This window comes from Pelagovum pacificum, assembly GCF_016134045.1.
Classification (GTDB): Bacteria; Pseudomonadota; Alphaproteobacteria; order Rhodobacterales; family Rhodobacteraceae; genus Oceanicola; species Oceanicola pacificus_A.
Genome location: NZ_CP065915.1, coordinates 2,681,525 through 2,727,500 on the forward strand (window position 1 = coordinate 2,681,525; position 45,976 = coordinate 2,727,500).

Below are 45,976 nucleotides of genomic sequence, written 5' to 3' on the forward strand. Positions count from 1 at the left end.
ACGGCCAGCGAGGGCCAGATCAGCAGCCACGGCGCGGTGGCGACCGTGCGGATGTTCTGCGCGTCCTGCAGCAGCACGCCCCAGCTCACGACGGGCGGCTTCAGCCCGATGCCGAGGAAGCTGAGCGCGGTCTCGGCGACGATCATCGTCGGGATCGCCAGCGTGACGACGGCGAGGATGTGGGAGGTCAGCGAGGGCAGGATGTGCCGGAAGATCACCCGACGGCGGCGCGAGCCGTCGAGGATGGCGGCGGTCACGAAATCCTCGTTCTTCAGGGCGAAGAAGCGGCCACGGACCTCTCGCGCCAGCGACGTCCAGGCGAGCAGCGACACGATCAGCGTGATGACGAAATAGACCTTGAGCGGCGACCAGGTGATCGGGATCGCGGCGGCGAGGCCCAGCCAGAGCGGGATCGTCGGCATGGCGCTCACGATCTCGATCAGGCGCTGCACGGCGAGGTCCACCCAGCCACCGTAGTAGCCAGACAGCGCGCCGAGCACGGTGCCGATGACGAGCGAGGAGACCACGCCGATCAGGCCGATCGACATCGAGATCCGCGCGCCGTAGATCAGCCGGCTGAGCAGGTCCCGACCGAGCGAGTCCGTCCCGAGCAGGTTCATTGGCTTGGTGGGATCGAGCGGGCCGATCAGGTGCGTGTTCATCGGGAACAGGCCCCAGAGCTCGTAGGGCGTCCCCTCGACGAAGAAGCCGATCGGGATCACCGACTCCTCGTCCACCGTGAAGGTGCGGCGCAGCGATTCCGGGTCGACCTCCATCGCGTAGCCCTTCACGTGGGGCAGCCACTCGCGCCCGTCCTCGCCTTCGACGAAGAAGGCCAGCGACTGCGGCGGTGCGTAGGTGAAGCGCGGCTGCGCGGCGGCCGGATTCGTCGGCGCGAGGAATTCGACGAACAGCGCGACGAAGTAGAAGAAGAGCACTACGATACCGGCGGCGACCGCGACCTTGTTGCGGAAGAACTTGTGCCGGATCAGCGTCCACTGGCTGGCGACCGCGATCTCGGACGGGTCGTCGCCGGGACGCAGGGGGCTGATGGCGGGTCCGGTCTCCTCGCCGTCGGGCGGCAGGATCGGCGGGTCGAGCGTGGGGTGGCTTACGTCGGTCATGGCGTCCTCACGTGAAGCGGATGCGCGGATCGAGCGCGGCGAGAAGAAGGTCGGAGATCAGCATCCCGATGAGCGTCAGCAGGCCCATCAGCAGGATGAAGCTGCCGGCGAGGTACATGTCCTGGCTGACCAGCGCGCGGATCAGCATCGGCCCGGCGGTCGGCAGGTTCAGCACGATGGCGGTGATCGTCACGCCCGAGATCAGCTGCGGCAGCACCCAGCCGATGGCCGAGACGAACGGGTTCAGCGCGATGCGCACCGGATACTTCATCACCACGTTGAATTCCGACAGACCCTTGGCGCGGGCCGTGACGACGTAGGGCTTGGAGAGCTCGTCGGTCAGGTTCGCCCGCAGGATGCGGATCAGCGACGCGGTGCCGGCGGTGCCGATCACGATCACCGGGATCCAGAGGTGCTTCAGCAGGTCCCAGAACTTGGCGAGGCTCATCGGCTCGCCCTGGAACTCGGGCGAGTAGAGGCCGCCGACGCTTTGACCGAAGTATTTGTAAGAAACGTACATCAGCGTCAGCGCGAGGATGAAGTTCGGGATGGCGAGGCCGAGGAAGCCGAAGAAGGTGAAGATGTGGTCGCCGATCGAGTGGCGGCGCACGGCGGAGTAGATGCCGATCGGCAGGGACACGGCCCAGACGAACAGCAGCGCCGCGATGGACACGCCGAGCGTGGCCGCCATCCGCTCCCAGATCAGCTCGCTCACGGGCCGGCCCCATTCGAACGAGTAGCCGAAGTCGCCGCGCAGCACGATGCCGGTGATCCACTTCCAGTACTGCACGATGATCGGGTCATCGAGCCCGTAGATCCGGCGCAGGCGGGCCACTTCGGACGGGTCGACCGCCTGTCCGGAATCGGACATCCGTGCGATGACGGATGTCAGGTAGTCACCGGGCGGCAACTGGATGATGAGAAAGGCGATGATGGAGATGCCGATCATCGTCGGCACCATCAGCAACACCCGTTTCACGATATAGCCGAGCATAGTTCCTCCTCCCCGGCGGGCGGTCCCTCAGGACCAGTCGATGCGGACCACTTCTGCAAGGTCGATGCTGGGCACGGTGATGTGGGCCGTCTCTCCCTCCACCGTCACGGGGGCCTCTCCGCCCGAGACTAGGAGCCGGGCGGTCGCACCCGACTTGCCTGCGGGCAACCTGGCACGGATCACCTGGTTCTCGACCGGGTAGGATTGCCGGATCGGGCCCTTCATCATCATCGGGTTGGTGAGGTTGGTGAGCATGACCGCGGTCACCCCCTCCCCCTCCCGCGCCGCGACGTCGATCACGGCCGGGCCTGTGACCTCGACCGCCGGCTCGGACTTCAGCGCCCAGCGCACGGCGTTCTCGATCAGGCGCTGGTGGTCGCCGGCAAGCACGTGCCAGAAGGTGCCGCCGACGTTCCACGGAATATGGACCGTGCGGCCCCCGGCGGCTGTCTCGCGCGCGACGACGGCAGCGCCTTTCGGGTCCTCGCGGGGGTAGACCTCTTCCATCGGCAGGTCCGGGAAGTCGGGCACGTAAAGGAACGGCTGCTCCGCGTCGCCCGTCGGCTCCACCGCCATCAGGCGCGTGCCGCCGATGATCCGGGTCGTGCCCTCGAAACCCTTGCTGATCGGATGGTCGCCGTTCAGGGCGACGTAGGTGTTCTTCACCGGACCGCGCGGCTTGCCGGTCATCTTCACGCCGAGCGCCTTGCCGAGGCCGAGCTGGTCGCGCGGGTTGGCGTCACCGTCCTCGGTCGAGGAAGCACCGGCGACAAGGAGGCTGCCGCCCCGGCCGACCCACTCCTCGATCATGGAGCATTGCGCGTCGGTCAGGCAGACCGCGTTCGGCAGGATCAGGAGCTTGAAGCGGTCGAGCATCTCGGGCGTCATGGCTTGGTCGGAGACGAACTCGAACGGCAGGCCGGCCTCGACGAGCGCGTGGTAGAAGCCGAGTTCGTCGGCCTCCGCCTCGCGCCGGCCGGAGAAATCCCAGTGGCGCAGGGTCGTCGCGGCATCAAGGATGGCGATCTCGGTCGCGGGCGTCGTGTCGGCGAGCGTGCTCTCGATCGTCTCGTGCAGTTTGAAGCCGTCGGCGACGGGCGCGATCCAGCGGGTGTCGGGCACCACGCCGTTGAACTTGGTGAACCACGGCAGCATCCCGTGCATCGCGCCGTTGACGATCCAGGCCTCCGTCTCGGCGGGCGTGTTCACGCTGTCCTTCCAGCGGTGCACCGGCTCTTCCGGACCGACGGAGGTGATGAGGATCGCGGGGCGGTCGCGGAACGTGGCGCGCATCCGCTTGCCGTTGCGGCCGGCCATCCACACCGGCTCCGCGCCGTGGCGGCCCTGGTGGTCGACGACGAGGAACGGGCAGTGCTTCTTGATGAGGTCGAGGTCGAACTCCATCAGGCTGGCGCCGCCCATGTTGGGAATGAAGCTGGCGTGCGGGCGGATCTCCTTCACCGCGACGTCCCAGTCGATGACCATGCGGGTCAGAACGTCCCGCCGCCAGGCCGACCATGCGCGCCAGGTCTTGTCCTCGACGGAGGTCGTGCGCGGCAGGTCGAGGCCGGTCGCGGTGTGGAATTTTGACTTACAGCTATCGCAGTAGCAGATTCCGTGTCCTTGCCAGCGGTTGGCGAAGACGGCGTCGATGTCGTAGTCGCGCACCAGCTCTTTCACCACCTCGGGCATGAACTTCGAGTTGTAGTCGCCGTAGGCGCAGGTCACCCAGACATCGGGGAAGGCCCAGTGGCGGCGGGGATTGCCCTCGGCATCGACGGCGACCCATTCCGGATGGGCGTCGGCCGCGTCCTGGTGGATGGCGTGCGGATCGACGCGGGCCATGACGTGCATGCCGAGGTCCCGGGCGCCGTCGACCAGCTCTCCGAACGGGTCGTTGCCGTCCATGAACTTGCTGACGTAGTGCAGCGGCACCTTCGACGGATAATAGGCGATGTAGCCGCCGGCGGAGAGGCAGGTCGCGTTCGACCGGGTCTCGCGGAAGATGTCGATCCACTGCTGCGGGTCGAACTTGACGGGATCGTCCTCGGCCAGGGTCAGCTGGGTCCAGCGGGTGGCGGTGCGATACCAATCGGCGGTTCGCAGGGTAGAGCTCGTCTCGTCGCGGACATCATCGCGCATCGTCATCGTCCTCAAGGCAGGCAAGGGAAACGTGGGGGAACCGGGGGCCCGCGCTATTGCGGGCCCCCGCTCGGGAGGTCGTGGGCCGGATCACTCCTTGAAGAGCTGCTCCGTTCCCACAGGCATCGGGGTCGGCCAGACGAAGCTGTTGGGCATCTCGTCGATCATGTTGACCACGTTGTTCTTCACGACGCCGTAGCCGTCGGGCGGCAGGCTGACACCGAACACGAGGAACTGGTCGGCCGCGTTCTCGAGGATCTCGCCCATGATCTCGTTCTGCCGCTCCGGATCGCCGGTGCCGAGCAGATCGCGGAGCCGCTGTTGCTGTGCCTTGACCTCTTCCGGCGGCTCGATGGCGGCCGGGTTCTCGGGATCGGTGAAGTAGAGCGCCCAACCCGGTGCGTAGATCGAGTTGTTGTTGAACGGCACGAAGTAGCGCGGATCGAGCATCGCCGCGATGCCGCCGTTGGCCCCGAACTGGTGCGCGGTGGCGTCGAACTCGCGGCCGTTGCGCACCCGTTCCTCCCAGAGGGAGCGGTCCATGGTGCGGATCTGCGCGTCGATCCCGACTTCGCGGAACATCGGCAGCGCCAGCTCGAACATGTCGAGGAACGTGGTCCGGACCTGGTCGATCTCGAAGATGATCGTAAGGCGGTTGCCGTCGCTCATCAGGCGGTAGCCTTCGCTGTCCTTCTCGGGGACGATGCCGTCGAGGATCTCGTTGGCGCGGGCCGGGTCGTACTCCGTGTGCTGCGTCGCCAGCCGTTCGTTGTAGAGCGGATCGCCCTCGCGGATTGACGGCTGCGCCGGGGCGCCCTGCCCGACGAACACGGCGTCGATGAGCGCCTGCCGGTCGACGGCGATCGACATCGCCTCGCGGAAGTCGCGCATGTTGAACAGCTCGTTCTTCACCTCGTTCGTGTGGTTGAGGTTGAGCTGGAACACCATCACGTTCGCCGCCGTCTCCTTCAGCGTGTAGAAGTGATAGTCGCCGCTTTCCTGACCGTCGAAGAGCACCGGCTTGTTGACCGGCGTGTTGATGTAGATGTTCTCGACGTCGATCTCGCCCTGCAGCGTCTTGAGCAGCAGCACCTCGGGGTCGGAGACCATCTGATAGTTGATCCGGTCGAAGTACGGCAGCTGCGTGCCCTCGGTGTCGACCTTGAAGTAGTAGGGGTTGCGCACGGCGATGGCACGCTCGGTGTCCTCGCCGGGGGCGGAGGTGAACATCCACGGGTTCAGCGTCGGACGTTTGCTGTTCTGGAAGTGGACGTTGTCCTCGTTCAGGCCATGCTCGCGCTGGAACAGGGCGATCCAGCTGTCGAAGCCTCGTTCGGCCGCCAGTTCGTTGGCGTTCTCGTTATACTTGAGGTGGAACTGCTTGAGGTAGTGCGCAGGCGTGCGAACCAGCTGATCGACGTTGGAGTCGGCCATCTTGGTGGCGAAGAAGCCATTCGGCGAGGGGAACACCACGCGGAAGGTCACCTCGTCGTCGATCTCGAGCGTGGCGAGTTCGCCGTCGGCGTACCAGTGCGACTGCCCGGGCAGGCCGGCGTCCGGATCCTGGAACACGTCCTCGAACCAGAAGCGGACGTCCTCGGTGGTGAATGGTTCACCATCGGACCACTTGTGGCCGCGGCGCAGCTTGAACGTGTAGACCGTGCTGTCGTCGCTGACTTCGTAGCTTTCGGCGACGTTCGGCTCGGCCGCGCTCCACTCCGCGTTCCAGCGCAGCAGCGGGTCGTAGGCCTGGTAGCGGAACAGCATCGACAGCGACCCGCCGCCGACAAGCGCGAGATCCCACGTCCCGCCCTGCTGGCCGGGCCGCTCGTTCGGGGTCACTACGAGCGGGTTCTCCGGCAGGCGCTCCTCGACCGGCGGCAGATCGTCCTGGGCGAAAGAAAGCGTCGGAAGTCCGCCGACAGCCATCGCGGTACCGGAGGCCAGAAAGCCCCGTCTGCTGATCTTGAAATCCATTGATTTTCCTCCCTGTCGCTCCGGCGTCTCTCCTATCGCCGGTCGCAACTTTACCTTTCAATGGTCCATATCGTTAGGTAAACCGTTATGACAAAGATCTTTATCAGCGCCGCAGAAAATAGGTTATATCATTGTTCAAAATAAGAATTCTCGATCTCATTCCGCACCGCAGCGTTAGGGAATGGCAGTCATGAGCAAAGTCACGCTGAGAATCATCGCCGAAAAAAGTGGCATGTCGAAATACGCGGTGTCCCGCGCGCTGTCCGGCAAGGACGGCGTCAGCGAGGCCACCCGGCAGCGCATCATGGAGGTCGCGGACGAGCTCGGCTACGAGCGCCCCACCCCGCCAAGCCAGAGCGAGGTTGTCGCCATTTTCGACGACCGCGACCACGTGAACGCGGAGCTCCACAGCCAGATCCTCGCCGGGCTTCAGCGCGAGGCGGGCCGGCTGAATTACGATCTGCGCAGCCACTGGCTGCACCATGGCGGTTCGATCGAGGACGTGTTGCGCAATGCCGGCGCGGTCTTCGCGATCAATGTGTCCGACGAGACGGCGAAGCGGGCGATCGAAGCCTCCGGCGTCCCGGTCGTGCATTCGGGGTGGACCGGTCCGCTCGCACAGGTCGACGTGGTGGGCGGCACCGACCACGGGTCGGGCGAGGCCGTGGTGAACCATCTGCACACGCTCGGCCACAGGGAAATCGTCTATGTCCATGGCACGGGCGACCTGCGGGGCCGGCGGGTCCGGCTGTCCGGCGCGCGCGTCGCGGCCGAAGTGACGGGCACCACGATCCATGACCTGTCCTGGGAGGAGGACTCGTCCTTCTCGGAAGCGTTCACCCGGCTTCTGCGCAAGAACGTGCGGCCGACCGCGCTATTCTGCGCGCATGACACGCTCGCCATGGCGGTGGTCACCGACCTGCTGTCACGGGGCTGGCGAATCCCGCAGGACGTGACGATCATCGGCTTCGGCGACTTCACCCCCGCGCGGCTGGTGAGCCCGCCGCTAACCACCGTACGGGTGAAGGGCCAGGAGATGGGTCGCACGCTCGCCCGCATCATGCATCTGCGCACCACAGACGCCGACTGGCCCGGCGTGCCGCTCCAGATCCGCGTGGTGAACGAACTGATCGTGCGGAGCACCTGCGGACCGCCGCCCACGGTGCATCCGCTCGACCGGGAACCGCGCGCCTAGCCTGCGAGCACACCGCGTTCAGCGATCGGTCCCGCGAGGCGGCGGGACGGCTTATGCTGAAGCGGCGTTCCGATTGACATCATGCTGTGAGCCGCACCGCATGTGCCCAAATATTCAAACATGCGTCTGGCGATTGCCGGAACGACCAGAGATTCCAGCCGAGGTTGCTTGCCCCAAATAGGTATATAGGACTATACCTATTTTAACAGTAGGAGGCGACCTGATGACGATACTCGTGGCCGGCTCGGCCGCACATCTCGACCTCGTCTGCCGGGGCGACCGGGTTCCCGGCCCGTCCGAGTTCGCATCGCTCTTCCCCGGTCCCGGAGCGGATGGCCGATGGCAACAGGGCGGCGCAGCGATGACAATCGCGCTCGCCGTCTGCAGAACGGGCGGATCAGCGAAGCTGTGGCACCCGGTTCCGAGGAATGGCCGAGGCGAGACCGACCTGGACGCCCTCTTGCAGGAGGGTGTCGACCTCGCTCCCTGCCCGGCCTACGGCGGCGGCCCGGTCCGAAGCGTGGTGGTCTACACGCCCGATACCCGGCTCGGCTGGAGCGCCCCGCCGGCGGATGTCCCGCACGTCACACAGGCGGACATGCTGGTGGGAATTGACCTCGTGATCATCGCGCCGGTCTGGGGGCACTGGTCGGACGCGATCCTCGAGATGGCTCGCGGGGCTGGCGTCCCTGCCGCGCTCGTCGGCTTCGCGCCGCCAGAAGCACTTGCGCACGACTGGGCCTTCGCCGTGCTGGATAAGGACCAAGCCACCAATGTGCCACGGCTGAATGCACGGGAGCTTGTCGTGACCGACGGCGCGCGTGGCGCCACGGTGACCGTTGACGGCACGACCACCCAGCTGCCGCCCTGCCCTGCCGAGGCGGTCGATGCCACCGGCGCGGGTGACAATTTCGCAGCCGTTTACCTCGCCCGCCGGCTGGCCGGGGACACCCCTTCCGCTGCCGGTGAGAAAGCCGCCCGATGGGCGAGCCGCACCATCGAGGCGTGGGGCTCGCGCCCGCCTCGCGAACATTACGCCGACCTGTTGGGAGATCTGACTGACCATGCCTGATATCGACCTTGCCGCCCGCACGCGTGGCGCACTCTGGGGCACCGCCTGCGGCGATGCGTTCGGGATGCCGAACTCTTTCCTGAAGGAGCTGCCGTGGCTGACTGAAATGAAGCCGGGACCGGAGAACAGCCCGTACCACGCCGGCTACGCGGCGGGACGGATCACCGACGACACGGAACAGGCGATGGCTTTGACCGAGGCGCTGCTGGAGGGATTCAGTGCGGAGAGCGTCGCGCGGCACCTGTTCGACTGGTTCGTGTCCGTAGGAGGCAAGGACTCACTCGCCGTGGGACCGAGCACGATGCGGGCGATGCTGGCCTTTGAGGCGGGTACGCCGCTGTCGGAGCTGGGCAAGACCGGAGTCACCAATGGGTCGGCCATGCGGATCTCGCCGATCGGCGTTTTTGCGGCGTTGAGTGGCGCCGGGACCGCAGGCTTCCTCGATCTCGTGGAGACGGCCTGCCGTCCGACACACCACACCTCCCCCGCCATTTCGGGCTCTGCCGCCGTGGCAGCCGCGGTGAAGGCAGCGATGGAGGGTGCCGCGTGGGACGACGTGGTTGCGGCCTCGGTAGAGGCGGCTGAACTCGGCACGGAGCGCGGCAACTGGATTTACTGTCCCGATATCGGGGCGAAGATCGAGTGGGCCTGCGGACTGGTCGCCGACCTCGATAGCGAAGAGGCGGTCGCCGACACCGTCTCGCGCCTCGTCGGGACGGGGGAGCCCTGCACCGAGTCGGTTCCGGCGGCACTGGCCTTTTCCCATTGGGCCAAGGGCAACCCGGAGATCGCGATCCGGATCGCGGCGAACTCGCGTGGGGACACCGACACCACCGCCGCGATGGCCGGAGCGATCTGCGGTGCCTACTCGGGCGAAGACGCTATCCCGGCCGAGTGGCGAGAGATTGTCGGCAGGACCAACGACCTCGACGTTGAAGCCTGGGCTAAAAAGCTGGAGACGGCAGCGGGCTGAAGGCCTGCAAGACGAAGACCGGAACGGGAGGGTGCGCCTGACGGCGCGCCCTCCCTTTTCTTTTTAGGCCGACATGGCCTTCAGCTCCTGGAGCGGGGGGATCGTGTCGTACATCTGTGGATCCAGCACGTCCCAGATGATCCCCATCGTCGGCTTGTGCGGGTCATCGACCTCGATCGTGCGGGTCGGGGTGAAGATCGCGTCGACGACGGTGTCGAAGGATTCCGGGCGGAGCGTTTCCGTCAGCAGCTGGCAGTCATGGACCACCGCTGCTGCTGGGGTCGCCGCCGTGATGCGACCAAGTTCGTGCAGCATCGCCCATTCGACGTCGAAGAAGCCGTGGCCCTTGCCGAAGCGCACGCCCTCGAGATTGATCGCTCCTGTCCCGGTGACGAGGTAATCCACCGTCCCGAGTTTGGCGATGTCGGCCAGCGTGACCGGCTGCGCCAGACGCTCCATCGCGTCGAGCGTCGCGGCGAGCGGCCAGTCGACCGGGTCGATCTTCGCCGGGTCCAGCAGCCAGAATCCCCGCTTGATAGAGTAGGTCGTCATCAGGACCGTCTTGCCGTCCTGAAGCGCCTTCAGACGGAGCCGCTCGAGACAGTTGTCCGGCGCGATGAAGATTAGGTCCGCCTCCTGGTAGAAGCGGTGATCGACGAGCCGGTCCACGGCTGCGTCGCCCCCGTCGAAATCGCAGATGAATTCGCCGAAATCGAAGTGGAAACGACTGTCCGGGACGGCGACTTTGCGCAGTTCGCTCCAGACGCGGGCGCGCACGTCGCCCTTGTGATCGGTCGCGTGGGTGTCTGTCATGGTGTCTCCTCTCACGGGCAGAAGGCCCCGACGAGCATGTCGAGGTAGCGCGGCGCGTCGACGGTCGACGCGGCCTTGATTTCGGGAAGGTCGGTCCAGCGGAAGTTCTCGCGCCGATCGACGATGGTCTGCCCGAGCGCGAGCTTGCTCTCGGTTTCGACGGCGACTGCGACCTGCTCGAAAGTCAGGACGTCGGGGTCGATCAGGCTGGCGATGGCGAGGCCGTCGATCAGGCCGCAGTAGGATTTGAACCCGCGTTTCTCGACGAAGTCGACGATGCCGAGCAGGAAAGCCGCTTCCTTCGTGTCCGATGCTTCCAGCCGCTCACGGTCGGACGGGCGGAGTTCGACCTCCGGATGGGTCGCGACGTCGAGGCCGACCGCGTAGAGGTTGAAACCGGCGTCGAAGACGATCTTCGCGGCTTCGGGATCGACGTAGATGTTCCATTCGCTCGCCGGATTGTCGCCCGTGGCGCGGGTGCTGCCGGCGGCGTGGAAGCCGAAGGCACCGCCGATGATCGTGACGTCCTTGATCTTCTTCGGCAGGTCCGGGTCCTTGATGACCGCGAGCGCGAGGTCGGTGAGCGGGCCGAGGCAGAAGAGCGACAGCTCGCCCCCTGCCGCCTCTGCCTGCTCGAGGATCACGTCGGGCGCGAAGCGCCGATCGGCCTGCCGGGTCGGGTCGGGCAGCACGAGGTTTCCGAGGCCATTGTCGCCATGAGAGAACGGATCACGCGGATAAGGCCGGGTCAGCGGTTTGTTTGGCCCCTTCGCAACCGGCACGTCCGGCGCGCCGATATGGTCCAGCACGCGCAGCGCGTTGGCCAGGCAGAGATCGGCGGTCAGGTTGCCAGAGACGGTCGTGACCGCCTTGAGGTCGAATGCGCCACTGCGCAGCGCGAGCATGATGGCGACGGAATCGTCGATTCCGGGATCGCAGTCTATGACGATGGGTCTCATCTCTTGGTCCTTGGATCAGTCGTTCGGGAGACGGCACCGAGGCGCAGACGGGCGACCCGCCGCACCGATGCCGTTGGTTCAAAAGCAGGGTTTTCAAAAGGTATACGTTCCAATACCTTTTGCATCAGCGTGGGTATCGTGTGGAGGACCAGTCGGGCATGCAGAACGGACAGACTTTCGAGCTCGATCCTTCTTCCGTGGATACGAAGTCCCCGGTTCCCGTCTATCTCCAGGTCGAACAGGACATCCGCCGGCAGATTCTCACTGCGACTTTGGCGCCCGACATGCGCCTGCCCCGCGAAACGGAGTTGGCGCGGCTCTACGGCATCAGCCGGATGACGGTGCGCAACGCGCTCGAGCGGCTCGAGGACGCGAGCCTTATCCGCCGCGACCACGGCGTCGGCACGGTCATCACCGTCCCGCAGGCCGAGGTGGACTGCGACCTCAGCCTGATGATGCCGTTGCAGACGCAGCTCACCGAGCAGGGCTTCACGCCGAGCGTCCAGTTCTTCCAGAACGAGGTGATCGAGCCCGCCCCGCGCATCGCCGCCGCGCTCGAGGTCGCACCGGGCACAGAGGTCCTGTTTCTCAACCGGCTTGTGAAGATCGACGGCCGTCCGATGGCCCTGATCCGGTCGTGGGTGCCGCTGGCGATGTTTCCCGGACTCGAGAGCCGCACGCTGATCGACGGATCGCTGTGGAAGACGCTCGAGGCGCACTACGATTGCACGATGCTGCATTCCAGCAAGCATCTCGAACTCATCAGCGTGTCGACGGCGGACGCGCTGATCCTCCACCTCGCGGACGGAGAGCGGACGCTGGCGGTTACCGGGCTTGGCCGAGACGGTAAGGGCGCAGCGGTGGAATATTCCTACGCGATCTGGATGCCCACGGCGCGACTGAACTTCGACAGTCATTTCCAGGCTCTCGCCGAAAGCAACTGACGCACCGGCGCGGCCTTTTCCAATCCCGGTGCGATTGCCTCGGCCGCCAGAACGGAGGGGCCGGTCGCGGCGCCGGTGATGACGAGGTCGCCGGGCATCGCGATCAGGGTGGCGCGGACCTCGTGGTCCGGCGCGTCGAGGTGGGCGTGATGAACCTGCTCGGGATGGACCAGCACGACGACCGAGGCGTCGGCGGCGGTGATCCCGGCCTCCACCATCAGCGCGAACTCGGTATCGAAATAGCGGTGCCCCATGCCGAAGCGCACTCCGTTGAGCGCAACGGCGGCGGCACCTACGTAGTGCGCCATGACCTTCGGTCCGGCCTGCAACTCCTCCAGGCTCACCAGGTCACCGTAGTGCTCCGCCCCTTCAAGCCAGCTTCGGTGCAGCGCGCCATGCCCCTCAGCCGGATCAATGCGCAGGAAGCCCCGCATCAGGCCATAGGTTGGCATCAGGAGTGGGTGACCGGAGGCGAGCAGGCGCGCCCGGAGCGGTTGCAGGCTGTTGTCGGGCGTGACGTGGACGAGCGCATCCGCCGGGGGCGGTGCGTGTTCCAGCAGATAGGCGGCGGCTTCGTCCGCCTCCGCGAAGCCGGGGATAAAAGCGTCGAAATCCAGCCCGAACCGGGGATCGGGAAGGGGGTGGGGCGCCATTCGGCCGGCGATGCGGGCCGCGAGTTCGGCTGTCGTCGTCATGTCAGGATCCTGTTGGCGGGCCCCGCCGCGTCTGCGCCGCGGGGCCAGACCGATCAGAGCGAAGGCTCGGTGACCGTGGGCACGAGGCCTCGCTCGTACTCCCGGCTGAAGGCGCGGGTCGCGGCGGCGAGCATATCGTCGATGCTCATTCGGTCGAGCCAGACGGCCTCGAGGTCGGAAATGAAGACATCCTTCGTCTCGGGCGGGAAGAAGGAGACGACCTTGAACCCGAAGACGCCCTCACCGACGGCGTCGGTGATCGACTCCATCGTATCGTAGTAGGCGGCGGTGATGCCGGTCGCTTCGGGGTCTTCCGGGAATTCGACCAGCGGGATCGACCAGTATCCGGGCCACGTGCGGGCGATCTCGGTCGCGAACTCCGGCGAGAACATCATGTCCAGCACCATCGCCGCGCCGTCCTTGACCTCCGAGTTGGCATTGATCGAGTAGGTGAAGGCCGAGCCGATCGAGTAGATCGGATAGGGCATGTCCTCGTTCATGTTCGGGAACGCGGTAAAGCCGAGGTTGTCCGCTGTTTCATCGCTGAAGTAGTTCACCGCCCACTGGTAGCTGAAGGACGGTGCGAAGAAGAACGGCGCCTCACCTTGGCTGAGCAGTTGCAGCGAGCTGTCGAAGTTCAGCGAGAAGTAGTCGTCGCCGCCGAGGTAGCCGGCCTTGAACCAGCGGTCGAGCTCTTCCATCGCGGCCGTCATCTCGGCCGACTGCCAGTCGCCGCCGCCAGTCAGGAGCTCATACATCGCTTCGGGGCCGACCATCTGGTTCATGAAGATGGAGGAGTAGTTCTCATTGATCGGCTGCCAGCCGGAGTTGCCGGTGACGGAGCCGTACATCCCCGCATCCATCGCAGCGACCATGATCTCTTCCAGTTCGGCGACGGTCGTCGGAACCTCGTAGCCGAGGTCGGCGAGCACCGCCTTGTTGTAGAACATCCCGTCGGCCATCACCGACGGCGGCAGGCAGTACAGGTGATCGAGCTGCTGGCAGGTGTTGAGCACCGGCTCCAGCAGGCGGTCGGTCCAGCCATATTGTTCTGCGTAGCCTTCCATCGGCTCCAGCATCCCGGCACGTGCCAGCGGCGTCACGTCGGACGGACCGGAGGTGTAGACAAGATCGGGCCCCTGCCCCGCCATGACGGACACGCGCACGTCGTTGTCGACGGTGTTGCGGTATTCGATCACGAGCTCGTACTCGTCCTGGCTTTCGTTGAACGGCTGCGTCAGTGCCGCATCGAGCGCTTCGCGGTATTCGGGCGAGGCGCCCCAGAACCACATGGTGATGGTCTGCCGGTCCTGTGCGGAGGCCGCGCCGGCCACGAGTGCAAGTGCCGTGGTGCCTGTCAGAAAAAGGGTCGATCTCGTCATGTCGTCAGCTCCTGTTGGGTCTAGTTCATTCGCGGTCAGAGCCGCGTTCCTCCCTCGGCGAAGGCGAACATCTCGCCCTCGTCGAATTCGAGCATCTGCTCCGTCGCGGCCCGATCGGTACCGAGGCCGCGTTCCTCCATGGTGATCTGGGTGCCGTCAGGCAGCGTCATGTAGGCGTAGGCGACGTTGCCCAGCCGCTCGACGAACTGCCGTTTCGCCGGGATGCCAGTCGCCGTTGCCGGCCGCACATGTTCTGGCCGGATGCCAAGCGTGACGCGTGTTCCGGGCACCAACTGCTTCGCCGACGGTACGGTTATGCGTCGGTCCCCCAGCGCCGGCGCACTGACCGTCAGGCCGTCCGGCGCCACTTCAGCGATCATGCCGTCGATGAAGTTCATCTTGGGCGAGCCGATGAAGCCGGCGACGAAGGCGTTGGCGGGGTTGGTATAGAGGTCGATCGGCGTGCCGACCTGCTCGATCACGCCCTTGCGCAGCACGACGATCTTGTCGGCCAGCGTCATCGCCTCGACCTGATCGTGAGTCACGTAGATCATCGTCGCACCAAGCCGTTGGTGCAGGGCCGCGATCTCGAGCCGCATCTGCACGCGCAACTCGGCATCAAGGTTCGACAGCGGCTCGTCGAACAGGAAGAGCCCCGGCTCCTTCACGATGGCGCGGCCGATGGCGACCCGCTGCCGCTGCCCCCCCGAGAGGGCTTTGGGCTTGCGAGCGAGGTAGTCGGTCAGCTGCAGCGTGTCTGCCGCCGCGCGTGCCTTGGCGCGCCGCTCGGACTTCGACATGCCGGAGATGCGCAGCCCGAAGGCGATATTTTCCCCAACCGTCATGTGCGGGTAGAGTGCGTAGCTCTGGAAGACCATCGCCACGTCCCGCTCCACCGGCGGCAATTGCGTCACGTCGCGCCCACCGAGCGTGATGGTCCCGCCCGACACCCCTTCGAGGCCCGCGATCATGCGCAGCATCGTGGACTTGCCGCAGCCCGACGGCCCGACGAAGACGACGAACTCGCCATCCTCTATGCCGAGGTCGGTGGGCGAGATCACCTCGGTCCCGTCGAAGGACTTGGTGACCCCGGAAAGCGTGAGGTCGGACATGGATCAGGCTCCTTTCCCGAAGGCGCGAACCTCGAAGCCACGGGTCGGAATGGTGCCGCCCTCGATCAGGAAGCCAGCGCCGCCGGAGGCAAGGTGGCCGCATTCGGCACTCGTCAGTTCCGTATCGTCGGCCAGAAGCGTCAGCTTGCGGCCCTCGGCCCTCACCGTGACTTTCACCGTCTGGTTCTCGGCGTAGTCGAAGGGCGCCTCTGCGAGCACGGTCCGGTCGGCATCCCACTGGCGGATGATCTGCACCTTCCCGTGGGCGAGGATTCCCGCGTAGAAGCGGCGATGCCCGCGAGAGCGCACCACGACGCCGGCGGTCTCGTGCAGATCCATCGTCATCCACGCCGTCGCGGAATAGTCGTCCCAGTCCCGCGTACCGGTGGTGGCGAGGCCGAGCTTTCCGGGGTGGGACAGCGCGAAGGTGGTGTCGACGTCGGGCCGGAAATGCAGCGCGGAGCTGACGAAGCTCTTGAGCCAGTAGGTCGAGGTGTCGAATGGCGACATGTTCGGCGACAGGTCGAACGCGCCGCCCATGACGAAGGCCTCGGGCGCACCGGACCAGTCCATCGAGCGGACGGCGATCCGTCCTTCCACGCGACGATCGGATGTCAGCGATAGGCCGATGCGCTGGATCGGAAGGCCGCCGACAGACGGCACTTTCCACGTCAGGTCGTTGTCGCCCTTCTTGAGCGCGATCGGCTCGCCGTCCAGCCGGGTCAGCTTGCCGTCGCCATCGTAGTAGATCACGAAGAAGGCGAGCTCGGGCGTGTCCGACGAGAAGGCCGTGACCCTGGCGGTGACTGTCTGGCTCTCGTAGATCGACGGGCTGGCGAGCACTTCGAAATAGGACGTCTCGGACGCGGCGAGCGGCTTCGGCTCGATGAAGGTGCGGACCGAGACTGAGCCGGAGACGCCGCGCGCAAGCGCGTCGTAGCGGAGCAGCAGGCCGTCGCCGTCGCCGGTCTCGTTGGCGTTCTTCACCGGCAGGATCGCCTGCGGGCCGTCATGCAGTGGGCAAAGTTCCCAGCCCTGCACGGCACCGGGGTATTCCCAGGCGAAGCGAGCCGCCGGGGCGTCGTAGCTTTCACCGTTGAGGGCGGCGGCGGTGGCGCGGATCTTGCGTGTCTCGATCACCGCGTCGCTCATGCAGTCGCCACCGTCGGCACCGACCACGTAGAGCCGGTCCGCCACCGGGCCCCGGAAATCCGGTCCTTGCTCGAACGCCGGAAGACCGAGGCGGATGCCGTTCAGGCAGGCGAGGTTGCCGGCGTTACAATCGGTGTCCCAGCCAGAGGAAACGGCGATCGACAGGCCCTTCTGCACGTCGTCGCCGCCAAGGATGAACGACGCCAGCAGCAGCGTGTGGTTCGGCACCATAGGGCAGCAGCCCGGGTAATGACCGTAGGAGTGGTTCTGCTCCAGCCAGTCCCGCACTTCGCGCCAGTGGTTCGCCTTGGCGCACTGGTTGCGCAGATCGCCGATGATCCGGGCGAGCTCATCGCTCTTGTTGTAACGCAGGCCGAGGTCGAGCAGCGCGTCGATGCCGGTTTCCTCGAAGGCGGCGGCTTCCATCGCGGCCAGCAGAACAGCGGCTTCGATGGCGATGCCGTCATGGCTGACGGCCGCAGCCTCGCGCGCCATATAGGCGGCGCGATCGGGGTTCGCCGGGTTGGACAGCGCCCAAGTGTCGATGAAAATCTCGGATCCGATCGCCTCCGCCATCGCGCGGGAGTTCAGCTCCGCCGAGCCGGAACGCGGCGCGTCGATCCCCTCCTTCAGGCGCAGGTAGGCGGTATGCTCGGTCGAGCGGCCGAGCCCGCCCCACCAGAGCACGGTCTTGTCCTCGATGATGTGGTTCAGCCAGGTGTCGCCAATGGCCTTCGACTTGATGTCGGTCGGGTAGCCGTTGTCTTCGAGCGCGCGGTAGAACAGGAACGTGCCCGAGATGTCGTCGTCGGGAACGATGAGCGGCCAGCCGACCTTGTCGGCGACGTAGTAGTCGATCTCGTCGAAACGCTCGCGGATCGCCTCGTAGGACCACCCCTCCACCGCGCGGCCGAGGTAGACGCCGATCAACTTGCCCAGCACACCGGCGTAGATCTGGTCGGCGTACTTGCCGAGGTCCTCGGCCGGGCGGATCGTTGAGACATGGGTGTTCATGAGGTCATCCCTTGATGGCGCCGGCGGTCATGCCGTCGACGAAGAAGCGTTGCATCGCGAGGAAAAGCACGACGATGGGGAGGATGATGAGCAGGGCTCCAGCCATCATGATCCCCCTGTCGGTGGCCATGACGGAATTCATCGACAGGTAGCCGAGCGTCATCGTGAAATTGGCCTGCCCTTGCTGGAAGGTCGAGGTCACGAGGAACTCGTTCCAGGCCTGCAGGAAGACCAGCGTGCCCACGGTCAGCAGACCGGGCGTCATCAGCGGCAGGATCACCATCCACCAGATCTGGAGCGGTTTGGCGCCGTCCATCCGCGCGGCGTCGTCAAGCTCCACCGGGATCGTCAGCACGTAGGTGCGCAACAGGAAGATGGCGAGCGGCAGGTTGATCGCCGACAGGATCAACGAGGTGGCGAACCAGTTCCCGACAACGCCGAGCGTGGCGTAGATGTAGTACAGCGGGAACATGAAGAGCTGGATCGGGACAGTGACCGCGACGAGGAAGTAGAGGCTCACCAGCCGCCAGCCCCGGATCTTGCGGCGCGCCAGCGGGAAGGCGGCGAGCGAGGCGAAGGTCAGGGTCACGAACACGGTCGAGCCGCAGATGAGCAGGCTATTGACGAGGCCGGTCGTCAGGTCCCCCGTCGACCAGGCGCGCGAGAAGTTGGACAGGTCGAACGAGACCGGCATCGACAGCGGGTTCGCGACGATGTCGGCGTGGCTCTTGAAGCTGTTCAGCACTACGAGGCCGAGCGGCACCAGCGCGCTCAGCACCGCGACAGCAAGGAACGCGCCGCCGAGGTAACGGAAGTTCCGGGCGTGGCGAAGGTGCGGCGCGGCGGTCATTTCAGGGACTCCCGGCTCAGCCAGACGTAGAGGACGGACGCCAACAGCCCGAACAGCGCCATCACCAGCGCGATCGCCGCCGCCATGCCGACCTGGAAGGTGCGAAACGCCTTGTTGTAGGCCATCGTCGACAGCAACTCGGTCGAGTTCGCCGGCCCGCCCCCGGTCAGCAGGTAGACGTAGTCGAAGGTCAGGAAGCTGAAGATCGTGGTCATCGCCACCATCAGCGCGATGGTCGGCAGAATGTTGGGCAACGTCACGTGCCGGAACACCTGCCAGGCGTTCGCGCCTTCGAGGTAGGCCGCCTCCAACTGGTCCGCCGGGGTCTGTCGCATGGCGGCGAAGAAGATCACCGCGAGGTATCCCCAGAAGTGCCAGATATCGACCGCCGCGACGGCGTAGAGCGCGCTGTCGGGATCGGCGAGAGGGTTGGACACGTCCCAGCCCCGCGCAGCCATGAAGCTGACGACGCCCGAGATCGGGTCGAAGATAATGAACTTCCACATGCTCGCGTTGGCGATCGGTGACAGCACGTAGGGCAACAGCAGCACGACCTGGTAGATCGCTGCGCTCCGGCGGCGGGTCATCAGACAGGATGCGGCGACGAGCCCGAGCGCCATGGGAATCGTCAGGAACAGCGCCGTCCAGCGCAAGTTGTTGGCGATCGCCTGCCAGAAGACCGGATCCCAGTTCAGCTCTCGGAAGTTGTCGAGCCCGACCCACCACGGTTCGGAGACGCCATCCCACTCGGTGAAGGCGGCACGGAAGGTGAGGAGCCCGGGTACGACCATGATGCAGAGCGACAGGATCAGCGCCGGCAGGACGAACCAGCCGTAGCCGCTGTCGCCGGGAGCGCGGTCACCTGCCGGACGGCTCAGGCGCGGGATGAGGGATGCCGGCGTCATTGACCCATCCCCTGCAGGTCTCGCACGGCGGCGGTTGCGGCCAGTCGCTCGGCCTCGCCCGGTTCGGCAGGCGGGGGCGGACCATACTGCGCAATGGCGCGAGCAGCAGAGGCGGCACCTGCGCGGGCTGCTGCGTCGAGATCGCCGCCAGTCGCGACGAACCCGGCGAGGAACCCGCCGCAGAACGAATTGCCCCCGCCGGTAACGTCCGTCACCGGGCCTTCGGCGGGACTCACCATGATGGCGCGCGACGCGTCCGCCGCGATGGCTCCGTCGGCCCCCATGCGAAGGACGACGGTCGCCGCCCCTTCCTCTTGCAGCCGTGCGACCACCTCTTCAGGAGCGACCGCACCGAAAATCGCCTCCGCCTCGGCGAGGTTCAGCGAGAAGATATCCACCAGCGGCAACAGCGCGGCGATGTCGTCCCAGAGGTCCGCTCGGGCGGCGTCGCCCTGAAGCTCCCAGAAGATCGTACCGAGCGTGGAGCGACGGGCCGCGAGGTCAGCCCAGAAGTTCGGCCAGAGATCGCGGAAAACGTAGGTCCCGGCGGCGGGGAGGAGCACCGCCGGGGCCTCGGCCACCGTCACCTGCATGCGTTCGAAGTGATCCGGACCGAAATCGGGGCGTTCGGTCCGGTCATCCTCGGCCGCGTAGCTGAGACGGGAGCGGATGGTATGGGCATCGCGTACGACGTGCGCCTCGGGGCGCAGGCCGTTCGTGGCGACGATGTCGCCAAACACCTCATCGAAATCCTCTCCGACCCCGGCGAGCATCGTGACATCGGGCCAGAAGGCACGAGCCCCGAGCGCCGCCCATAGCGCGGCGCCACCGGGCCGGAGGCCCATTTCCGACCCGTCGGAGAGCTGGATGTCGTCGACGATCAGATTGGACGAGATCAGGATGGTGCCGCTCATTTCACTGCACCGGCGGTGAAGCCTTCGACGAAGCGGCGCTGGAACATGGCGTAGAAAATCAGGACAGGCACGGTGAGCGCCGACAGCGCGGCGAGCAGCCGGGGCCAGTCGATCTGGTCACGCTGGAAGAAGTTCAACAGGCCGACCGGCACGGTTGCGAGGTCCGGATCACGCAGGAAGACGAAGGCGAGGTAGAGGTCGTTCCACATCGACATCGACTGGATGATGATGACGGCCAGTACGCCCGGCAGTGCCAACGGCAGGATGACGAACCACAGCACCTTGAGCGGCCCGGCCCCTTCGATCACCGCCGCCTCCTCGAGGTCCGTCGGGATGGCGAGGAAGTAGCTGCGCAGCAGGAACACCGCCATGCCGAAGCCGCCCGCCGCATAGAGGCAGGCCAGCCCGAAGCGCGTCCCGAGGATGCCGAGCTCGCGCATCGTCACGAAGATCGGGATCGTCAGGATGTCCGGCGGGATCATCATGGTGCAGAGTATCAGCCCCAGTACCGCGCCCTGCCCCCGGAAGCGGAATCGCGCCAGCGCGTAGGCCGTCGTGGAGGCCGTGAACATCAGGATGGCGAGGCCCATCCCGACGGTGATGAGGCTGTTGACGATGTAATCGCCGACGTGCGCGATCTCGAAGGCCTCGGAGTAGTTCGCCCAGTTCCACGCCTGCGGCGCGCCCCAGGGGTTCACGTAGAACTCGGAGCGGTCCTTGAGCGACCCCGCGATCACCCAGACCACCGGGCCCATCGCCTGCATTACCGCGATGAGCAGCGCGGCATAGGCCAGCAGCCGGCCGCCGAGCACGCCGGGACGGAACGCCGGTGCGCCGGCGGCGGGGGTGCGCAGCGTCGCGTCAGTCATCGGCGCGCCCTCCCCGAGCCGCCCAGACGTAGAGGAAGCTGATGACGGCGATGATCGCGAACAGCACGAAGCCCATCGCCGCTGCGCGGTCGAAGCGGGAATACTGGAACGCCTCGTCATAGAGGTGGGTGACCATCACGTCGGTCCCGAAGCCGCCCCGCGTCAGCACCCAGACCACGTCGAAGCTGCGGACGAACGCCCCCATCAGCGCCAGCAGAGTGGAGACGAAGATCACCGGCTTCAGCTGCGGCAGCGTGATGTGGAAGAAACGTTGCACCGCGTTGGTGCCGTCCATCCGGGCCGCCTCGTAAAGAGCGGGGTCGATGGACTGCATGCCGGCGAGGAACAGCAGCATGTGCAGGCCCGCCCAGCGCCAGACCTCGACCAGCGCGACGGTGGCGAGCGCGGTCTGTTCGTTCGACAGCCACGAGGTCTGCAACATGCCGAGGCCGACCGCCTCGAGCACTTGGTTGAACAAGCCGCCGAAGCGCGCTGAGGACAGGAAGAAGGTCCAGAAGGCGCCGACGACGATGATGTTGAGCGTGACCGGCAGGAACAGAAGCGTCCGGGCCGCCCGGGCGCCCCGCAACGGCAGGCTGACAAGCGTGGCGAGCGCGAGGCCCGCGACATTCTTGCCGATCACGACGATGATCGCGAAGGCCACCGTATGCCAGAGCGCCTGCCGGAACGATGCGTCCGACAGAACCGCCCGGTAGTGGTCGAGCCCGACCCAGGCGCCGACGTTAAGACCGTCGAAGCGGTGCAGGCTCAGCCAGATGCCGTAGATGGTCGGCACCACGAGAAACACGGCGAGGAGGGCCATCCCCGGAAGGATGAGCGCGTAAGGTATGATGCGTGATCGCAGCAAGGAATGGCCCCCGTCAGGTCTTTCGCCCGGCCGTTATTCTTCCGGCCAGCCGGCCTCGACCATCTCGTCGAACTTGGCCTGCATGTTCTCGGCGGCCTCCTCCGGAGTGATGGTACCGCCCATCATGGACTGGACCTCGTTCTGGATCGTCGTCGTCAGCTCACGCGGCCAGACCCAGTCGAGGAACTTGTCGGCGGGCAGGTAGCTCCGCAGATCCTCGGCGATCGGATCGGACGCGCCTTCCATCGCGACGTGGGATGTCGCGAGCGGCGTCAGCGGGTCGAGCAGCAGGCCCAACTGATCGTCAGACGCCGCGAACTCGATATAGGCGGCCGCCAGTTCCTTGTTCGGAGAGGTCGAAGAAATGCAGAGACCGCTTTCCGCGCCGCCGAAGGCCACCGGCTCACCCGGCTGATCCTCGTACTTCGGGAACTTGAAGACCCCCCACTCGAACGGTGCGTTGACCTCGACCGCCGGAACGTCCCAGGATCCGCCGAAGTAGGCGGCCGCGCGACCGGAGTAGAAGACCGACTTCATCTGGTTCTCGTCCAACTCGTTCGACTGCGGATCGAGCAGGCCGTCCTCGACCCAGCCCCACGTCAGCTGGAGCGCCTCGAGGCTTTCGGGATCGGTGAAGCTGCCCTCCCCGGCAAGCACGGATTCCACCTGGCCGAGCTGGTCGTTGCCGGTCGTCTGGGCAAGTGAAGACATGTAATAGAGCGGCCACATCCAGGCGTTCTTGCCTTGGTGGACGACGGGGATGACGCCCTGCTCTTCCAGCGCGGGAACGGCGGCGACGAACTCCTCGTAAGTGGTCGGCTCCTCGATGCCGGCAGCGTCGAAAACCTCCTTGTTGTAGAAGAAGGTGGTCAGGTTGACGGCCGAAATGGGCACGCCCCAGACGGTACCGTCGATGGTGAAATTCTCCACCGACCCCTCGGTGAAGACATCACCCATACCCTCGACCACGTCGCCGACCGGATCGATCAGACCGAGCCGCGCGTAGGACGTGTTCACCGGGTTGGCGGCGCAGACCACCACGTCGACCTGGTCCCCGGCGAGCTGCGCGTTGCGCAGCCGGGCGAGCCCGTCCGCAATCGTGCCGCGACTGTCGTGAGTGATCTCCGTCACCTCCGGATGGGCTTCCATGAAGCGCGCGTCGAGCTCGTCCGTCACCTCCTGCACGACTTCTTCCGGGGCGCCCGGAGCGAAGGTATCCCAGCTGCTCGGCCCGAAGACGACGAGCGTCTCGGCATGCGCGGCAAGTGGCAGGAGCGCGCAGATCGCGACCGCTCCGGCCAGTTGGGTTCTGAGTGATTTGGTCATTGGCGTTCTCCCTGAAGAACTTGTTTTTGGCCTAGTCGACCAGAGGTCTAGTCTTATATACCTTACAGCGAAAACGTGGTCCCGCAACAAACTCCTGCATTCTCTCCGCTCTCATCCCGGCGACCGCTCAAAATATGTGCGGCTGGCACGACGAAGGGGCGGCCCCTGTCACGGCGACCGCCCCTCCCCATGCGTTCAAGCAGGTCGGTAGCCGTGAAATCAGTCGACAAGTCCCATGCTGGGCAGCCAGCGGTCGGCGCCAGCTGCGGCCGCAGCACGGTCCATACGCGCCAACAGCGCGACGCCTTCGAGCGCGACGTCGACGGCGGCCTTGTGACCCGCGCCCGCGGTGAATTTCTCGCCCGTGGCGATGTTGTCGGCGACCGAGCAGATCGACCCGCCGCGACGTCCGAACAATGTCGCCATCGTCACGATCGCCGATGCTTCGCGGTCACCGTTCAGCACACCGGTGCGGCGGAACTCGTCCACCACCTGCGCGTGATCGGGCCGCATGAAGCCACCGACCGACGGGCGCCCGCCCGACACGATGTCGCTGTCGGCGGAGCGGGTCAGCCCGACGTGATAGGGATGGCCGAGCGTGCGCGCGGCCTCGGCCAGCGCCATCACCACCTCGGGGTCGCAGACCGCCGGCCAGCCGGGGCCGACATAGGCGGCCGACAGACCATCGTCGCGGACGATACCCTTTGCGATGACAAGGTCACCGGGCCGCACGTCGTCATGTGTCCCGCCTGATCCGCCGACCCGGAAGTACGTCGTCGCATCGGTATTCTGGAGGTACTCGAACATCGCGAGCTCGGCTTCGGGGGAGCCGCTGCCACCGCTGACGGCAGTGATCCGCGCGCCCTTGTAGGTGCCGGTCCAGCTCGTGAACATGCCCGTCTGACCGGCGAGGACCGGATCTTCGAGGCGCTCCGACAATTCTGTCGCCGGGTCCTCGTCATAGGCGCAGAGCGGATCGCGCACGAAGAGGAAGACGTAATCGCCGACCTTCGACGGATCGATCCCGGTGAGTGCCGGGCGACCTTCGATCTCAAGCCCCTCGAGGGGGACGTTCTTGTTGTAATCGTAGCTGTCCCAGACTTTGCGGACTGCGGGGTTCAGTTTGCCCTTCATGAACCGATGACCTTCACCTGGACGTTCCGTTTGCGCGGCCCGTCGAATTCCCAGAAATAGATGCGTTGCGAATGGCCGAGCCCGATCTTGCCGCCATCAACGAAAAAAGTGGCGGAATGGCCGACGATCGACGCCTTCACGTGGCCTGCCGCGTCCTGCGGCGTGTCGTGCTGGTGCTTGAAGTCGATGCGCGTCGGCACAAGGCGGCAAATCTCGTCATGCACGTCGTCGAGTCCGAGCGGATCCCACGGCGACACGACCGTCACCGCTGCCGTCGAGTGCGGCACGGACACAAGGAGCATCCCGTCGGTCACGCCGCTGTCGGCCAGCGCCTTTTCGGCTATCTCTGTCACATCGAAGAGACCGCATCTGTCGGTTTCGAGCGGGTGGTTGCTCAGCATTGGTCGAAAGGCTCCTCGATGATCTTGCTGTTGCGAACGAGCCCGGCGCCCTGCGCCCCGGCCCATGGCCCGGTGTGCCCGCGGTAATGCGTGACGCCCCGCACCTTGGCGGCGTGCGCGGCGATCAGGGCGGCGGGCGCTGCGTGAAGGATCGGCGCAGCATATTCGGGCACCTGGGGTACCTTGATAAGCGTGCCGGTGCCTGCGAAGGCGTCGTCGTCCGCGATCACGAGGGTCGGCCGGCCAAGCTGCGCCAAAGCGTTCAAAAGCTCCGTCTTGCGGCTCGCCGCATTGCCTGCGGCCGATGCGTAGAGGATCGCTGGCACCGATGTCGGCTGGTCGGTGAAGTAGTTGAGGTGGTGAAATTCTTCGGCGTCCTGCGCGACGGCGTGGAGGCCTGCGGCCTCCACCAACTTGGCCGCGCCGTAGCTCGCCGAGGCAAACAGCGGCCCGCTGCCGAGCACATCTGCGCTCTGCACTGCCGTCCAGTCGATCGGGGCGGCATCGCACACCTTGGAGGCCGCTTGGAAAGCTGAAGCAAGATCGTCAGAGGTCGCCGTGAGCCGTGCCCGCATCGCCTCGGCGACGTCCATCGTGATGGCGAGCCGCATCTCCGCAATCCGGATTGCGAGATGCAGCACCCCAAGCAGCGAGGCCAGGTAGCTTCGCGTGCCCGGCGCCGGCGGCGCGGACGGGATCGAGATGTCGAGCTGCCGTTCGGCCGCCTGCCCGAGCCGGCTCTCGGCGTTCGCCGTCACGCCCAGCGTCAGCGCCCCGGCCGCACGAAGGCGGCGGATCGCCTCGACAAGGCGGGTCGCCTCGCCCGAGCTGCTGATGCCGATCACGAGAGTCCCGCGCGCGCTGCCACGTCCCGCCGAGAGCGAGCCGTCTAGGTAGCGCGCGGCTTCCATCGCCGGCATCGCCATTGTCGGCACGCCGGTCAGCCCACGCAGCACCGGCGCAACAGCCATTCCCGCAATATGCGAGTCACCCGACCCCGTCAGAACGATCTGGCGAAGCGCGTAGACCTCTTCCATCGAGAGAATCCTGCGGGTGCGGTCAGCCTGGTTCGGCGACTCCGTTGCCACCAGTTCCGACAGGCTTTCGGCCTGTGAAACAAAGCTCTCAAAGTCACTCACGATCAACCTCCGCAGTTCTAGTGGTATATAGGACTAGACCTATTTGAAGTTGATTGGCAAGTCCGTCGCCGGACAAGGCAGGCACCTCCACCTCAAACGCCGCGTTTTTCAGCTATTGGCGAAAGTGGAGCGAGCGATGTTGGCGAGATAGGCCGGCAAAGCCGCAGCGATGGTCAAAACATGGGCTGAGATTGCCCGATCGGCGGCTATTGATCCCTCCGAGACGCAACGAGGGAGGGCTGAAGCCCTTTCCCTCCCCGCCTTCGAATTTCCGCCCGGACCGTCACCGGCCTGTCATGCGTCCGCCGTAAGTGACCGCGTGTGCACTTGCTGCGCATGGACCGGAATGGGGGCCCGACCCGCCTTCCCGAATTTTGCTGTTCAACGGACGCGGGGGACGCGTCCGGGACCGGAGAGACGACATGAAGAACATCCTGATCACGACGGCGATCGCTTCGCTCGGCCTGGTGGCCGGTGCGGCTTCTGCCCAGACCGAAATCACCTGGTGGCACGGCATGGGCGGCCAGCTCGGCGAGGTGGTCAACGAGATCGCCGAAGGCTTCAACGAAAGCCAGGACGAGTACACGATCACCCCGGTGTTCAAGGGCTCCTACGAGGAAACTCTGACCGGTGCGATCGCCGCCTTCCGTGCAGGCGAGCAGCCCAACATCGTACAGGTCTTCGACGCCGGCGCCGCGACCGTGATCGGCGCGCAGGGCGCCACCATCCCGGTTCAGGACCTGCTGGAACAGAACGGCGTCGACTTCAACATCGAGGACTACATCGCCGGCGTGCGCTATTTCTACGCCGACAGCGACGGCAAGATGATCGGCATGCCCTTCAACTCCTCCTCGCCGGTGCTCTACTACAACGAAGACGCCCTGGCCGAAGCGGGTGTCGAAGTGCCCGCGACCTACGAGGAGTTCGAGGAAATCGCCCCTGCCCTGCTGGAGGCCGGTTACATCCCGCTCGTCCAGACGCACCTGCCGTGGGAATTCGTCGAGAACTTCCACTCGCGCCACAACCTGCCGTTCGCGACCAACAACAACGGCTACGACGGCGCCGAAGGCACCGAGATCCTGATCAACTCGGACGAGATGGCCATGCACTTCACCAAGGTGAAGGAATGGCTCGACGCCGACCTGTTCGGCTTCTACGGCACCTCCTGGGACGACAACCAGGCCCAGTTCAACGACGGCGCAGCCGCGATGTACATCGGCTCCTCCGGCGACTTCGGCGGGCTGTCTTCGATGGACCTGCCGTTCGAGTGGGCCTCCACCTACCTGCCCTACTGGGAGAGCATCACCGACGAGGGCTACCAGACCTTCATCGGCGGCGCCTCGCTGTTCGCCATGTCCGGTCACCCGGACGAGGAAAACGCCGCCGCGGCCGCGTTCTTCGAGTACCTGACCTCCCCCGAGGTCCAGTACATGTGGCACCGTGAGACGGGCTATGTTCCGATCACGGAAGCCGCCTATGAGATGGCGCAGGAAGACGGACACTACGATGAGAACCCGGCCGCCGAGACGGGCATCAAGCAGCTGATGCTGCAATCGGGCGAGAACACCGCCGGCTACCGCATGGGCTTCTACGTCCAAATCCGCGACGTCGAGAACCGCGAACTGTCGCGCTTCCTGAACGGCGAGACCTCGATCGAGGACGCCCTGGCGACGATCGAGAGCGAAGGCAACGAGCTGCTCGGCCGCTTCGCGCAGACGACCAACTAAGCCTTTCGACCACAGACCAGCGGCGGCTGCCTTCGGGTGGCCGCCGTGCTCCGTTGCAGGACTGACCCCATGAAACGCGCCGGCTTCGACAATCCCTGGCTACCGATCCTGCTGCTGATCCCGCAGCTGTCGATCATCTGCATCTTCTTCTACTGGCCCGCGTGGCAGGCGCTGCGGTCGTCCTTCTTCCTCGAGGACCCGTTCGGCTTCGGCGAGACCTTCGTCGGGCTGGAGAATTACAAGCGGCTCTGGGAGAGCTCTCAATACATGAAGAACGCGTGGTTCACGGTGTGGTTTTCCGTGCTTGTGACCTTCTTCTCGCTGGCCGTCGCGCTCCTGCTGGCGGTCAAGGCCGACGCGGTGCTGCGCGGCGCGAAGACCTACCGGACGTTGCTGATGTGGGTCTACGCCGTCGCCCCGCCGGTCGCCGGATTCATCGCGCTCATCATGTTCAACCAGAGGTGGGGGCCCCTGACCGAGTTCTTCGCCCAGTTCGGCTGGCAGATGCGGGTGCGGCTCGACTATTTCGACACGGCCTTCGCGATGATCGTGGCGAGCGTCTGGAAGCAGATCCCGGTCAACTTCATCTTCTTCCTGTCGGGCCTCCAGTCGATCCCGCGCGCGGTGCGCGAGGCGGCCCTGATCGATAACCGCTCCGGCATCTCACGGTTCTGGACGGTCACCTTCCCGCTGCTGGCCCCGACCGGGTTCTTCCTGCTCATCATCAACATCACCTACGCGCTGTTCGAAACCTTCGGGATGATCGACACGATCTTGCGCAACAATCCCGGCAACCAGCCGGTGACGCTTGTCTACCAGGTCTATCTCGACGGCTTCCGCGGGCAGGACATCGGCGGCTCCTCGGCGCAGTCGGTGGTTCTGATGGTGCTCGTGCTGGCGCTGACCATCTTCCAGTTCCGGCTCGTCGAACGCCGCATCCATTACACCTGAGGCGACGAGATGACCGTGACCACCCAGACTCCCGACCAGGCCAAGGCTTCAACGCTCGAGGACCGCGCCCCGCGTCACCGCCAGCCGTTCCGCTGGGGGACGCTGGTCAATCACCTCGTACTCATCGCCGGGGCGCTCTTCATGATCGCGCCGCTGCTGATGCTCATCCAGATGAGCACCGTCCCCGACGCCGAGCTCGCCCGCACCGGACCGTCTCTGTCCTTCGGCGACCGATTCTGGCCGAACCTCGACAAGGCACTGTTCGAAAGCATGAGCTTCTCTGGCGAGACGACGGGCCTCAACATGTTCCGCAACTCGATGATCCTCGGCCTTGGCTTCGCGGTCGGCAAGATCATCATCTCGATGATGGCAGCCTACGCGATCGTATATTTCCGGCTGCGCTTCGCGACGCTCGCTTTCTGGCTGATCTTCACGACGCTTCTGCTGCCGCTCGAGGTGAGGATCGTGCCCTCCTACGAGATCACGCAGAAGCTCGGCCTGCTGAACACGTGGACCGGGCTGATCGTGCCGCTGATCGCCTCTGCCACCGCGACCTTCTTCTTCCGGCAGTTCTTCATGTCCGTGCCGGAGGAGCTGGTGGAGGCTGCCAAGATCGACGGCGCGGGGCCGGTGAAGTTCTTCATCGACATCCTCGTCCCGCTGTCGCGGACCATGATCGCGGCGATGTTCATCATCATGTTCGTCTACGGCTGGAACCAGTACCTCTGGCCGACCATGGTCTCGACCCAGGAGGGGAAGTTCACCCTCGTCCAGGGGATCAAGCAGATCACCCAGGGCCTCGAGGGCGGGCACATCCCCGAATACGGACGCTCGAACCTGTTGGCCGTCTTCGCGGTCCTGCCGCCGGTTCTGGTCGTCGTCTTCTTCCAGCGGTGGTTCGTGAAGGGCCTCACCGAATCCGACAAATGACACCCGCCGGTCGCTTGGCGGCCGTGCAGGAACAAGGAAAACAGCAATGGCACGAGTCACTCTGGATCGCGTCCGCAAGACCTACCCGAACGGATTCGAAGCCGTTCAGCCGACCACGTTCGAGATCGAGGACGGCGAGTTCCTCGTCCTCGTCGGCCCGTCGGGCTGCGGGAAATCCACGCTGCTGCGCATGATCGCGGGGCTTGAGGAGATCACCGAGGGGACGCTCAAGATCGGTGACCGCGTGGTCAACACCGTCGATCCCGCCGACCGGGACATCGCGATGGTGTTCCAGAACTACGCGCTTTACCCGCACATGACCGTGCGCCGGAACATCGCCTACGGGCTGCAGAACCGTGGCATCGCGAAGACCGAGATCGCGGCCAAAGTCGATGAGGCCGCGCGGATGCTGAACCTCGGCGACTACCTCGACCGCAAGCCCTCGCAATTGTCGGGCGGTCAGCGTCAGCGGGTCGCCATGGGCCGTGCGATCGTGCGCGACCCGTCGCTGTTCCTGTTCGACGAGCCCCTGTCCAACCTCGACGCCAAGCTGCGCAACCAGATGCGGATCGAAATCAAGGCGCTGCAGCGTCGGCTCGGGGTGACCTCGATCTACGTCACCCACGACCAGGTCGAGGCGATGACGATGGCCGACCGGATCATCGTGCTGAACGGCGGCGTGATCGAGCAGATCGGCACCCCGGCGGAGATCTACCACAGCCCCGCCTCCGTCTTCGTGGCGAGCTTCATGGGCGCGCCGCCGATGAACCTGATCGAGGCGCAGTTCGAAAGCGGCGCTGTGCGTCTCGCCGATGGGACCGCGGTGATGGCCGCGCCGTCGAGCCGCACGGGACAGATCACGCTCGGTATCCGGCCCGAGGACGTGCGCATCGGCGAGGGTGAGACGACCTTCGACATAGCGCTCGTCGAGGAGCTCGGCGCCCACCGGTTGCTCCACGGCAAGGTCTCCGGTCAGCCCTTCACCGCCCACGTTCTGAAGGAATCCCCAATCGAGGCCGGTGTCCACCCGATCACCTTGCCGGGCGAGGCGCTCGCCCTGTTCGACCCCCAGACCGGGGTGCGGCTGTGAGCGGTCTGCTGCCCCGGCACAGCCTCTCGGACATCACCGTCGCCGATGCTCTGCCCGAGGTGACGCCGGCCGAGCGCGACCGGCTGCTGTCGGCGCCCCGCACCGCCGAGGCGCACCGCGCGCTGCTGGCCGAGGTCCCGGCGATGCGGATGGTTCAGACGGGCGGCACACCGACTGCGACGATGCTCCCCGCGACGCCGACTGTCGTAGCCTGGAACCTCGAGCGATGCATCTTCCCGGAGGACAGCGCCGCGCACCTATCCGGACACATGCCCGACATCGTGCTGCTGTCCGAGATGGACCACGGCATGGCCCGCACCAAGCAGCGGCACACGACGGCCGCGATGGCCGATGCCACGGGCATGGCCTACGCCTACGGGGTCGAGTTCTACGAGATGGACCTCGGCGGTCCGACCGAGCGGCCGTATTGCGACGACGACTTCAACGCGATCGGCTGGCACGGCAATGCGATCCTGTCGAAGGTGCCCTTCTCGCGCGTCACGATGATCCGGCTCGACGATCACGGACACTGGTTCTCGGCGGAGGCCGGTGCCGATCCCGAACAGCCGCGCCTAGGGGGGCGCATGGCGCTTGCGGCAGTGGTGGAGACCGCGGGCGGCCCGCTTTGCGTGGTGTCCACCCACCTCGAAAGCAACGCCGGCTCGGAGCACCGGGGGCAGCAGGTAGAGATCCTGCTCGACGGGATCGACGCATTTGCGCCCGGTCTGCCGGTGCTGATCGGCGGCGATCTCAACACCGGCAACCACGTCCCGCCCGACTATGACTGGCGGGCGGAGGCGCTCTTCCCGCTAGCCGAAGCGCGGGGTTATTCCTGGGACTTCACCGTCGATGGCCCGACGACCCGCGCCAGCCTCATCAGCCCGCACACGGAGCGGGTGATGAAGCTAGACTGGTTCGCAGGGCGCGGTTTGGTGGCGCTCGACCGGGCGATCCTGTCCTCGATCTCTGCCGAGGGGATGCCGCTGTCCGACCATGACGCCGTGCTCTGCAAGGTGCGGATGACCTGATGAGCGTCGCGACCGCGCAGTGCCGGGTCTGAGGCCGGGGGAATGGGGCGCGATGCTCGGGTCACGCAAGTTGCGGAGTGTCCCTTCGATTGCGCCACATCGCGCAGACCGACTTCATCGCTACGAGGAACAATTAGACCGTCTTCGCCACGTCTTCCTTGGCGAACCGCCGTCTCGGCTTGTACTTTTCTGATCTGCAACCGATCAGGCGGCACTCCTCTAGGCGGAGAATTGCAGTTTTCTGATCTGGATGCCGACGGCAGCCATTGCCACGTTTGGCTTTAGCCAACCTCTCAGGCATCCTCCGGCTTGCGGTCGGCGGCCCAGCTGGCGATGGCCTGCTCGTAGGCGGCCGCGATCAGCTCGTCCGGAATCCCCTGTCCGAACTCGCTTCTGAGCGGCTCGTCGTGGAAGAGGTAGACGCGGGAGAGGAACGCCTCGAACTCGAGGGAGCCCTCGCCGTAGCGCTCGCCGTAACCGGAGGTCGAGACGACCACGTCGTTGCCCCAGTCCTGCCCGCTGTCGTTGTTGGGATTGTAGAAATAGACGCGCATCCGCCCCGACTGGTCCTCGGCCACCCGAAGGATGGCGATGGCGTGCCAGCCGACGAACCTCTGCTGCGCGTCGGTCACGGCGATGCCGGCCGGTTGTGGATGGCCCAGCGGCCGCCCCCCGTTGTAGCGCGGATGATAGGCGGCGAAGAAGCGGCGGAGGAATTGCTCGTAGGACGCCAGCTTGCCCGTCTCCACGTCCACGGCGACGGCGCAATCGCGTGACACCCACCAGCCGTGGAACTGCGGGTTGATCCACGTGTGCGGATCCCCGGTGCGTCCGGCACAGAGGCGGCCCATCTCGGCATAAATCCGGTCGAGGTGCGAAACGAGCAGAACCGACACCGTGTCGGCGTCGATCGGCCCCGCACCAGCCAGCCCGACCGGCAGGTCGGCGGAATTGATGGGCGTCCCTTCGAACTGCATCTGGAGCGTATCGAACTCGGCCACCTGCGTGATGAGATGCAGCAGGTAATCGGGATCGTTCAGCGCCCACATCGCGATCGCGCGGGCCGACTGGCAGGTCGGATTGGCCCCCTGCCCTACGCCAAGCGGCTGGCCGAGGACCTGAAGGACTCCGGCAACAAGATGGGTCTCTGGCGTCACGGTAGGCCCGAAGCCGAGCGCGATCCGCTCCCGCGCCGCGCCGCGCAGTTGCAGGGACAATTGCCGTTCCAGCGCGGGCAACATCGGTTCGTGATGAAGCACCCCCCGTTCAAGCATCATGGCAAGCCCGTAGACCGCCTGCGGCGTCGCGAGCGAGACGGCGCTGCGCACCAGCTTCTCGATCAGCCCCCGGTAGTGCCGCCAGCAGTCGAGGCCGGTGGTGCCAAGGCCCAGGGCCTCGGGGATCAGGGGACGGTCGTCATGTTCCAGCGCCCACGTCAGGAACGCCGCGTGGTAGTCGGAGACAAGGCCGGTGTCGTGCATCGCACGGGCGAAGCCCATCGCCTCACGCGACAGCCCGGTCTCGTCGGCGACCGAAATGCGTTCGAGGTAGACGGCGAGGCCCGGATCGTCCCGCGATGCGGTGGTCGGCCCGAACAGGGCACTGACCAGCCGTTCGGCGCCGAGCCTCGTGCTGCCGGGTTCGGTGCCCTTCTCGTTCAGGGCGACGGCGATCTGCGCAATCATGTCCTTTACAACGCCGACCTGGATCGAGCGTTGTTCCAGCAGTCGCCAGATCTCGGAGACGAGTACGCTGAGCACATCGTTCAGGCCGATATGATCCGCGATATGCGCCAGCACCCGACGCTTGAGGTCCTGACGGCCGCCGAGCGTCCGCGCTGCCTCGTCCGGCACGCCGAACAGATCCTTCAGGTTCAGCGCCAGCACCTGCGTCAGGAAATGCCGCGCGCCCTCTTGGTGCAGGTTCTCGTGCCGTTCCTCGCCATCCGCGACGGCAAGGAACCGACCGAGGCTTGCCACCTCCAGCGCCTGAAACGCCGGGTCTTCGGCAACCAGCGTGCCCCCGACGAGCTGCGGCATGAGCACTTCCGGGCGATCCCAGTCGGAGCCGCGGAACAGCCCAGCGGCATCCATCCGCGCCGCGCGTTGGCGCACCACGCCCAGCCCGCCGGGCTGCGCGATGATACGGCCCAGAACGTCGAGGACCGGGCGCTGATAGCGCGACTTGGCAAAGGGACGGGCTTGCTCCAGCCGGTCAATAGCCACATCGAGCGTGCCGGAAAGACGCGTCAGCGTGGACGCATCACCCCCGGCCTGCTCCTCCGCTGGGGTGCCATGCCTCACATTCATCAGACGTAGTAATCCAGATCTTCCTGTCTCTTCAGAAGGTCCCGCAAGTCGTGGGCATTGTCACCGAAGAAATAGGCGAGCCCCCAGTGGGTGCCGAAGGCCGACCGTTTTGCGACCTTCTGCTCGCGCGGGTCCGCCAGCTCGTGAAACTCGAAATAGGGGTGATTGGCCGTTTCCTCGGGCACCTCCAGCCGGCTCACCACGCGGCGGCGCGGATAGACGCCGAAGCAACCGGCGTGACCCTTCGCATCGACCACCTCTGTCGGGAAGAAGGCGTCGAGCTCCTCCTGCGTGGTCTTGGGATCGAAAGCCAGCACGAGGCCCTGATAGCCGTTGAAGCCATAGGCGCGCTCGATGAGCTCCAGCGCGTTGAAGCCCGGCGGACGATAGGCGACCTCGCCGAAGTAGAGCTTGTTGTCGCTCGTCAGGAAGTATTCCGGGTGGATGAATCCGAAGTCGATGTCGAAGACCTCGATCAGCTTCTCGATCTCCTCCGTGATCCGCTCGCGGTGCGCCTCGAGCTCGGGCGTGGCAGGCACAAAGACGGAGTAGCCGAGCGTCACGTATTCGGAGATGTTGAGGAACTGGATCTTGCCGTCCTTGATCCATGCCTCGACCGCGAATTCCCAGCCGTCGAGGTGACTTTCGAGCAGCGCGGGGAATTCCTCGTCGGGAATGTTGTCGACGTCTTCGGGCGTGCGGATCACCCGGTGACCGGCGGTGCCGGACTTGTCGAAGGCCTTGAAGTGGATCGGGTCGTTCGGGTCACCGTCGAGCTTCAACAGCGTCTGGTTCACCCGCTTGAGGAAACGGATCACGTCGCCCCGGTCGTGCGCCTCCTCGAAGACACCAACGCGGATGCCGCCCAACTGTGCGCGGCGCTTCATGAGCGACTTGTCCCTGAACAGCATAGATTGACCCAGCAGGCGCGGGTTCTTCATCAGGACGGCGTTGACTGCCCCGGCCCATTCGACGGTTTCCTCGAAGATCGGGATCGCCACGTCGACGCCCATGTCATCGAGCTGATGCGCCAGCTCGTGCGAGCGTTCGTTGAGCCGGTCGAAGTCCCATGGCACAAATGGGATGTCGTTCTGGGTACAATAATCCTCGGCCCACGGCGGCGCGACGACGACATACCTGCGATCGAAGCGGTCGACGGCGTCGATGGCGTTCAGGCTCCAGCCAAGCAGGGCAACGTAGCCCTTGTCCGGGTTCTTGTCGGTCATTGAATGTCCTTTCATCAGGCAGATTCCCGAGGACGAGCGCGCGTCCTGTCCGCTCGCGGACATCGGAAAAGTCCTGTTACGGGAGATGCGACCCCGGCGAGCTGTATCTGCGTCGGTTTCCCTTATTACGTTAGGCCGACGGGGCCGCGTTTCAACTGTCGTAGCGGAATTGGCCAGGAAATCAGGGGGAGCGACGGGCGTCAGAGCCGTCGAGGTCGGGCGCGCCTTTCGGCGGGACGGTGCTTCGAGGAGATGGTGCTGTGACCGCTTGGCACGGCGATCTCGAAGCGACGAAGCTTCCCGTTCGTTTGAGAAGCGCGTCCGGGTCCGCCCCCGTCGGGTTGTCAGCAGACTCGCCCGCCCTTGGCCAGTCTCATGCCTCGGATTTTGTGGGGGCGCTCACGGACGAGGCCGTGGCGGCGCGGCAGCTGACGAGTTCCAGACGCTGGTTAACACGGAGGTCGCCTCCTGAGCGGCGCTGCACAACTCCATCCGCTGGAGATTCGTGGCAAACCCCTGAAATTTTTGAGTTTTCCGCCCAGCAGAAAGGCCGCGCGACTTTCGTCGGCGGCCTGTTCGGTAAAATTGGTTGCGGGAGTAGGATTTAAACCTACGACCTTCAGGTTATGAGTCGTGCCGAACGAACCATGAACAATCGCTCGGAACCGCGAGTTCTTGCGCAATTTCCGACACTTGCCGATCCCGGAGCCGAGGCTCCACTTCGCACGATCTGTCGGGATTGCGCAGCGTTTTTCGGCCTTGTGCTTCCACAATGCTTCCAAGGGGCCGAGACCTGATTTTCCGATAGCACGACCATCAGGCGGCGGTTTGCGACCAGAAGCCAAACTTCCTGCCATGTGCCTCCTTCAGCCGGGCGACGTAGGCGTCGTGCGTCTCGAACGCGCCGAAGTCCGGGATGTCGCCTGCGAGCCGGGCGCAGGAGACCAGGTGCTCGGCGGCATAGCGGTACCGCTTCGCCCGCGACCTGGTGAGCGTGAAGTCGGCCATCGCGCGGAGCACCAGCGTCGCGGCCCGCGGATGACGCTCTGACAGGGCCTCCGCCGCGGGGGCGAGATACTCGTAGTGATCCCCGTCGATCTCCTCGTGCTTGGCCACCAGTAGTTCGGCAGCGCGATTTTCCGCCGGCCAGTCAAGGAAGAATTTCAGGGAGGCGAAGAGGTTAGCCCCCCACAGTAAGCAGTCGCGCAACGTATGAGATTACTGAATTGATCTTTTGCCCAACATCAACGGCAGTGTTGACGCGTTCAACCCGATCCCACGGGCTTGATGCACGCCGTGGAACAGCTGGTACGGAAATCATCCTTGGCTCAAGTCCATCGAATTCTATAGTTCGAATTTTCTTGAACAACGCTTCCAGTCTGTCTCTCTCGCGCCTCAGCTTCTGATCTAGATCGAGTAGTGAATCACGATCCAGTACAGAAATCATGTTCTCGCAAATTTCGTCCACCCGTTCTTGAAGCGATCGAATTTTTGGCCAACGGTTGTCCTCAGCGGCGTTTGTATGATCGCGGCAAAAGTCCTGAATGAGAGAATTTTTCTCTTCGCCACTAAGGTCGTTCGATGAAAGCGATGCAACTAGCGTGGATGCACGGCCACGTCCCTCGGCGCCAAGATCAAGCGCCACCGCCAGGAGAAGGGATATTCGCTCGACAAGCTCGCCGAGCTCACCGACTCGAGCAAGAGCTACATCTGGGAACTGGAGAACCGCGACATCCGCAAGCCCTCCGGCGAAAAGCTGACCCGCATCGCCCAGGCCCTGGAGGTCACCACTGACTATCTGCTCGACGACACGGCGGAACCCGGTGACGAGGTTCTGAGAGAGGCGTTCTTCCGAAAGTTCAGCAAGCTCAAGCCGGAGGATCAGGAGAAGATACAGCAGATGATCGACATGTGGGGGAAGAAGGATTGAGCTTGCCCACGACGCCGCAGGGTTGGGCCATCCGCCTGACGCAGATCCTGTCGCTGCATATGGCAGCACACGGCCTGCCGCGGTTCCCGGTGGACGTGGCGGCGTTGGCGCAGGATTTCTCGCGGCAGGTCTTTCCAGATGCGCCGATCTCGATGGTCGGCGGCCTAAATCTGTCCAAGGGCGTCGAGGGCATGCTCATGCCGCGCCCGGATGGCTCTGGCGAATGGGGCATCATCTACAACGGGTCCATCCGGTCCGCCGGGCGGCGCAACTTCACACTGGCCCACGAGCTGGGCCACTACCTCCTGCATCGGCAGGATCATCCCGGCGGGCTCCAATGCACCAACCGGAACATGGCCGATTGGGATGGTGCTCGGAACAGGATCGAGGCGGAAGCGAACACCTTCGCCTCCTATCTCCTGATGCCGCTCGACGATTTCCGCGCGCAGATCAAGGGACGCGCGATCGACATCGACGTGATGACCGAGTTGGCCGACCGCTATGCCGTGTCGCTGACCGCGGCGACCCTGAAATGGATGACCATCACCGACAAGCGCGCCATGATCGTCGTCGGTAAGGAGGGTTTCATCGACTGGGCCTGGTCGAGCCAGCCCCTGCTCAGGTCCGGGATCTTCTACGCCGCGCGGCAGACCGTGATTGAGCTTCCTCCAGGGTCACTGGCCGCCCGTGAAGTGGACGGGGACACCGGCCGCTATGGTGAGCGTCACGAACCGGGCGTTTGGCTGGGGAATGAACCCGTCCACGAGATGACCGTGTTTTCGCCCAGCAATGAGATGATGACCATCTCCTTGCTCATCTATCCCGACCGAGCGCCGTTCCGCTGGGAAGCAGTCGAACTCGAGGAAGAGCCCCCACAGGATACGTTCGAGAGATTCATGGCAGGTAAAGCAGGAGGCTAATCATGAGCCATGACGATTTTCTCGGCGAGAAGGGCCGCTGTACCGAGGCGGACTTAAGCGCGGCGAGGATCACGATGACCCAGCACGCCAGCGCCAAGAATCTCCAGCTCCCAACAAGCCGGACTACACAGACTCCCTGCCCCATAAGCGCCTTCTCCCTCTCGCGAAAAGGGCACGCACAGCGATTAGCAAGTACTTGGTCTATCTCGCGGGACGCGAGCGAACACAAAAGGACAAGTATATTGCCGTCAGCACATCTACGGCGACAGCACGAACATCTTTGACTAACGAAAGGGCGGACAAGTATGGCAGCGATGTTTCACCTAACGGCGCGCGTCGCCTGGCACGATGCCCGTTGGAACGGGACCGTCTGTCGCCAGCCATCGTGCAATTCCTTCTGCACCGCGCTTGATCGAATCCGAGAACAGCGAGACGACGTCCGCGAGGACAGAATTGCCTCAGAGCCGTGGAGTACCCTTTCACCTGACGAGTTGCCTCCTTGCCAGGCAGAGTCAGGCGCCTTCATGAACGACGAGGAATGGACGCGGCGCTTTGTTCACCCGTATGCTGGGATTAAGAAGGCCGCCGAGACCCATGGTCACCTCAAGCCGACGGCGGTGAAGGTGCCACCCTATGCGACCTTCGTGGTTCCGTTCGCTTGGATGCTCCGGAGTGAGCAGTCTGGCATTGACCAGCGGCTTCCGACGCCACTTCCAGCCGATGAGAAGTCACCTTTCGCGAGCCCGTGGGTATTCGGACGTGCGCGGCAAGAGGCAATCCTCAACCTGTTCTCGAGTCGGCTTACGCCTGATCGCTCCTTGGTTTTCTTTTACTGCAAGGAAGGTCAGCCGCTCGGCGACACGATTTCGCGACTAGTAATGGGTGTTGGGCAAATCACGACGCTCGCACCGCCAAATGGCTATGAAGTCGGCGAGAAGAAGCCCACCCACCTGATGTGGGATCTGCTGATCCGCCACTCGATTCGTCCGGATGGAACTGACGGCTTCCTTTTACCGTATCACGAATATCTTGAGCCAACCGGGGATTCGGCGGAGGACGCGCGGCGCGAGCAGTTGCTGCGGGAGATCGCGGTGCCTGCGGACCCTGCCCACGTCCGGGTGTTCTCCTATGCAGCTGAACTGGCGCCACCGGACATCGCGCTCTCAACGCTCGTTCGATGCCTCGAGGCGGTGCGGAAGATCCGCGAGCATGGAATAGCGAAAGGGCCGTGGGAACGCCGCGAAGAATGGCTGAACGAACAAATTGCAAAGGCGTGGTGGGATCGTGGACCGTTCCCTGGCCTCGGGCCGGCGCTCGAGGCACTCGGGATGCGCCTAGGGACGGCTCTCGCGCTGGAGCTTCTGTCCTCAGGGATCGTGAAGGCCGATTCAGATCCGTGGCCCATCGTCGACGCCATTCTAAGAGGGGAAATGAAGCCGCCGCAGGCCGCCTACGCTGAGGACCTGAAAGCGAAGCGTGATGAATGGATCGGTCTCTCGGATGAGCGCCGCGCGCTACTCAAGTTGCTCTCGCGCTTCTCAATGACGTCTTCGCAGGCCGCAAGATGGTTCGATCCTCAGAAGCGTGCCAAGGGGACGGCTGCGAAGATTACTGACGCCGAGATCCTCGCCAACCCATATCGGATTTGCGAGACAGATCTTGGTGACTGGGACGACTCGCCCGTCTCGACTGGGCTGATCGATCGAGGATTGCTCCCCGACTCGACGATAGCGGCAAAGCATCCTGTGCCCGTGCCGTCCGCAGTCGCCTCGCCAAACGATGCCCGCCGGCTACGGGCCGCCATCGTCGAAGTGCTCCGCCACGCATCTGAAGAGGGCGACGCGCTCCTTAGTGTTTCCGAGGCGCTTCAGCGCGCCGGCAAGTTGGACCTCGCGCATCCTTGCGTGATCGGTAGCGACTGGCCGGGTGCGCATCGCGCCGCGCTCAGCGGGGTGGTGGAGTTGGTTGACGTTGTTGGAACAGGGACCGATGTCACCGCGGCGCTTCAACTCACAGAGCTGAATGGTCGTGAAGGCCGACTACGCTCGATCCTTGGAAGGCGGGCAGGCAAGCCCGCGGCGACGATTGAGGAGGATTGGGAAAGGTTGCTGGTCACCGCCATCTCCGAGGCAGCCGGCCACTTCGATCGGAACAACGAGCGCCACGTGCAAGCCATCGAGGAGCAAGCACTTGCACTTCAACGTTTGCTCTCACGACGCCTAAGCGTTCTCGTTGGCCGAGCAGGCACGGGAAAAACGTCGGTCATGGGCGCACTCATGTTGTGCGACGCGCTCGCAAAGGATGGCATCCTCCTCCTCGCGCCAACAGGCAAAGCGCGAGTTCGACTTGGAAAGGCGACAAACGCCGAAGCGATGACTGTGGCCCAGTTTCTCTACCGCCTCGGTCGTTACGATGGAGCTCGCCAGCGGCCAAAGTTTGATGGAAAGGAAAAGTACCGCAAGGAAAAGACTATTGTCATCGACGAGTGTTCCATGCTGACGATGGATGATCTCGTTGCGATCCTAGAGGCACTCGACCTCGCGCACGTGCAGCGTCTTATCCTCGTAGGTGATCCCAATCAGCTTCCACCGATCGGGGTCGGTCGTCCGTTCGCTGATCTCGTCGCGTACCTTGAGACTGCCGATTCCCGGGGCGAGGGTGGGGATGGTTCCGCGTTAGGCCACGCACTTGCGCGCCTTTCAGTAGAGGTACGAGCCTCCGCCGATGCAGTTGCTTCGGATGCACTGCGCTTGGCATCATGGTTTACTCGAGAGCCTCAGCCTGTCGATGCGGACCGAGTGCTTAGCGACCTTGAGCTCGGCGAAAAATTCAACGACCTAGAAATAGCCTTCTGGAAAACGCCTGAGGAGCTGCGTGAGCGACTCGGCATTTCATTCCAGCGTCACCTCGCGCTTCGGGACGTGAGCGACGTAGCGGGCTTTGACAAGGCCCTCGGCCTTGATGAACGCGGCTGGGTTCCCTTCGACGCCCCCGAAGGCGCCGAGCGATGGCAGATCCTTTCGCCGGTCCGGATGCACCCACATGGCGTTAATGACATCAACCGCTGGATTCAACGCCAGTTCCGCGCGAAAGAACTCAACACTGCTGCGAATCCGTGGGGGTTGAGCCTTGGCGACGAGCGCATCGTGCTCAAGGACAAGGTCATTCAGACATCGAACCAGAGGCGCAAAGCCTTCGACGGGGAAGTACAAGAAGAGTATCACCTAGCAAATGGAGAGGTCGGCCTAGCTGCACCTGGAAAAAATGGGTGGATGAACATTGTTTTCGCCGGTCGGCCCGGTCTTCGCTTTGGCTACAGCAAGCGGGATTTCCCAAGTGGCACGGGCCCACTGGAGTTAGCCTACGCGCTCACCGTCCATAAATCGCAGGGTAGCGAGTTCAGGAAGGTCTTTGTGGTCCTCCCGAAGAACTGCCGCATGCTGTCACGGGAACTTGTCTACACTGCCCTCACCCGTTCAAGAGAACAACTCGTGCTCCTTATCGAGGGAGACAACGCCACGGTCCTGTTTGACCTATCGCGCCCAGAACAATCCGAGACGGCCCGCAGGAACACCAATATCTTTCAAGGTGTGATCCGCGTCGCGGATGACAGTGTGCCGTTCGCCGAGCACCTCATCCATCGAACAGAGAAGGGCCATCTTGTTCGATCGAAGTCCGAACTAGTCATCGCCAACATGCTCTACCAGATGGATATCCAATACGAGTACGAGCGGGTCTGCGATGGCACAGTGGCACCCGGACGCCTGCGCCCAGACTTTTCGTTTATAACACCCGACGGCGACCTCATTGTGTGGGAGCATCTCGGCATGCTGAGCCGACCCGACTATCGGCGTGGCTGGGAATGGAAGTCCGAGTGGTACACGAAGAACGGATTTGTTGAAGGAGAGACGCTGTTCACTTCAACGGAAGACCCTGAAAGTGGACTTGATTCATCGAAGTTGAGAGAAACGGCGCATTCGATCAAGTCACTGCTAGAATAGCTTGTGCTTGGCCAAGCTCGCTAGAAAAAAGACAATGGGGGACGACGTGAACCATGAGGCTGCACAAAGAAAGCTCCGCGCCTTGATCGATACAGCCCGCGTTTCGGGCCGCATCGTCAATCCTGTCGAGATTGCGAGTCATGCTCGGGAGGCGGGGCTGGATCTCCCCGAGTCGCTCACTGTCGTGCGCAAGTATGCAGGTCACAATTTTGGTAGCGCAGATAGCGCGCTCGAGGAAGCACTTGCCTTTTTCGTTTGCTCACTTGCCTCTAGTGAGAAGGCATCGCGGGTTCTGGAATACACGGCCGACGACAGGCTAAGGGTTGCAGAACTTACGGCCACCGACGGTTCAGAGATATCGGTGTTTTCGCGTGATGCACAGTTCGCAGATGTGCTCAATGTTCTTTTGGCAGATACATCGGCCTCCGTTTCAGTCGGCATCCCTGTGCCAGCTGCCAAAGCGCAGTTCGACACCATCATCTGCGCTCCCCCGATAGGTTTGAGGAGCAATGGCGGTGACGGCTTTGGAAGTGAGGTAGTTTCAGCCCTAGCGCCAACCCTTTCCGACGACGGACTTCTTTGCTGGATTACAGCCCGGGGAGTTCTCGCCAGCAGAGAAGCGCGCTCGACCTTTCCAGCGCTGGCGAAGAATGGGCTGCATGTTGCCGCTGTGATTGACTTGGCGCCAGGCGCGCTTGCGGCGGGCACCAATATTGAGGGCACGCTCATTGTATTCAGCCGCCTAGAGCAGGAAAGAAAGCTGGTTGGGGCGCTTCGAGGACCGGAAGACGTGGGTCCAATCGTCGCCGCTCTGAAAACAGGGCCGGTCCGAAAGCCGGGAGCAGTCTGGGCCTGGCTCTCTACGGATGACCAACGCAGCTTCATGGATCTTGAGCACGAGCGTCTGATACGCAAGTTGACGCCACGCGGACGGCACGAGCTGAGGACGATCCGCTCTATGCTTGCCGACGAACGGGTGGAGCGCGCTGACCGGCCGCTGCCGGATGATTTTCAAGGCACCGCGCTGCTGTTCATACCGGAATACGCCGGTAGCCGCGTCACGGCTGATCTGGAAGAGCAAACGGTCAAGCCGCGGTCGGTCTATCGCCTCATAATCAACGCCAAGCAGGCAAACCCACGCTTTCTCGCCCAGCTGTTGAACAGCCCATACGGTCGGCATCTCCGGAGCGGGGTCGCGAGCGGGGCTACAATCCAGCGCGTCAGCATTGATGCGCTTCTGTCTCTTGAGCTTGCGGTTCCCGATCTCGCTACACAGGAGCGGATCGCGCGCGTCGGTAGCGATATTGGTCTGCTGCAGGCTGCCTTCCGCGACATGCAAGCGACCCTGGAGCAGGACTGGGCCGGTCTTACCGATGTGGCTGAGCGGGTTGACGCACTAAAAGCGGTACTCGACATTGAACGCCGGATTGCCGACTGGTGGCGCGAGCTCCCATACCCGCTCGCCACGATATACCGGCGCTACCAAGTCTCAACGGTTTCCAAGGAACGTCTCGAGACGCTGCTTCACTTCTTTGAGATGTTCGCTGTCTACCTCGCCGCTATCGGTGCTAGCCACGTCAAGGCCCTGCGGCAGGACTGGCCAGACGTGCTTGCAAAATGGCTCCACCCAGCTGGTAGCGCCGGCATCGAGCGAGCTGATTTCGGCTTCTGGATCGGCTTAGCCGGGGCGAGCCTAAAGGATACGGCCCGGATTACGAGCGATAAGGAGTTGAGGGCGATCGCCATCGAGACCGGCGGTCCTGAGCTTGTGCAGGTTGCGAGCACACTTGGCGGCCTCGGCAAAGCCACCGAACCTCTGGATGTGGCACGGCGCTTCCGCAATAGCTGGAAAGGCCACGGTGGGCATCTGAAGGCGAGCGATGCCGAGCGCCTAGACCGCGAGCTGCAGCAGCAGGTCCGTGACCTTTACGAGGCGACTGCGTCATTGCTACGCGCCGTTCAGCTCGTCCGACCCGGGATGGCCGAGGTGACGGATACGGGCTTACGGTACAAGGTCGATCTGCTAGCAGGAAGTGACCCGACATTCGAAGTAAGGCAGGTTGAAGTCGATAGGCAGGTGAAGACTGGCGCTCTCGCTTTCTGGGGACAGAATAGCCGCACGATGTGCCGGGCTCTCCCGTTCTTCCGGCTTGGAGCGCCCCAGCAGCCCCAAGAAACCAGCTTCTACGTCTTCAACCGCGTGGAGAACGGCGGCTTCCGGTGGATCTGCTACCAGGAGGCAAGGGAGCAAGAATTTGTGGCGCAGGATGAGGAGCTGAGCGGCATTATCGCCCTCGGCAAGGGAACAGGCTGATGGTCCATCGAAGTAAGGACAATGATTGAGCGACACCGGGCGCAACGGTCATCGCTGGCACCGGTTTACGAAGCGATATGAAGGACTTCGGCCCCTCTTGCTTCCAAAGTGCTTCCAGGGGCTCCTCAAACGCAAACGCCGCCCCGGAGGGCGGCGCTCAAGCGTTTGATAACGCGAAGGAAGTTGGTTGCGGGAGTAGGATTTGAACCTACGACCTTCAGGTTATGAGCCTGACGAGCTACCGGACTGCTCCATCCCGCGCCAATTTGTGCTGATCATCGTACGAGAGATCAGAGTGTTCCTTACTAGGTTTGGCGGTGACTTACTCTCCCACGTCTTAGGACGCAGTACCATCAGCGCTACGGCACTTAACGGCTGGGTTCGGAATGGAGCCAGGTGTTTTGCTCGTGCTATTACCACCAAACCGAGAAAGGAACACGGGCGAGCGCCTTTGGCGCTCGCCGTGGTCATCAGATATCCAAGTCAATGAGGTGTGACTTCTGTCCAGCAGCAAGTGCCCTCGGGCTGCCTTGCTTCTACTGGATCAAATCAAGCCTATCGGACAATTAGTACCGGTCAACTGAACGCCTCACAGCGCTTACATCTCCGGCCTATCGACGTAGTGGTCTACTACGGTCCTCAGGGATACCTTGTTTTGAGGGGGGCTTCCCGCTTAGATGCCTTCAGCGGTTATCCTTTCCGATCATAGCTACCCAGCACTGCCGTTGGCACGACAACTGGTCCACCAGTGGATCGTTCACCCCGGTCCTCTCGTACTAGGGGCAACTTCTCTCAAGTATCCTACACCCACGGCAGATAGGGACCGAACTGTCTCACGACGTTCTAAACCCAGCTCACGTACCTCTTTAAACGGCGAACAGCCGTACCCTTGGGACGTGCTTCAGCCCCAGGATGAGATGAGCCGACATCGAGGTGCCAAACGGTGCCGTCGATATGGACTCTTGGGCACCATCAGCCTGTTATCCCCGGCGTACCTTTTATCCGTTGAGCGATGGCCCTTCCACTCGGGACCACCGGATCACTATGGCCGTCTTTCGACTCTGCTCGACTTGTCAGTCTTGCAGTCAGGCTGGCTTCTGCCATTGCACTCAACGAGCGATTTCCGACCGCTCTGAGCCAACCTTCGCGCGCCTCCGTTACTGTTTGGGAGGCGACCGCCCCAGTCAAACTACCCACCACACAGGGTCCCGGAACCGGATAACGGTCCGCGGTTAGACATCAAGCAAAGCAAGGGTGGTATCTCAAGGATGGCTCCACAGCGACTGGCGTCACTGCTTCAAAGCCTACCACCTATCCTGCACATGCTTGGCCTGATGCCAGTGTGAAGTTGTAGTAAAGGTGCACGGGGTCTTTCCGTCTAACCGCGGGAAGCCTGCATCTTGACAGGCAATTCAATTTCGCTGAGTCGACGTTGGAGACAGCGGGGAAGTCGTTACGCCATTCGTGCAGGTCGGAACTTACCCGACAAGGAATTTCGCTACCTTAGGACCGTTATAGTTACGGCCGCCGTTTACCGGGGCTTCAATTCAAGGCTTGCACCTCTCCTTTTAACCTTCCGGCACCGGGCAGGCGTCA

At 64.1% G+C, this 45,976-nt stretch carries 35 protein-coding genes, 1 tRNA gene and 2 rRNA genes (2 of these 38 cut by a window edge); 13 read left to right on the forward strand and 25 right to left on the reverse strand.

Translation table 11 applies throughout. The features are described 5' to 3' along the window. The 4 genes from I8N54_RS13155 to I8N54_RS13170 form a co-directional block, all read right to left on the reverse strand. Positions 1 to 1,124 carry the 5' portion of an ABC transporter permease gene (locus tag I8N54_RS13155; RefSeq protein ID WP_140197294.1) on the reverse strand. It extends 73 nt beyond the left edge of the window, so only the first 1,124 of its 1,197 coding nucleotides appear in the window; the start codon lies at positions 1,122 to 1,124; its stop codon lies off the left edge, out of view. A 7-nt stretch (positions 1,125 to 1,131) separates the two neighbouring features. Next, positions 1,132 to 2,118 (reverse strand): ABC transporter permease, encoded by a 987-nt coding sequence (locus tag I8N54_RS13160; RefSeq protein WP_140197295.1) that lies wholly within the window; start codon positions 2,116 to 2,118, stop codon positions 1,132 to 1,134. Positions 2,119 to 2,145: 27 nt separating this feature from the next. After that, entirely contained in the window at positions 2,146 to 4,260 is a 2,115-nt protein-coding gene (locus I8N54_RS13165; protein ID WP_140197296.1) for an alpha-amylase family protein, read from the reverse strand. A gap of 90 nt (positions 4,261 to 4,350) precedes the next feature. Then, positions 4,351 to 6,237 carry an ABC transporter substrate-binding protein gene (locus I8N54_RS13170; RefSeq protein ID WP_140197297.1) on the reverse strand — a complete coding sequence of 629 codons (1,887 nt, stop codon included), beginning with the start codon at positions 6,235 to 6,237 and terminating at the stop codon, positions 4,351 to 4,353. 190 nt (positions 6,238 to 6,427) lie between these two features. Between I8N54_RS13170 and I8N54_RS13175 the strand changes: the two genes are divergently transcribed. The 3 genes from I8N54_RS13175 to I8N54_RS13185 all read left to right on the forward strand — a co-directional run bounded on the left by I8N54_RS13175 (position 6,428) and on the right by I8N54_RS13185 (position 9,477). After that, positions 6,428 to 7,432 carry a LacI family DNA-binding transcriptional regulator gene (locus tag I8N54_RS13175; protein ID WP_197097669.1) on the forward strand — a complete coding sequence of 335 codons (1,005 nt, stop codon included), beginning with the start codon at positions 6,428 to 6,430 and terminating at the stop codon, positions 7,430 to 7,432. A gap of 223 nt (positions 7,433 to 7,655) precedes the next feature. Further along, on the forward strand, positions 7,656 to 8,504 hold the full coding sequence (locus I8N54_RS13180; RefSeq protein ID WP_140197299.1) for a carbohydrate kinase family protein: 849 nt from the start codon (positions 7,656 to 7,658) through the stop codon (positions 8,502 to 8,504). Further along, on the forward strand, positions 8,497 to 9,477 hold the full coding sequence (locus I8N54_RS13185; protein WP_140197300.1) for an ADP-ribosylglycohydrolase family protein: 981 nt from the start codon (positions 8,497 to 8,499) through the stop codon (positions 9,475 to 9,477). Before I8N54_RS13180 ends, I8N54_RS13185 begins: the two co-directional genes overlap by 8 nt. Before the next feature lie 63 nt (positions 9,478 to 9,540). On the opposite strand, the gene I8N54_RS13190 is transcribed toward I8N54_RS13185, so the two are convergent. Together I8N54_RS13190 and I8N54_RS13195 are read right to left on the reverse strand one after the other, a co-directional pair. Further along, complete coding sequence (locus I8N54_RS13190; protein WP_140197301.1) at positions 9,541 to 10,290, reverse strand: 5-formyltetrahydrofolate cyclo-ligase; 750 nt, start codon at positions 10,288 to 10,290, stop codon at positions 9,541 to 9,543. 11 nt (positions 10,291 to 10,301) lie between these two features. Then, positions 10,302 to 11,249, reverse strand: coding sequence for a nucleoside hydrolase (locus I8N54_RS13195; RefSeq protein ID WP_140197302.1), 948 nt, complete (start codon positions 11,247 to 11,249; stop codon positions 10,302 to 10,304). 158 nt (positions 11,250 to 11,407) lie between these two features. On the opposite strand from I8N54_RS13195, the gene I8N54_RS13200 reads away from it, so the two are divergent. Then, positions 11,408 to 12,193: a GntR family transcriptional regulator gene (locus tag I8N54_RS13200; protein ID WP_140197303.1), complete on the forward strand. Its 786-nt coding sequence runs from the start codon at positions 11,408 to 11,410 to the stop codon at positions 12,191 to 12,193. Here the strand turns inward: I8N54_RS13200 and I8N54_RS13205 are convergent. From I8N54_RS13205 to I8N54_RS13265, 13 genes are all read right to left on the reverse strand, one after another. Beyond that, complete coding sequence (locus tag I8N54_RS13205; RefSeq protein WP_140197304.1) at positions 12,163 to 12,888, reverse strand: 5-formyltetrahydrofolate cyclo-ligase; 726 nt, start codon at positions 12,886 to 12,888, stop codon at positions 12,163 to 12,165. The genes I8N54_RS13200 and I8N54_RS13205 overlap by 31 nt on opposite strands. Before the next feature lie 53 nt (positions 12,889 to 12,941). Continuing rightward, a complete protein-coding gene (locus I8N54_RS13210) occupies positions 12,942 to 14,270 on the reverse strand; it encodes an ABC transporter substrate-binding protein (RefSeq protein ID WP_140197305.1) in 1,329 nt (442 codons plus the stop codon). Positions 14,271 to 14,305: 35 nt separating this feature from the next. Continuing rightward, positions 14,306 to 15,382, reverse strand: coding sequence for an ABC transporter ATP-binding protein (locus tag I8N54_RS13215; RefSeq protein ID WP_140197306.1), 1,077 nt, complete (start codon positions 15,380 to 15,382; stop codon positions 14,306 to 14,308). Positions 15,383 to 15,385: 3 nt separating this feature from the next. After that, a complete protein-coding gene (locus I8N54_RS13220) occupies positions 15,386 to 17,548 on the reverse strand; it encodes an ADP-ribosylglycohydrolase family protein (protein ID WP_140197307.1) in 2,163 nt (720 codons plus the stop codon). Between the two features lie 4 nt (positions 17,549 to 17,552). Next, complete coding sequence (locus I8N54_RS13225; protein WP_140197308.1) at positions 17,553 to 18,398, reverse strand: carbohydrate ABC transporter permease; 846 nt, start codon at positions 18,396 to 18,398, stop codon at positions 17,553 to 17,555. Beyond that, positions 18,395 to 19,303, reverse strand: coding sequence for a carbohydrate ABC transporter permease (locus I8N54_RS13230; RefSeq protein ID WP_140197309.1), 909 nt, complete (start codon positions 19,301 to 19,303; stop codon positions 18,395 to 18,397). Before I8N54_RS13230 ends, I8N54_RS13225 begins: the two co-directional genes overlap by 4 nt. Continuing rightward, complete coding sequence (locus tag I8N54_RS13235) at positions 19,300 to 20,217, reverse strand: carbohydrate kinase family protein (protein WP_140197310.1); 918 nt, start codon at positions 20,215 to 20,217, stop codon at positions 19,300 to 19,302. Before I8N54_RS13235 ends, I8N54_RS13230 begins: the two co-directional genes overlap by 4 nt. Continuing rightward, on the reverse strand, positions 20,214 to 21,086 hold the full coding sequence (locus I8N54_RS13240; RefSeq protein WP_197097670.1) for a carbohydrate ABC transporter permease: 873 nt from the start codon (positions 21,084 to 21,086) through the stop codon (positions 20,214 to 20,216). Before I8N54_RS13240 ends, I8N54_RS13235 begins: the two co-directional genes overlap by 4 nt. Beyond that, the gene (locus I8N54_RS13245) at positions 21,079 to 21,954 is read right to left on the reverse strand and encodes a carbohydrate ABC transporter permease (RefSeq protein WP_140197312.1); all 876 of its coding nucleotides are present in this window, start codon (positions 21,952 to 21,954) and stop codon (positions 21,079 to 21,081) included. Before I8N54_RS13245 ends, I8N54_RS13240 begins: the two co-directional genes overlap by 8 nt. 33 nt (positions 21,955 to 21,987) lie before the next feature. Then, a complete protein-coding gene (locus I8N54_RS13250) occupies positions 21,988 to 23,280 on the reverse strand; it encodes an ABC transporter substrate-binding protein (RefSeq protein WP_140197313.1) in 1,293 nt (430 codons plus the stop codon). Positions 23,281 to 23,499: 219 nt separating this feature from the next. Continuing rightward, complete coding sequence (locus tag I8N54_RS13255; protein ID WP_140197314.1) at positions 23,500 to 24,414, reverse strand: nucleoside phosphorylase; 915 nt, start codon at positions 24,412 to 24,414, stop codon at positions 23,500 to 23,502. Next, a complete protein-coding gene (locus tag I8N54_RS13260) occupies positions 24,411 to 24,815 on the reverse strand; it encodes a secondary thiamine-phosphate synthase enzyme YjbQ (protein WP_140197315.1) in 405 nt (134 codons plus the stop codon). The genes I8N54_RS13255 and I8N54_RS13260 overlap by 4 nt, the downstream gene beginning before the upstream one ends. Continuing rightward, positions 24,809 to 25,954 carry an SIS domain-containing protein gene (locus I8N54_RS13265; RefSeq protein ID WP_140197316.1) on the reverse strand — a complete coding sequence of 382 codons (1,146 nt, stop codon included), beginning with the start codon at positions 25,952 to 25,954 and terminating at the stop codon, positions 24,809 to 24,811. Before I8N54_RS13265 ends, I8N54_RS13260 begins: the two co-directional genes overlap by 7 nt. Positions 25,955 to 26,376: 422 nt before the next feature. Here I8N54_RS13265 and I8N54_RS13270 point away from each other — a divergent pair, with 422 nt between their 5' ends. The 5 genes from I8N54_RS13270 to I8N54_RS13290 all read left to right on the forward strand — a co-directional run bounded on the left by I8N54_RS13270 (position 26,377) and on the right by I8N54_RS13290 (position 31,680). Continuing rightward, entirely contained in the window at positions 26,377 to 27,681 is a 1,305-nt protein-coding gene (locus I8N54_RS13270; protein WP_140197317.1) for an extracellular solute-binding protein, read from the forward strand. Positions 27,682 to 27,750: 69 nt separating this feature from the next. Continuing rightward, a complete protein-coding gene (locus tag I8N54_RS13275; protein WP_140197318.1) occupies positions 27,751 to 28,632 on the forward strand; it encodes an ABC transporter permease subunit in 882 nt (293 codons plus the stop codon). A gap of 9 nt (positions 28,633 to 28,641) precedes the next feature. Next, positions 28,642 to 29,562: an ABC transporter permease subunit gene (locus tag I8N54_RS13280; protein ID WP_140197319.1), complete on the forward strand. Its 921-nt coding sequence runs from the start codon at positions 28,642 to 28,644 to the stop codon at positions 29,560 to 29,562. Positions 29,563 to 29,608: 46 nt separating this feature from the next. Next, a complete protein-coding gene (ugpC, locus tag I8N54_RS13285; protein WP_140197320.1) occupies positions 29,609 to 30,652 on the forward strand; it encodes a sn-glycerol-3-phosphate ABC transporter ATP-binding protein UgpC in 1,044 nt (347 codons plus the stop codon). Next, positions 30,649 to 31,680 carry an endonuclease/exonuclease/phosphatase family protein gene (locus tag I8N54_RS13290; RefSeq protein WP_231592760.1) on the forward strand — a complete coding sequence of 344 codons (1,032 nt, stop codon included), beginning with the start codon at positions 30,649 to 30,651 and terminating at the stop codon, positions 31,678 to 31,680. The genes ugpC and I8N54_RS13290 overlap by 4 nt, the downstream gene beginning before the upstream one ends. A gap of 293 nt (positions 31,681 to 31,973) precedes the next feature. Here I8N54_RS13290 and I8N54_RS13295 read toward each other — a convergent pair whose 3' ends face one another. The 3 genes from I8N54_RS13295 to I8N54_RS13305 form a co-directional block, all read right to left on the reverse strand. Continuing rightward, on the reverse strand, positions 31,974 to 33,989 hold the full coding sequence (locus I8N54_RS13295; protein WP_140197321.1) for a hypothetical protein: 2,016 nt from the start codon (positions 33,987 to 33,989) through the stop codon (positions 31,974 to 31,976). Continuing rightward, the gene (locus I8N54_RS13300) at positions 33,989 to 35,215 is read right to left on the reverse strand and encodes an ATP-grasp domain-containing protein (RefSeq protein WP_140197322.1); all 1,227 of its coding nucleotides are present in this window, start codon (positions 35,213 to 35,215) and stop codon (positions 33,989 to 33,991) included. The genes I8N54_RS13295 and I8N54_RS13300 overlap by 1 nt, the downstream gene beginning before the upstream one ends. Positions 35,216 to 36,031: 816 nt before the next feature. Next, positions 36,032 to 36,424 (reverse strand): DUF6880 family protein, encoded by a 393-nt coding sequence (locus I8N54_RS13305; protein ID WP_331459748.1) that lies wholly within the window; start codon positions 36,422 to 36,424, stop codon positions 36,032 to 36,034. A 424-nt stretch (positions 36,425 to 36,848) separates the two neighbouring features. On the opposite strand from I8N54_RS13305, the gene I8N54_RS20365 reads away from it, so the two are divergent. From I8N54_RS20365 to I8N54_RS13325, 4 genes are all read left to right on the forward strand, one after another. Continuing rightward, positions 36,849 to 37,145 (forward strand): helix-turn-helix domain-containing protein, encoded by a 297-nt coding sequence (locus I8N54_RS20365; RefSeq protein WP_140197354.1) that lies wholly within the window; start codon positions 36,849 to 36,851, stop codon positions 37,143 to 37,145. A 2-nt stretch (positions 37,146 to 37,147) separates the two neighbouring features. Beyond that, the gene (locus tag I8N54_RS13315) at positions 37,148 to 38,065 is read left to right on the forward strand and encodes an ImmA/IrrE family metallo-endopeptidase (protein WP_140197323.1); all 918 of its coding nucleotides are present in this window, start codon (positions 37,148 to 37,150) and stop codon (positions 38,063 to 38,065) included. A gap of 524 nt (positions 38,066 to 38,589) precedes the next feature. Further along, a complete protein-coding gene (locus I8N54_RS13320) occupies positions 38,590 to 42,066 on the forward strand; it encodes an AAA family ATPase (RefSeq protein ID WP_197097672.1) in 3,477 nt (1,158 codons plus the stop codon). 7 nt (positions 42,067 to 42,073) lie between these two features. Then, positions 42,074 to 44,380 carry a restriction endonuclease subunit S domain-containing protein gene (locus I8N54_RS13325; RefSeq protein WP_232790396.1) on the forward strand — a complete coding sequence of 769 codons (2,307 nt, stop codon included), beginning with the start codon at positions 42,074 to 42,076 and terminating at the stop codon, positions 44,378 to 44,380. A 184-nt stretch (positions 44,381 to 44,564) separates the two neighbouring features. Here I8N54_RS13325 and I8N54_RS13330 read toward each other — a convergent pair. From I8N54_RS13330 to I8N54_RS13340, 3 genes are all read right to left on the reverse strand, one after another. Continuing rightward, positions 44,565 to 44,641: transfer RNA gene (locus I8N54_RS13330), tRNA-Met, on the reverse strand. 48 nt (positions 44,642 to 44,689) lie between these two features. Continuing rightward, a 5S ribosomal RNA gene (gene rrf, locus I8N54_RS13335) occupies positions 44,690 to 44,804 on the reverse strand. 121 nt (positions 44,805 to 44,925) lie between these two features. Continuing rightward, positions 44,926 to 45,976 (reverse strand): 23S ribosomal RNA (locus I8N54_RS13340); it runs 1,782 nt beyond the window's last position.

Coding starts and splice junctions, on each gene's coding strand:
- I8N54_RS13160 (WP_140197295.1), bottom strand. CDS start 2,118: ATGCTCGGCTATATCGTGAAACGGGTGTTGCTGATGGTGCCGACGATG.
- I8N54_RS13165 (WP_140197296.1), bottom strand. CDS start 4,260: ATGCGCGATGATGTCCGCGACGAGACGAGCTCTACCCTGCGAACCGCC.
- I8N54_RS13170 (WP_140197297.1), bottom strand. CDS start 6,237: ATGGATTTCAAGATCAGCAGACGGGGCTTTCTGGCCTCCGGTACCGCG.
- I8N54_RS13175 (WP_197097669.1), top strand. CDS start 6,428: ATGAGCAAAGTCACGCTGAGAATCATCGCCGAAAAAAGTGGCATGTCG.
- I8N54_RS13180 (WP_140197299.1), top strand. CDS start 7,656: ATGACGATACTCGTGGCCGGCTCGGCCGCACATCTCGACCTCGTCTGC.
- I8N54_RS13185 (WP_140197300.1), top strand. CDS start 8,497: ATGCCTGATATCGACCTTGCCGCCCGCACGCGTGGCGCACTCTGGGGC.
- I8N54_RS13190 (WP_140197301.1), bottom strand. CDS start 10,290: ATGACAGACACCCACGCGACCGATCACAAGGGCGACGTGCGCGCCCGC.
- I8N54_RS13195 (WP_140197302.1), bottom strand. CDS start 11,249: ATGAGACCCATCGTCATAGACTGCGATCCCGGAATCGACGATTCCGTC.
- I8N54_RS13200 (WP_140197303.1), top strand. CDS start 11,408: ATGCAGAACGGACAGACTTTCGAGCTCGATCCTTCTTCCGTGGATACG.
- I8N54_RS13205 (WP_140197304.1), bottom strand. CDS start 12,888: ATGACGACGACAGCCGAACTCGCGGCCCGCATCGCCGGCCGAATGGCG.
- I8N54_RS13210 (WP_140197305.1), bottom strand. CDS start 14,270: ATGACGAGATCGACCCTTTTTCTGACAGGCACCACGGCACTTGCACTC.
- I8N54_RS13215 (WP_140197306.1), bottom strand. CDS start 15,382: ATGTCCGACCTCACGCTTTCCGGGGTCACCAAGTCCTTCGACGGGACC.
- I8N54_RS13220 (WP_140197307.1), bottom strand. CDS start 17,548: ATGAACACCCATGTCTCAACGATCCGCCCGGCCGAGGACCTCGGCAAG.
- I8N54_RS13225 (WP_140197308.1), bottom strand. CDS start 18,398: ATGACCGCCGCGCCGCACCTTCGCCACGCCCGGAACTTCCGTTACCTC.
- I8N54_RS13230 (WP_140197309.1), bottom strand. CDS start 19,303: ATGACGCCGGCATCCCTCATCCCGCGCCTGAGCCGTCCGGCAGGTGAC.
- I8N54_RS13235 (WP_140197310.1), bottom strand. CDS start 20,217: ATGAGCGGCACCATCCTGATCTCGTCCAATCTGATCGTCGACGACATC.
- I8N54_RS13240 (WP_197097670.1), bottom strand. CDS start 21,086: ATGACTGACGCGACGCTGCGCACCCCCGCCGCCGGCGCACCGGCGTTC.
- I8N54_RS13250 (WP_140197313.1), bottom strand. CDS start 23,280: ATGACCAAATCACTCAGAACCCAACTGGCCGGAGCGGTCGCGATCTGC.
- I8N54_RS13255 (WP_140197314.1), bottom strand. CDS start 24,414: ATGAAGGGCAAACTGAACCCCGCAGTCCGCAAAGTCTGGGACAGCTAC.
- I8N54_RS13260 (WP_140197315.1), bottom strand. CDS start 24,815: ATGCTGAGCAACCACCCGCTCGAAACCGACAGATGCGGTCTCTTCGAT.
- I8N54_RS13270 (WP_140197317.1), top strand. CDS start 26,377: ATGAAGAACATCCTGATCACGACGGCGATCGCTTCGCTCGGCCTGGTG.
- I8N54_RS13275 (WP_140197318.1), top strand. CDS start 27,751: ATGAAACGCGCCGGCTTCGACAATCCCTGGCTACCGATCCTGCTGCTG.
- I8N54_RS13280 (WP_140197319.1), top strand. CDS start 28,642: ATGACCGTGACCACCCAGACTCCCGACCAGGCCAAGGCTTCAACGCTC.
- ugpC (WP_140197320.1), top strand. CDS start 29,609: ATGGCACGAGTCACTCTGGATCGCGTCCGCAAGACCTACCCGAACGGA.
- I8N54_RS13295 (WP_140197321.1), bottom strand. CDS start 33,989: ATGAATGTGAGGCATGGCACCCCAGCGGAGGAGCAGGCCGGGGGTGAT.
- I8N54_RS13300 (WP_140197322.1), bottom strand. CDS start 35,215: ATGACCGACAAGAACCCGGACAAGGGCTACGTTGCCCTGCTTGGCTGG.
- I8N54_RS13320 (WP_197097672.1), top strand. CDS start 38,590: ATGAACGACGAGGAATGGACGCGGCGCTTTGTTCACCCGTATGCTGGG.